The sequence below is a fragment of the Streptomyces sp. NPDC005752 genome, assembly GCF_040630715.1.
Lineage (GTDB): Bacteria > Actinomycetota > Actinomycetes > Streptomycetales > Streptomycetaceae > Streptomyces.
This window is the reverse complement of record NZ_JBEXYB010000032.1, coordinates 1-57,671: the sequence shown is the minus strand read 5'-3', so window position 1 is coordinate 57,671 and position 57,671 is coordinate 1. Positions and strand designations below refer to the sequence as shown.

General features: G+C 71.2%; 37 protein-coding genes (1 of these 37 running past the window's edge). 17 read left to right on the top strand and 20 right to left on the bottom strand.

What is annotated here, in order from left to right; translation table 11 throughout:
• A protein-coding gene (locus ABZ441_RS25120; protein WP_358978112.1) for a serine/threonine-protein kinase crosses the window boundary here: on the bottom strand, positions 1-1,473 show its 5' portion. It extends 159 nt beyond the left edge of the window; the window shows 1,473 of its 1,632 coding nt (coding positions 1-1,473); its start codon is at positions 1,471-1,473; its stop codon lies off the left edge, out of view.
• 419 nt (positions 1,474-1,892) lie between these two features.
• Here ABZ441_RS25120 and ABZ441_RS25115 point away from each other — a divergent pair, with 419 nt between their 5' ends.
• From ABZ441_RS25115 to ABZ441_RS25095, 5 genes are all read left to right on the top strand, one after another.
• Entirely contained in the window at positions 1,893-5,225 is a 3,333-nt protein-coding gene (locus tag ABZ441_RS25115) for an FHA domain-containing protein (protein ID WP_358978110.1), read from the top strand.
• A 251-nt stretch (positions 5,226-5,476) separates the two neighbouring features.
• Positions 5,477-6,838, top strand: a complete 1,362-nt coding sequence (locus tag ABZ441_RS25110) for an extracellular solute-binding protein (protein ID WP_358978108.1) — start codon at positions 5,477-5,479, stop codon at positions 6,836-6,838.
• Between the two features lie 4 nt (positions 6,839-6,842).
• Positions 6,843-8,222 (top strand): sugar ABC transporter permease, encoded by a 1,380-nt coding sequence (locus ABZ441_RS25105; RefSeq protein WP_358978106.1) that lies wholly within the window; start codon positions 6,843-6,845, stop codon positions 8,220-8,222.
• The gene (locus ABZ441_RS25100) at positions 8,219-9,142 is read left to right on the top strand and encodes a carbohydrate ABC transporter permease (protein WP_358978104.1); all 924 of its coding nucleotides are present in this window, start codon (positions 8,219-8,221) and stop codon (positions 9,140-9,142) included. The genes ABZ441_RS25105 and ABZ441_RS25100 overlap by 4 nt, the downstream gene beginning before the upstream one ends.
• A 168-nt stretch (positions 9,143-9,310) precedes the next feature.
• The gene (locus ABZ441_RS25095; protein WP_358978102.1) at positions 9,311-11,545 is read left to right on the top strand and encodes a bifunctional glycosyltransferase family 2 protein/CDP-glycerol:glycerophosphate glycerophosphotransferase; all 2,235 of its coding nucleotides are present in this window, start codon (positions 9,311-9,313) and stop codon (positions 11,543-11,545) included.
• A gap of 37 nt (positions 11,546-11,582) precedes the next feature.
• Here the strand turns inward: ABZ441_RS25095 and ABZ441_RS25090 are convergent, their stop codons facing one another.
• The 6 genes from ABZ441_RS25090 to ABZ441_RS25065 all read right to left on the bottom strand — a co-directional run bounded on the left by ABZ441_RS25090 (position 11,583) and on the right by ABZ441_RS25065 (position 22,882).
• Complete coding sequence (locus tag ABZ441_RS25090; protein ID WP_358978100.1) at positions 11,583-12,731, bottom strand: glycosyltransferase; 1,149 nt, start codon at positions 12,729-12,731, stop codon at positions 11,583-11,585.
• Positions 12,728-15,574 (bottom strand): CDP-glycerol glycerophosphotransferase family protein, encoded by a 2,847-nt coding sequence (locus ABZ441_RS25085; RefSeq protein ID WP_358978098.1) that lies wholly within the window; start codon positions 15,572-15,574, stop codon positions 12,728-12,730. Before ABZ441_RS25085 ends, ABZ441_RS25090 begins: the two co-directional genes overlap by 4 nt.
• Positions 15,571-19,023: a CDP-glycerol glycerophosphotransferase family protein gene (locus ABZ441_RS25080; protein WP_358978096.1), complete on the bottom strand. Its 3,453-nt coding sequence runs from the start codon at positions 19,021-19,023 to the stop codon at positions 15,571-15,573. The genes ABZ441_RS25085 and ABZ441_RS25080 overlap by 4 nt, the downstream gene beginning before the upstream one ends.
• A gap of 152 nt (positions 19,024-19,175) precedes the next feature.
• Positions 19,176-20,036 carry a TylF/MycF/NovP-related O-methyltransferase gene (locus tag ABZ441_RS25075; RefSeq protein ID WP_358978094.1) on the bottom strand — a complete coding sequence of 287 codons (861 nt, stop codon included), beginning with the start codon at positions 20,034-20,036 and terminating at the stop codon, positions 19,176-19,178.
• Positions 20,037-20,047: 11 nt separating this feature from the next.
• The gene (locus tag ABZ441_RS25070; protein ID WP_358978092.1) at positions 20,048-20,782 is read right to left on the bottom strand and encodes a methyltransferase domain-containing protein; all 735 of its coding nucleotides are present in this window, start codon (positions 20,780-20,782) and stop codon (positions 20,048-20,050) included.
• 72 nt (positions 20,783-20,854) lie between these two features.
• On the bottom strand, positions 20,855-22,882 hold the full coding sequence (locus ABZ441_RS25065) for a CDP-glycerol glycerophosphotransferase family protein (protein WP_358978090.1): 2,028 nt from the start codon (positions 22,880-22,882) through the stop codon (positions 20,855-20,857).
• A gap of 99 nt (positions 22,883-22,981) precedes the next feature.
• Between ABZ441_RS25065 and ABZ441_RS25060 the strand changes: the two genes are divergently transcribed.
• Positions 22,982-26,434 (top strand): CDP-glycerol glycerophosphotransferase family protein, encoded by a 3,453-nt coding sequence (locus ABZ441_RS25060; RefSeq protein WP_358978089.1) that lies wholly within the window; start codon positions 22,982-22,984, stop codon positions 26,432-26,434.
• Here the strand turns inward: ABZ441_RS25060 and ABZ441_RS25055 are convergent.
• Complete coding sequence (locus ABZ441_RS25055) at positions 26,424-27,029, bottom strand: TetR/AcrR family transcriptional regulator (RefSeq protein ID WP_358978087.1); 606 nt, start codon at positions 27,027-27,029, stop codon at positions 26,424-26,426. The two genes, ABZ441_RS25060 and ABZ441_RS25055, sit on opposite strands and share 11 nt — an antisense overlap.
• A gap of 141 nt (positions 27,030-27,170) precedes the next feature.
• On the opposite strand from ABZ441_RS25055, the gene ABZ441_RS25050 reads away from it, so the two are divergent.
• Together ABZ441_RS25050 and ABZ441_RS25045 are read left to right on the top strand one after the other, a co-directional pair.
• On the top strand, positions 27,171-28,112 hold the full coding sequence (locus tag ABZ441_RS25050; protein ID WP_358978085.1) for an ABC transporter permease: 942 nt from the start codon (positions 27,171-27,173) through the stop codon (positions 28,110-28,112).
• Positions 28,105-28,896 carry an ABC transporter ATP-binding protein gene (locus ABZ441_RS25045; RefSeq protein WP_358978083.1) on the top strand — a complete coding sequence of 264 codons (792 nt, stop codon included), beginning with the start codon at positions 28,105-28,107 and terminating at the stop codon, positions 28,894-28,896. Before ABZ441_RS25050 ends, ABZ441_RS25045 begins: the two co-directional genes overlap by 8 nt.
• A gap of 98 nt (positions 28,897-28,994) precedes the next feature.
• Here the strand turns inward: ABZ441_RS25045 and ABZ441_RS25040 are convergent, their stop codons facing one another.
• The 3 genes from ABZ441_RS25040 to ABZ441_RS25030 all read right to left on the bottom strand — a co-directional run bounded on the left by ABZ441_RS25040 (position 28,995) and on the right by ABZ441_RS25030 (position 35,731).
• Entirely contained in the window at positions 28,995-34,064 is a 5,070-nt protein-coding gene (locus tag ABZ441_RS25040; protein ID WP_358978081.1) for an NAD-glutamate dehydrogenase, read from the bottom strand.
• 429 nt (positions 34,065-34,493) lie between these two features.
• A complete protein-coding gene (locus ABZ441_RS25035; protein ID WP_358978079.1) occupies positions 34,494-35,165 on the bottom strand; it encodes an HAD family hydrolase in 672 nt (223 codons plus the stop codon).
• Between the two features lie 59 nt (positions 35,166-35,224).
• Positions 35,225-35,731: a hypothetical protein gene (locus tag ABZ441_RS25030; protein WP_358978077.1), complete on the bottom strand. Its 507-nt coding sequence runs from the start codon at positions 35,729-35,731 to the stop codon at positions 35,225-35,227.
• Positions 35,732-36,011: 280 nt separating this feature from the next.
• Here ABZ441_RS25030 and ABZ441_RS25025 point away from each other — a divergent pair, with 280 nt between their 5' ends.
• Positions 36,012-36,428 (top strand): Rv3235 family protein, encoded by a 417-nt coding sequence (locus tag ABZ441_RS25025; RefSeq protein ID WP_358978075.1) that lies wholly within the window; start codon positions 36,012-36,014, stop codon positions 36,426-36,428.
• A gap of 375 nt (positions 36,429-36,803) precedes the next feature.
• Here ABZ441_RS25025 and secA read toward each other — a convergent pair whose 3' ends face one another.
• Entirely contained in the window at positions 36,804-39,626 is a 2,823-nt protein-coding gene (gene secA / locus ABZ441_RS25020; RefSeq protein WP_358978073.1) for a preprotein translocase subunit SecA, read from the bottom strand.
• Positions 39,627-39,868: 242 nt separating this feature from the next.
• On the opposite strand from secA, the gene ABZ441_RS25015 reads away from it, so the two are divergent.
• Together ABZ441_RS25015 and ABZ441_RS25010 are read left to right on the top strand one after the other, a co-directional pair.
• Positions 39,869-40,459, top strand: coding sequence for a GNAT family N-acetyltransferase (locus ABZ441_RS25015; RefSeq protein ID WP_358978071.1), 591 nt, complete (start codon positions 39,869-39,871; stop codon positions 40,457-40,459).
• A 10-nt stretch (positions 40,460-40,469) separates the two neighbouring features.
• Positions 40,470-41,645 carry a crosslink repair DNA glycosylase YcaQ family protein gene (locus tag ABZ441_RS25010; protein ID WP_358978069.1) on the top strand — a complete coding sequence of 392 codons (1,176 nt, stop codon included), beginning with the start codon at positions 40,470-40,472 and terminating at the stop codon, positions 41,643-41,645.
• Positions 41,646-41,667: 22 nt separating this feature from the next.
• Here the strand turns inward: ABZ441_RS25010 and ABZ441_RS25005 are convergent, their stop codons facing one another.
• The 7 genes from ABZ441_RS25005 to mtnA form a co-directional block, all read right to left on the bottom strand.
• Positions 41,668-42,420 (bottom strand): response regulator transcription factor, encoded by a 753-nt coding sequence (locus ABZ441_RS25005; protein WP_358978067.1) that lies wholly within the window; start codon positions 42,418-42,420, stop codon positions 41,668-41,670.
• Between the two features lie 192 nt (positions 42,421-42,612).
• Positions 42,613-43,302 (bottom strand): ribosome-associated translation inhibitor RaiA, encoded by a 690-nt coding sequence (raiA, locus tag ABZ441_RS25000; RefSeq protein WP_205023754.1) that lies wholly within the window; start codon positions 43,300-43,302, stop codon positions 42,613-42,615.
• 328 nt (positions 43,303-43,630) lie between these two features.
• Positions 43,631-44,350 (bottom strand): ComF family protein, encoded by a 720-nt coding sequence (locus ABZ441_RS24995; RefSeq protein WP_358978065.1) that lies wholly within the window; start codon positions 44,348-44,350, stop codon positions 43,631-43,633.
• Between the two features lie 181 nt (positions 44,351-44,531).
• Positions 44,532-46,358: an LpqB family beta-propeller domain-containing protein gene (locus tag ABZ441_RS24990; protein WP_358978063.1), complete on the bottom strand. Its 1,827-nt coding sequence runs from the start codon at positions 46,356-46,358 to the stop codon at positions 44,532-44,534.
• A gap of 28 nt (positions 46,359-46,386) precedes the next feature.
• Complete coding sequence (mtrB, locus tag ABZ441_RS24985) at positions 46,387-48,423, bottom strand: MtrAB system histidine kinase MtrB (protein WP_358978061.1); 2,037 nt, start codon at positions 48,421-48,423, stop codon at positions 46,387-46,389.
• A gap of 1 nt (position 48,424) precedes the next feature.
• Positions 48,425-49,114: a two-component system response regulator MtrA gene (gene mtrA, locus ABZ441_RS24980; protein WP_187281934.1), complete on the bottom strand. Its 690-nt coding sequence runs from the start codon at positions 49,112-49,114 to the stop codon at positions 48,425-48,427.
• A 4-nt stretch (positions 49,115-49,118) separates the two neighbouring features.
• Entirely contained in the window at positions 49,119-50,267 is a 1,149-nt protein-coding gene (gene mtnA / locus ABZ441_RS24975; protein ID WP_358978059.1) for an S-methyl-5-thioribose-1-phosphate isomerase, read from the bottom strand.
• A gap of 140 nt (positions 50,268-50,407) precedes the next feature.
• On the opposite strand from mtnA, the gene ABZ441_RS24970 reads away from it, so the two are divergent.
• The 6 genes from ABZ441_RS24970 to ABZ441_RS24945 all read left to right on the top strand — a co-directional run bounded on the left by ABZ441_RS24970 (position 50,408) and on the right by ABZ441_RS24945 (position 56,696).
• A complete protein-coding gene (locus ABZ441_RS24970) occupies positions 50,408-51,616 on the top strand; it encodes a glycerophosphoryl diester phosphodiesterase membrane domain-containing protein (RefSeq protein WP_358978057.1) in 1,209 nt (402 codons plus the stop codon).
• 4 nt (positions 51,617-51,620) lie between these two features.
• Complete coding sequence (locus ABZ441_RS24965) at positions 51,621-52,313, top strand: DUF4129 domain-containing protein (RefSeq protein WP_358978055.1); 693 nt, start codon at positions 51,621-51,623, stop codon at positions 52,311-52,313.
• Entirely contained in the window at positions 52,310-53,527 is a 1,218-nt protein-coding gene (locus ABZ441_RS24960) for a DUF4350 domain-containing protein (protein ID WP_358978053.1), read from the top strand. Before ABZ441_RS24965 ends, ABZ441_RS24960 begins: the two co-directional genes overlap by 4 nt.
• Entirely contained in the window at positions 53,524-54,543 is a 1,020-nt protein-coding gene (locus ABZ441_RS24955) for a MoxR family ATPase (RefSeq protein ID WP_358978051.1), read from the top strand. The genes ABZ441_RS24960 and ABZ441_RS24955 overlap by 4 nt, the downstream gene beginning before the upstream one ends.
• Positions 54,544-54,553: 10 nt before the next feature.
• Positions 54,554-55,867, top strand: coding sequence for a DUF58 domain-containing protein (locus ABZ441_RS24950; protein ID WP_358978049.1), 1,314 nt, complete (start codon positions 54,554-54,556; stop codon positions 55,865-55,867).
• Positions 55,868-56,069: 202 nt separating this feature from the next.
• A complete protein-coding gene (locus ABZ441_RS24945) occupies positions 56,070-56,696 on the top strand; it encodes a hypothetical protein (RefSeq protein ID WP_358978047.1) in 627 nt (208 codons plus the stop codon).
• A gap of 60 nt (positions 56,697-56,756) precedes the next feature.
• Here ABZ441_RS24945 and ABZ441_RS24940 read toward each other — a convergent pair whose 3' ends face one another.
• Complete coding sequence (locus tag ABZ441_RS24940; RefSeq protein ID WP_358978045.1) at positions 56,757-57,497, bottom strand: peptidase E; 741 nt, start codon at positions 57,495-57,497, stop codon at positions 56,757-56,759.
• Between the last annotated feature and the right edge of the window lie 174 nt (positions 57,498-57,671).

Here is a 57,671-nt window from a genome sequence, read left to right as displayed (position 1 = left end):
CAGCAGCACCACCGAGAAGAGGCAGCCCTTGAGGCAGCCCAGACCGGGGATGCGCATCGGGTTGGCATTGCGCTGCCTCGGCTGGCGGGGGGCCGGGGGCTGGGGCGCCGGCTGCTGCGGGGGCGCGTACTGCTGCCGCTGCGGCTGCCTCTGGGGCTGCTGCTGTTGCTGCTGCTGCCTCTGCTGCTGCTGGTAGTGCTGGGGCTGCTGCTGCGGCTGATACTGCTGGGCGCGCTGGGGCTGCTGCGGCGGCGGCTGCTGGCGCTGGGGACGACGGCGCAGCGGGTCCTGGCTAGGGTCGAGATACTGGACCTGCGTCTGCTCGTTGCGGTCCCGGGCCGCCCTGAGCTGCGACTGCCAGGGGTGCGGTTCGTCGGGGCGCGGGGCGCCGTCGGGGCGCGGCGGTACGGGCGGCATCATCGCGGTCGGGTCGGCCTGGCCGCCCCCTCCCGGAGTCTGCTGCATCACGCTGGTCGCGGCCGAGGGGTCGTATGATCCCGCGTTGCTCGGCAGCACCTGCGTCGGGTCGGCCGCGCCCGGGGTTTCCGGGACGGCGGCGGGCGCCGGGTCGGGCGCGAGCAGGGCGCCCACCCCCTCGGCGGCCGCGATCTGCGCGGAGTTCGCGTGCACGCCGATGCCCGCGCCGACGGTACGCAGCGCACGGGCCAGGTTCACGGCGCTGGGCCGCTGGTCCGGGTCCTTGCGCAGGCAGCGCTCAATGACCGTCCACAGGGGCTCGGGGACGGTGCTGGGACGCCGGGGCTCCTCGCTGAGGTGCCGGTGCAGGACCTCGAGAGCCGTGCCCCCGGCGAACGGCGGACGGCCGGTGACGAGTTCGTACAGCAGGATGCCCGCGCCGTAGACGTCCACGGCGGAGGTCTGCGGCCGGCCTTCGGCGGACTCGGGCGCCACATAGGCGGGCGTGCCGACGAACTCATGGGTCCGGGTCAGGCCCGGGGAGTCCGCGAGGCGCGCGATGCCGAAGTCGGTGAGCATCGGGTGCATCTCGCCGTTGCGCTCGTCGAGCAGCACGTTGGCGGGCTTCAGGTCGCGGTGCACGACGCCGTCGGCATGGCTCGCTGCCAGCGCGTCCGCGATCTGCGCGGTGAGCAGCGCGGCGGCGACCGGGGTGAGCGGTCCGTTCTCGCGGAGGTAGCGGTGCAGGTCGGGACCGTCGACCAGGTCCATCACCAGGGCGAGGAGATCGCCCTCGACGACGAGGTCGCGGGTGCGCACGATGTTCGCGTGGGTGAGCCGCAACAGCACGGAGCGCTCACGCAGGAACCGCATCACGACGTCCGCGTCGTTGGCGAGCTCCTCCTTGAGCACCTTGATCGCGACGGTCTCGCCGGGCTGCCCGGCGACTGCCGCCTCGGCGCCCGCGGTCTCCCGCTGGCGGGCTCGCCAGACGGTGCCCGTGGCGCCGCGTCCGAGCGGCTCCTCGAGCAGGTACTTGCTGCCTACCGGCCGCACGTCATGCGCTCCCTGCTGATCGTTGTGCTTCGCGGTCCCCCGGGCCCGCCCGGATGTTCCGGCCCACTCTAATGCCGCCGCGCGGGGCACAGGCCGGTCGTCCTCCGGTCGTGTTCCCGCTGTGTCAGCGGGAAGACGCACACACGGAAGAGTTGGTTGCCGAACGAGTGTGCAGCACACCTCCGGCAGGACCAAGCACGCTCTTTTGCACCCACACTCGGCCATTCAAGATCACTAAGCGGTCACCCCCGGGCGTGTTGTCGGTGGCAGGTGCGAGGATGCCTCCAGCACGGAACTGTGAGGTCGCAAGCCTCACACTCCGTGACGACCTGTACCGGACGACGCGTCCGTGCCGGGTGGGGGGAATCACAGGGCGTCTCCCCTGCCGGCACCCCGCGCAGAAGGGACCGCTGACGGCGATGCAGATCCGGCTGACCGTCCTCGCGCCGCGCAGCGGCCAGACCCCGGCGCGCGCCTGCGACGTGCTCGTGACCGCCCCCGCGGGGACGGCCCTGGCCGCCGTGGCCTCCGGTCTGGCCGCCGCGGTGTCAGGCCCGGAGGGCTCCCTGGGCGGTGGCGCCACGGTGCTGTACGCCGGGCGTGAGCGACTCGATCCGCAGCGCTGCGCCCTCGGAGAACCGCCTCTGGTGGACGGCACGATGCTCTCCCTCCAGGTGCCCGGCGACGACGAGGCCACCGACGACGCCGTCCCGGCGCGGCTGCACGTGATCGCGGGACCGGATGCCGGCGGGGTCCATCTGCTGCACGGCGGACAGATCCGCATCGGCCGCTCCGCCGAGGCGGACGTCCCGCTCGACGACCCGGACGTGTCACGGCTGCACTGCGCGGTGACGGTCTCCGAGGACGGCCGGGTCTCCGTCGCCGACCTGGGCTCCACCAACGGCACCTCGCTCGACGGCACGGACGTCCACGACCGCCCGGTCCGGCTGGCCCCGGGCGCCCTGCTGCGGCTCGGCGAGTCCACGCTGCGGCTCACGCCCGGCGACCGGTCACCCGCGCTGACGACGACGCCGGACGGCGAGGGGCATCTGCGGGTGACCCGCACGGAGGCGGCGGGCAGCGCCACGCGGCCGGCCGCCGAGCCCGAGGCCGGCCCGGCCGGCGGGCACGGCCACGGTCCCGCCCCCGCAGGACGGGACACCCACGAGGTGTACGACGACGGCCCCTCGGACCACGACACGCACCCCGGCGAACCCCTCGGCCAGGTGACTCGCCCCCGCGACCCGCTCCCCCACGAGGAGCCCCCCCGACGCGGCGGCATAGGCGCCTGGGCCCGACGCTTCACGGGCGGCAGGGGAGAACTCACACACGGGGCGCCCACCGGTGGCTCACCGGCGCACGGGCCGGATTCAGCAGCCGCCCCGCACGCCCCCTCCTTCGCCCTTCACGCCTCCTCCGCCCCGGCCGGCACCTGGCCGGACCCCGCGACCGTGCTGCTCACCGCGCTCGGTCCCGGCCCCCGCCTGTGGGAGCGCGACACCACGCACCCCGAGAGCCTGGTCGTACGGCTGGGGACGACCGAGCGGGCCGACCTGCCCGCAGTGCCGGTCACCGTGGGACTGCGGGAGGCCGGATCGCTCGGGCTCGCGGGTCCGCGGGCCAGGCTGTCCGGGCTCGCCCGTTCGGCAGTTGCACAGCTCGCCGCGCTGCACTCCCCGTTCGACCTCGAGATCGTGCTGATCAGCACGGACCGGGCCCGGAGCCCGGAGGACCGCCGGCGCGAGTGGTCCTGGCTCGGCTGGCTGCCCCACCTGCGCCCCATGCACGGCCAGGACTGCCGGCTGCTCCTCGCCTACGACCGCGACCAGGCGGGCGCACGCGCGGCGGAACTGGTGCGACGCATGGAGGAGGGGCCGCTGGGACCCGGCTGGGCGAGCGCCGACCGGTCCTCCGTGGCCGAGGCGGCCGCCCGCCACACGGGGCCGTACACCGTGGTGATCGTGGACGGAGATCCCGGCTCCGCGGCCCTGCGCGAGACCACGGCCGGGCTGGCCGGCGCCGGTGCGGCAGCCGGAATCCATCTGATCTGCCTGGCCGAGACACCGGCCGCCTCCCCGACGTCCCCCGTCGCCGCGACCTACGACACCGCTTGCCGGGCCTCGATCGCCTTCCGCGAGTGCGGTGCGGTCGCCATGCTGAGCGGCGACGTGGCGACCGCTCTGCGGCTGCTGCGCACCGCTGGTGGCCAGGCGGCGGGCCACGGCACCGTCGCCGCGGTGGACGCCGTGTCGGCGGCCTGGGCCGAGCGGTTCGGCCGTGCCCTCGCACCGCTGCGCGACGAGGGCACGGCCGCCCTGCCCGGCCGGCCCATGACGGCCGCGCTGCCTCCGTCCGCCCGCCTGCTGGACGAACTGGGCCTCGCCAGGGCCACCCCGGCCTCCCTGATGGCGCGCTGGGCCTCCACCGCCGAGGACCAGCCGGGCGCGACGGTGCGCACGGCCCAGCCCGGGGCCGCGGACCTGGACACGACGGGCTCCGGCCGCACCCTGAGCACCGGACAGCCCCGGGTGGGCGCGCAGCGCGAGTCCCCCGATGCCGGGCACACCCCCTTGCGGGGCAGCGGACCCACCAGCTCGGGCTCGGGCCGCTCCGCCTACTCCCACGCGGCCGGCAGCGGCGGCTCCCCCAGGATCGGCGCCCAGCGGCGCGACAGCGGGGCCACGGAGCCGGGGAGCACAGGGCCGGCCTCCTGCTACGCGGGACGCCCCGTGATCGTGCTCGGCGCCGGTCCCCGAGGCCCCCTCTCCGTCGATCTGGCCGACGAGGGGCCGCATCTGCTGGTCGAGGGCCCCGCGGGCAGCGGCCGTACGGAGCTGCTGCGCGCCGTCGCCGCGTCACTGGCCTCGGCCGCCCGCCCCGACAGGCTCGGCATCCTCCTCATCGACGGGGCGGGCGGCGAGCGCGGGGAACGCGGCGAGGGGCTGCGCCCCTGCACCGAACTGCCGCACGTCTTCACCCACCTGGTGGCCTCGGACCCCGTACGCATGCGGGAGTTCGCCCAGGCCCTGGCCGGGGAGCTGAAGCGCAGGGCGGAGCTGCTCGGCACGCTGGACTTCTCCGAATGGCACGCCCGGTACGAGGAGTCACGGGCGCTCACCGGCCGTCGCCCCGCCGAAGCCGCCGAGCAGCGCGGCGACCTCGAACCGCCCGCCGGAGGCACTCTGCGGCTGCGGACCACCTCGGCCCGTCCGGTGGAGCCCGGCCCTTCCCCCCTGCCCCGGCTGGTCGTCCTGGCCGACGACTTCGACGCCCTGGTCGCCCCGGCTCTCGGCAGCCCCGGCCGCCCCTCCGCCGGGTCCGTGGTCCGGGTCCTGGAGGCCGTGGCCAGGGACGGCGGGCGTCTCGGCGTCCACCTGGTCGCCACGTCCGCCCGCCCGGACCGCACCGAGGACACGGAGCTGGCCCGGGGCGCGCGACTGCGCATCGTTCTCGACCCGCCCGTCGTCCCCCCGTCACCCGACGAGGCGGCGCCGGGCCGGGGGCGGCTGGGGCATCCGGACGGGCGGGTGACCCCCTTCCAGGGCGGCAGGGTCACCGGCCGTATCCCGCGCACGGCGACTCAGCGGCCCACCGTCGTGCCGCTGGAGTGGGAGCGGATGGGGGATCCGCCGACCCGCCGGCCGGTCCGTGAACTGGGCAACGGACCCACGGACCTGGCCCTGCTGGCCAGCGCCCTGGAGAGGGCTGCCCGTTCGGTGAACGCGGAGCCGCTGCCTCCGCTGATTCCGTAGCCCTACCCGTCCCGTTCCCGGTACTCACCCCGGTACGGGCGGACGAGGCCGTCCTGTCCTGGTTCGACGTCACGAGCCCATCACGATCGCCGAGTTGGCGCCTGCGACGGTATTGCCACTCCGGTGTGCCGGGCATAGGACTGTCCGCACGGACGACGTGAACCGCACGATGTGAGACGCGAGCGGCAGCAGCGGGAAACCCCTGCTGTGCTGCTCGGGTCTCATGCGCGCGCAGGAGAGACGGGGCAGGGATGCGCACAACCCTTCGCATGCGTAGGGCCGCACTGGTGTTCACCGCGATCGGGGCGCTGGCCCTCACCGGATGCAGCGACGACGGCGCCGGGAAGGACAAGGGCGACGACGCCGGCAAGGGCGAGGACAGCGCTCAGAGCGTCACCCTCCCGAAGCTGGACGGCGAGAAGATATCGGTTGCCGCGGTCTGGACCGGACCCGAGCAGGCCAACTTCACCAAGGTCCTCGACGAGTTCGAGAAGCGGACGGGTGCCACGGTCACCTTCGTCCCGGCGCAGGACCCGATCGTCAACTTCCTCGGTACGAAGATCGCGGGCGGTCAGCCCCCGGACGTCGCGATGATCCCGCAGGTGGGCGCCATCCAGCAGGCCGTGGCCAAGAAGTGGGCCAAGCCGGTGGGCAACGAGGCGAGGGCCCAGCTCGGCCAGAACTACTCCAAGGTCTGGCAGGACCTCGGCGCGGTCGACGGCACCCAGTACGGCGTCTACTTCAAGGCCGCCAACAAGTCCCTGATCTGGTACAACACCAAGGCGTTCGAGAACGCCGGCGCGAGCGAGCCGAAGACCTGGAAGGACTTCCTCGCCACCGCCGAGACGGTCTCCGCCTCCGGCGTCACCCCGGTCTCGGTCGGCGGCGCGGACGGCTGGACGCTCACCGACTGGTTCGAGAACGTCTACCTCTCCCAGGCAGGGCCCGAGAAGTACGACCAGCTGGCCAAGCACGAGATCAAGTGGACGGACCCGTCCGTCAAGGACGCCCTGACCACGCTCGCCGAGCTCTTCGGCAAGCCGAGCCTGATCGCCGGCGGGGCCGACGGGGCCCTGCAGACCGAGTTCCCGGTGTCGGTCACCCAGACGTTCACCGGCGGTGACCAGCCCAAGGGCGCCATGGTCTTCGAGGGCGACTTCGTCTCCATCAACATCGCGCAGACCAAGGCGAAGGTCGGCACGGACGCCAAGGTGTTCCCGTTCCCGGCGGTCGGCGCGGACTCCCCCGTGGTGACGGGCGGCGACGCGGCCGTGGCGCTCAAGGACAGCAAGGGCGCCCAGGCGCTGCTGACCTGGCTCGCCTCGATCGACGCGGCGAAGATCTGGGCCGAGGCCGGCGGGTTCATCTCGCCCAACAAGTCGCTGGACGCGGCCGCGTATCCGAACGACGTGCAGCGCAAGATCGCCGAGGCGCTGATCGATGCCGGTGACGACGTCCGGTTCGACATGTCCGACCAGGCTCCTCAGTCGTTCGGCGGGACGCCCGGCAAGGGTGAGTGGAAGACGCTCCAGGACTTCCTGAAAAACCCGAAGGACATCGCGGGGACTCAAGCGAAGCTGGAGTCCGACGCGGCCAAGGCGTACAAGAGCTGACGGGGTGACCACAGCGACAGCGGGGGGCGCCGGAACCGCGCCCCCCGCCGACAAGCGTCCCGACACGGGTACGAGCACGGGCAAGCACCCGCGCGGGAGGGTGACCGGTACCCGCAGGGCCGTCGCGGCGGCGTTCCTGCTGCCGGCCCTGGTGCTGCTCGGCTCACTCGTCGTCTATCCGATCGTCTACTCCGTCTACCGCTCGTTCCTCGACCAGTCCGGCACCGGCTTCGCGGGCCTGGACAACTACAAGGCGCTGTTCACGGACGACACCATCCGGACAGCGGTCAAGAACAACGCGATCTGGGTCGTGTTCGCGCCGACCGTCGCCACCGTGCTGGGACTGATCTTCGCGGTGCTCACCGAGCGGATCCGGTGGGGGACGGCGTTCAAACTGATCGTCTTCATGCCGATGGCCATCTCCATGCTGGCCGCCGGCATCATCTTCCGGCTCGTGTACGAGCAGGCGCCGGAGCGCGGTGTCGCCAACGCCGTGGCCGTGGGGGTGCACGACACGTTCGCCCAGTCGTCCGGCTTCCCCAAGGCACATCCGCTGCCCGTCCACCCGCTGAAGGCGGGCGGGGGCGGTTCCTTCGTGACGAAGGAGACCGTGCGGGCCGGTGAGCCGGTGAGCCTGCCGCTGGTCGGTGTGGCCCCGGCGAAGATGCCGGGAGACGCGAAGCCGGCGAAGGCCGCCACCGCGTCCGGCGAGGGGATCACGGGCACGGCCTGGCTCGACTTCACCAAGGGCGGCGGCGGCAAGCCGAACCTCGTCGATCCGAAGGAGCTCGGCCTCAAGGGCATCACCGTCGAGGCGGTGAAGGACGGCAAGGTCGTCGCCAGGGCCACGGCGGGCGCGGACGGGGTGTTCACCCTGCCCGCGTCGGCGGACGGGAGCCTGCTGCGGCTCCCGGCGGACAACTTCCGCGAGCCCTACAACGGCGTCGACTGGCTCGGGCCCTCCCTCGTGACGCCCGGGATCATCGGCAGCTACGTCTGGATGTGGGCCGGATTCGCGATGGTGCTGATCGCGGCCGGCCTGGCGGGACTGCCGCGCGAACTCCTCGAAGCGGCCCGGGTGGACGGCGCGAACGAGTGGCAGGTGTTCCGTCGGATCACGGTGCCGCTGCTGGCCCCCGTGCTCGCGGTGGTGCTGGTCACCTTGATGATCAACGTACTGAAGATCTTCGACCTGGTCTTCATCATCGCGCCGGGATCCTCCCAGGACGACGCGAACGTCCTCGCCCTCCAGTTGTACCGCTCCTCGTTCGGCACGGACGCGGATCTCGGGATCGGCAGCGCCATCGCCGTACTTCTGTTGCTGCTGGTGATTCCGGTGATGCTGTTCAACATCCGCCGTATGCGGAAGGAGGGGCGCCGATGACCACGACCAAGGCCGCACAGGCCGAGCAGGTCCCGCCGACCGGGAAGGCCGGGAGAACCGGGAAGGCCGAGCAGTCCCTCGGCGCGCGGATCGCCGCCCGGGCGGGCGGCGGCGCCATGCGGGTCTTCCTCGTCCTGGTGGGCCTGTTCTGGCTGATGCCGACCATCGGGCTGCTGCTCTCCTCGCTGCGCGGACCCGAGGACATCGCGGCGACCGGCTGGTGGAAGGTGTTCACCGCACCCTCCGAACTCACCTTCTCCAACTACCAGCGGCTGCTGGACAACTCGACCATCACCGATTCCCTGTTCAGCACGGTCCTGATCACCGTCCCGACCACCGTCCTCGTGGTCGTCATCGGCTCGCTCGCCGGTTACGCCTTCGCCTGGATGGAGTTCCCCGGCCGCGACTGGTGGTTCCTGGTGGTCGTGGGACTGCTGGTGGTTCCCGTGCAGGTCGCCCTGATCCCGGTGTCCGAGCTCTTCGGCACCATCGGGATCTTCGAGACGACCTTCGGCGTGATCATGTTCCACACGGCGTTCGGCCTGCCGTTCGCCATCTTCCTGCTGCGGAACTTCTTCGCCGAGATCCCGCGCGAACTGCTGGAGGCCGCACGACTGGACGGTGCGGGCGAGATCCGGTTGTTCACCCGGGTCGTCATGCCCCTCGGCGGTCCCGCGATCGCCTCGCTCGGGATCTTCCAGTTCCTCTGGGTGTGGAACGACATGCTGGTCGCGCTGATCTTCGCGGACTCGGATTCCCCGCCGATCACCGTGGCCCTGCAGCAGCAGGTGCGGCAGTTCGGCAACAACATCGACGTGCTCGCACCCGGGGCCTTCGTGTCCATGGTGATTCCGCTGGCGGTCTTCTTCGCCTTCCAGCGGCAGTTCGTCTCCGGCGTGATGGCGGGCGCCGTCAAGTAGCGAAGCCGGACCAGCACAGACGTTCGTCAACACAAGGGCGGCCCGTTCACTCGCGATCGGGCCGCCCTACCTCGTACTTCCCCCGGATGCCACATCCCGCGTAACCAAGTCACTCCTTCGGCCGTTTGCGGGCCACCTGCCCGCCCGCGAGCGACCCCTGGATGTGTTGTGCCCCGGTTCAGTGTCATCGTGCCCGCGTACCGGGTCCAGGCGTATCTGCACGCGTGTCTCGACTCCGTGCTGAACCAGTCGTTCAAGGACTACGAAGTCATCGTGGTCGACGACTGTTCACCGGACGCCTGTGGCCCGATCGCCGATGAGTACGCCGTCCGCGACCCCCGGGTCAGCGCAGTCCACCTGCCCCGCAACTCCGGCCTCGGGCCCGCCCGCAACGCCGGGGTCGCCAGGGCGACCGGAGACTATCTGCTCTTCCTCGACGGTGACGACACCTTCGCCCCCGAGGCGCTCCAGGCCATCGCCGACCGGCTGGAGGCCACCGGCGGCCCCGACGTGCTGGTCTACGACTACGCCCGCACGTACTGGTCGGGCGAGAGCGTGCGCAACACCTTCGCCGAGCACCTCGCAGAGACCGGCCCCGCGTCCTTCGGGCTCGCGGAGCGGCCCGAGCTGCTCAAGGTCCTGATGGTCGTGTGGAACAAGGCGTACCGCCGCGAGTTCATCGAGGCCGAGGGCTTCACCTTCCCGCCCGGCTACTACGAGGACACCCCCTGGACCTACCCGGTGCTGATGGCCGCCGGGTCGATCGCGGTGCTGGACACCGTCTGTGTGGGCTACCGCCAGCGGCGCCGTGGCAACATCCTGTCCACCACCACCCACCGGCACTTCGACGTCTTCGACCAGTACGACCGCGTCTTCGCCTTCATCGACGCCCGGCCCGAACTCGCCGTCTGGCGCCCGGTGATGTTCCGCAGGATGCTCGACCACTTCTCGACGCTCTTCACCTCCCGGGGCCGGCTGCCGCGCGGGACCCGGGCCCTGTTCTTCCGCCGCGCCCGCGCCCACTGCCGCCGCTACCGCACCCCGGGCTCCCCCGTGCCCCGCCGCACCCGGCTCCGGCACGCGCTGTTCCGGCTGGGCGCCCACCGCACCTACCGCGCGCTGTGGGCCGCGCAGCGGCTGCGCGCGAGGCTCGGACGCGCGGCGGCGACGGTGCGCCGGGCGGTACGCGGAGCCGCGCTCCAGCTGCACTACCGCGTCCAGCTGCGCCTGCCCGTCCGGAGCACGGACGCGGTCTTCGCCGCCTACTGGCACCGCGGCTACACCTGCAGCCCCGCGGCACTGGAGGCCACGGCCAGAGCCCTCGTGCCCGGGCTGCGCACCTACTGGATCTGCCGCCCCCAGGACGCGCACACGGTGCCGGACGCGACCCGTGTGCTGCACCCGGGGACCGCCGCGTACTGGACGGCTCTGGCGCGCTCCGGATTCCTCGTGAACAACGTCAACTTCGACCGCAGACTCGTGAAGAGACGCGGGCAGGTGCTCCTGCAGACCCATCACGGCACCCCGCTGAAGACCATGGGCACCGACCTCGTGCACCGGCCCGCGGCGGCCGGGTCCATGAACTTCGACCAGCTGCTGCGCAACATCGACAAGTGGGACTTCTCGCTCTCGGCCAACCAGCACTCCACCCTCGTGTGGGAACGCACCTACCCGTCCGGCTACACCACGCTGGAGTACGGCAGCCCGCGCAACGACGTCTTCCGCCGCACGGGCCCCGAGGAGACCGCGCGGCTGCGCGTGCGCCTGGGCGTCCCGGACGGCAGCACCGCCCTGCTGTACGCGCCGACCCACCGTGACTACCGGCGTACCCAGCAGCACTCCCTGGACCTGGAGCGACTGGTCCGCGTCCTGGGGCCCGGCTTCGTGGTCCTGGCCCGCTCGCACTACCTGGACGCGACGGCACGGGCCACCGCCGGCCACACCCGGCATCCGCGGATCATCGACGTCAGCAGCCACCCGTCGGTCGAGGAACTCTGCCTCGCCTCCGACGGGCTGATCACGGACTACTCGTCGCTGATGTTCGACTACGTCAACCTCGACCGGCCGGTCGTACTCCACCTGGAGGACGCCCAGGCGTTCGAGAGTGCGCGCGGCACGTACTTCGATCCGGCGGCCTTCCCTCCCGGGGCGGTCGCCCGTGACCAGGAGGAGCTGCACGAGATCTTCGCCACGGACCACTGGCGCGGGCCGCGTTCGGCGCAGCGCCGCGCGGCGTTCCGCGCCCGGTTCTGCCCGTACGACGACGGGCACGCGGCGGAGCGGGTGGTGCGCAGGGTCTTCCTGGGCGACACCTCCGGCATGCCGCTGCCCGTCCCGCTGACGAGCCGTGGGCCGGCCGGGGTGCCGCGTCAGGTACCGGTACGGGAGTACACGAACGGGTGAGGGCCGGGGAGCCCGGGGCGCCGGACGCCCCGGGCTCTCAGCGCTCCAGGAACGCGAACAGCTCTTCCCAGCGCTCCATGGTCTCCGCCTCGGAGAACCGCTGGACACCGGCCCGCGCCCGGTCGCCCATCGCGTCCCGCATCCGGGGATTGCCGGTGAGCCGCAGCAGCCGGTCGGCGAGCGCGCCGATGTCGCCCGCCGGCGCGAGCAGTCCGTCCTCACCGTCGCGCACGATCTCCCGCACACCCGGGGCGCAGTCGAACGCGGCACACGGCACACCGCTCGCCATGGCCTCCAGCAGTGCCAGCGGAAAGCCTTCGCCGCGTGAGGACTGCACGAAGACCGAGGACGTGGCGAGCGCGGCGGGGACGTCGTCCGTGCGTCCCCGCCAGTGGACCGATGAGTCCAGCCCGAGGGCGGTGCACTGCGCCCTGAGGTCCGCCTCGTCCTCGCCCGTCCCGTACACGTCCAGCCGCCATTCCGGGCGCTGCGGAGCCACCAGCGCCCAGACGTCCAGGAGCATGTCGATGCCCTTCTGGTCGGTGAGCCGGCCGATGCTCGCCACCGACTTCCCGGACCGCGGGGAGGGCACATCGGGCAGGGCGGCCAGGGCGTTGGGCATGAAACCCACGTTGTTCATCCCGTCACCCGCCCACGTGTCGGCGTCCTCCTCCGTGAGGACGAGCCAGTGGTCGAGCGGCGGGTAGTGGTTCCTGATCCAGCGGTAGCGGTGGCTCGCCCTCGAGTAGTCGTAGGACTCGTGGCTCATGCCGATGACCCGCAGCCCGCCGGTGTCCGCCTCGCCGACCCACTCCATCGCCCAGACCTGGCTGACGATCACCACCCCGCCGGGCCGGGCGGCCCGGAAGATCTCCGAGAGCCGTTCGACGGCCAGCCGCTTGCGGGCCGCACGGCCTGCCTCGGCGCGCCTGGCGGGGACACGGAAGCGGTCCCGCAGACCCCTGGGCGCCCAGGGCGTCGGAGGGTGCGCCGGATACAGGGCGGTCACCGGGTAGCCGCACGGCTCCGGCAGGGCCATCTTCCGCTCGGCGGCGTACACGCCGACCGCGTGCACCCGGTGGCCCGCCTCCTGGAACAGCTGGGCGGTCCGGTGCATCCAGCCGGTGACACCGCCGAGTTCGTCGGTGCTGTTGGAGACGATGAAGACATCACGGCTGCGGCTCATCGGCCGGCCTCCCCGGTAGGGACGGTGCGGGACGGGACGATGTGCCGGGCGAACACGGTGTCGACGACGGCGCGTGCCGCCTCTCCGCGGTCGTAGCCACCGAACTCGGCCGCGAAGGCGGCCCGTTGCTCCTGACAGCCGGTGTCCGCGGCCTTCAGCCGGGCCAGCACGGCGAACAGCTCCTCCTCGGTGGCCGTCACCGGGCCCGGTGCCTTCTCCCGCAGGTCGAAGTAGCTGCCCCGCTCGGCGGCGTAGGAGTCGAGATCGGGGGCGAAGAGGACGATCGGGCGGTCCAGGAGCGCGTAGTCGAACATGATCGACGAGTAGTCGGTGACCAGGACGTCGGTGAGCGCCAGCAGTTCGCTCACGTCGTGGTGACCCGAGACGTCCACGACCGTCCCGGGCGGACAGGCGGGCAGGCTCGCCGCCTCCAGGTAGTGGGTCCTCACCAGCAGCGTGTACGTGTCGCCGAAGCGTTCCGCGAAGCGCGCCGCGTCCAGCAGCAGCCGCCGCCGCTTGCGTCTGCCGGGGCCGCCCCGGAAGGTCGGCGCGTACAGCACGACCTTGCGGTGGTCGGGCAGGCCGAGTGCGGCCGCGAGAGCCGGACGGGGCAGTCTGCCCTCCGCCTCGTCCCTGGCGCGCGCGGCGAGCAGCACGTCGTTGCGCGGGTAACCGGTGCGCAGCAGCGTCTCCTCGGGCAGCCGGTAGGCGCGGGCCAGGGTGCGCTCGTCGTGCTCGGACCGTACGAGGAAGTGGTCGAACCGGTCCACAGCCTGCCGGAGCCGCTCGCGCTGCGGGGCGTTCTGCATGCGCACCCGTGTCTCGTCGAAGCCCATGCGCTTGTACGCCGACCCGTGCCAGGTCTGGAGGTAGGTCGTGCCGGAGGGCTTGTCGAGGTGCTGCGGGAACCCCTGGTTGTCGACCCAGTACTCCGCCCGGGCCAGGGCCCACAGATAGCGCCAGGACCAGCGGCGCACCAGTGCGGCGTCCGCGGGGAAGCCGTCCGGGGAGTCGGCGTACGACCAGACGCAGCGCAGCCGCAGCCCCCGGGCCCGCACCTCCTCGTGGACGGCGCGGGGGCTGTCGCCGTAGCAGGTGCCCATGTGGCTCTCGAAGACCACCGAGCCCTTGCGCACCGGCAGCCGCAGCAGCCAGGAGCGGTAGACGGAGACCTTGAAGCCCCTGGCGTGCAGCCGGTCCCGTCGTCGGCGCAGGGCCCGCGCCAGGAGCCTGGCACGGCGGGCGGGGCGGAAGTGGGTGGCGTAGTGGACCAGTCGGCGGGCCGTGCGGGCGGGCCGCCGGCGGGACTCGAGCCGGAGCGCCAGGTGGTCCCGGAGCGTGATGTAGGGCTGCCAGGTGTCCCCGGCCGCCCTGCCCAGCCGGGGCAGGGCGGGGGAACGGTCCCCCGGTCCGACGAGGTCGTGTGCGGCGAAGAGGTCGCTCACCGAGCGGTTCCGGCCGTCCTCCACCACCATCCGCACGTCCCACAGCGTGTCGCGGGGCCCCAGGGGGCGCAGCAGCCGGGTGAGGTCGGCGCGGGTCGACCAGCTGATTCCGGTGGCGTCGGGCCGCAGCGTGGCGACCGGCGCGTGGAAGGTGCGGGAGCCGTCCCGGACACGGAACTCCAGCCGGGCCGTCAGCGGGCCGTCCGGGTCGGGTCCGGTGTGCGCGGGCAGGACGAGTCTGCCCGCGAGCAGGACCCGGCCGCCGTCGGTCTCGTAGCGGGTGAGCCTGTTCATCAGCTTCAGCTCGCCGAACGACCGGTACTGGTGGCCGAGTCCGGTGACGTCGAACACGGGATCGGAACCACCCTGCCAGTACACCCTCCCGTCGTCCGCCACGGACAGGGGCGCGGCCACGGCGCCCCTCCTGCGCAGGGCGTACGCCGCGGTGAGCGCTCCGTCCGCGTCGCCCCGCTCCAGCAGCCGGACACCGACGCGCTCGACCGGAGCGAGGCTCAGCAGGACCGGCTCCGGTACGCAGCCGGGCAGCACCCGGGCCGCCGTCTCCGCGATGCGTTCGCGGTCGGCTACGGGCAGCTCCGGCAGGGTGCGCACCAGCGGCACGACGGTGTCCAGCAGGAAGGCCCGGTCCCGCTCCTCACGCAGCTCGGACAGCCCCTGGGCGACCAGCACGTGGCAGACCCGCCGGTGCGCCTCGACCACCCCGGCAAGGTCCCGGCCGGGGTCCGGCACCGCCCGCCCCGAGACGATCCGGCGGCGCACCAGAGCGATCCGGCCGACCACGGCCGCCGCCAGGGCACCGAACAGGACCCCGCTGTGCGTGAGGTCCTCGTCGTAGCGCAGCGCATGCCGCTCCAGCGCCGCCCGCCGCAGGCAGAATCCCGTCACCAGGGCGTCGTGCACGGCCAGTTCGGGGGCTTCGGTGAATCGGGCGACCGTGCGGGAACGCAGGAACAGCGGGTGCTGCCAGGAGGGTTCCCGCTCCTTCGTCCCCTCCCCGGTGAGCCGGCTCCAGCGCCCCGCGACCAGATCGGCGCGGGTGCGCGTACCGGCCTGCCAGAGGTTGCGGCAGGCGTGCCGCTGGAGCCGTTCGCCGACGTCGAGCACGAGGACGTAGGTGCCGCGCGCCGCGTCCAGGCCGGCGTTGCGCAGCGAGGCCACGGAGTCCGTACCGGGGTCGAGGACTCGGACGTCGCCCGGGGAGCGTCCGGCGAGCGCTCCGGCGGCCTTCCGCAGGGCGGCGGGTGCGCCGGCGGGCAGGACGACCAGTGCCTCGACCGCGCGCAGACTCTGCCCGAGCACGGACTCGACGGACGCGGCCAGCGCCTCCTCACCGCCCTCCGCGGCGGTGATCACACAGCTGAAGTCGGGCGTGCTCATGCCTGCTCCCCCTTCAGCATCCGGTCCACGACCTGGGCGGCCGCCGTCCCGTCGTCGAGATCGCAGAACGACGCACGGAAGTCCGCGTACGCCGCGCGGTGACCGGCAGTGGCGGCGTCCGGATCGCGCAACGCCTCGACGACGGCGGCCGAGTCGGTGATCAGCGGGCCGGGTGCCCGGTTCTCGAAGTCGAAGCAGAAACCGCGCAGGGTGTCGCGGTAGTGCTCCAGGTCGTAGGTGTGGAAGAGCATCGGCCGGCCCGTCTGCGCGAAGTCGAACATCAGGGACGAGTAGTCCGTGACCAGCACATCGCTGATCAGCATCAGCTCGGCGACATCGGGATGCCGCGACACGTCGCGGACGAAGTCGTTCTCGGGGACGCTCCCGCCGACCAGGTAGTGGCGGCGCACCAGCAGGACGTGGTCGTCACCGAGCGCCTTCCGGGCCTGCTCCAGGTCCAGTTGGAGATCGAGCCCGTACCGTCCGCTCCGCCTTGGCCGGTCCTCGCGCCAGGTCGGGGCGTACAGGACGACCCGCTTGCCGTCGGGAACGGCCAGCGCCTGCCGGACGGCGCCGGCGAGCTCCGCCCGGTCGGGTGCGTACAGCAGGTCGTTGCGCGGATAGCCGCTCTCGAGCACCTCGCCCGTGTGGCCGAACGCGCGGCGCAGCACGGGCGTCGAGAAGCGGTTCGGCGAGACGAGCACGCTCCACTGGGCGGCCCGCCGTGGCATGGACTCCATGTACGCGGTGTCCGCGAGGGCGGTGCCCGAAAGGTCCCGGCCGATGCGCTTGAGCGGGGTGCCGTGCCAGGTCTGGACGACGAACTGCCCCTCCGACCGCTCGAACCACTCGGGCAGCTGGGTGTTGGTGACGATCCACCGGCTGCGGGCCAGGGCGTCGTGCCACTCGGCGCTGTGCAGGGCGACGGCGCGGACACCGGCGGGCACGGCGGCCTGCTGGTCCCGCACCACCCAGAGATGCTCGAGACCCGTGTCCCGCCGGGCGAGCTCCTGGTGGACGGCCCGGGGCGAGTCCGAGTACTGGCGCCCGTCGAAGCTGGAGTACAGCACGGTGTCCCACAGCTCACGGCCGCGCAGGTCCGCGTACCGCTCGCGCAGCCGGCGCTGCCCGTACGCCCCCCTGTCGCCCGGCGGCAGGGCGCTGCCCGATCGCAGGGAGAGCCGGTCGTGGGAGCGCCGCTCCAGGGTGAAACCGCGCCCCTGCGACTCCCGGCCGTGCGGGAGTTCCGCGTGCAACTGGTGCGCCACACGCAGCGGGAGATAGCGCTCCGGGTCGGTTTCACCCCGGTCGCGGAGGAACGGGTGCCACCGGCCCTCGGCGAGCGGCAGCGCCCCACCACCCCCGTCGACGGCCCCGGGGGACAGCGCCGTACGGAAACCGGCGCCCGTGCGCTCCACCGCGAAGGTGTGCTCCTCCTGGTGGCCGCCGTGGCGCAGGACGAGCTCGACCGGGCGGTCCCGCACGGCCGGGAAGGTCCCCTCCAGCGCCAGGTGCGCGTCGTCCGTCCAGGACACGCGGGTCACGACGGGCCGCACGTCCCGGTCGGTCAGCACCAGGTCCCCGGAGGGGTTGGCGGCGGCGTAGAGCTCACGGCCGCCGGGCAGCGCGTACCGTGCGGCGTCGGTCTCCGGCCGGGCCGCGACCGTCAGCCGGCGCGGCCCGCCTGCCAGCTGGACCCCCCAGTCGCCGTCGGAGCCGCGGAAGGTCACCAGCGGCACCTCGGCGACGACGGTGCGGCCGTCCGTGCCCTCGTCCGCGGCCAGAGGGAACTCGCGGGTCTCCTTCGTACGCCACTCCTGGATCCGCAGTGCCGTCGGCGCGTCCCCGCCCAGCAGGCGTACCGCGATCCGGATACCGTCCCCGGTCGGTGTCGGCCCGTGCCCGGCGAGCACGGCGTCGACCCGCTCGGCGCGCAGCTCCAGCTTGTTCCCGGAGAGGAGCGGGACGACCCGGGTGCGCTCGTCGACGTAGCGGACGGCGGGCGCGGCCGGATTTCCGAGCAGCCGCATCGGCCCCCGGCGCGGCCGCCCCGCACCGACCACGACGGATTCCAGCTTCCACAGGGTCCGGTTGCCGCGCGCCGTGGCACGGGTGACGAGCCGGCGCGGGTCGACGACGGTCTCGAAGCCGGACCGTTCGTAGCGGTGCAGCGAGCGGCCCGATCCTGCCGCCGCCTCGTCCGTCACCGTCCTTCGCATCCGGAGCGGCATCAGCCGGCGGCCCGACCGCAACCAGCCGGCCCCGGCCGATCCGCCGGGGGCGTTGCGGACGTACGCGTATCCCTTGAGGTGCAGCAGCCCGTCCCGCCACACCGCCTCGGTGAGGTGCGCGTGCACGGGGAGGTCGTCGGCGGACAGCGCGGCGACCTTGCGCGGGATGGGCTTGTCGACACCCGGGTACTGGGCCCGTGGCCGCAGCCGCCCCCGGACGTGGAAGGTGTCACGGTCGGTGGACTCGTGTGCCAGGAGCGCGAGCAGCTCCGCCGTCCTGCGCTCCCGGATGAGCTGCCACTTGACCCGCAGATGCAGGGGCAGCGCCGCGAGGACGGCCGGGTCGACCGTGGCCGCGAAGGCGTTGGCGTGGGTGAGGAAGGCCTCGTGGAAGCTCTCGTCGCCGTCCGGGAGCGCCTCGATGAACAGCCACAGGTCTCCGGAGAGCGCGTGCTCGTCGTAGCGGCGCTTCCCCTCCGTCATGCCACGCTCCGCGAGGAACCGGCTGACCGTGGAGACCGCGGTGACCCGGTCGCGGATACCGCGCGCGACGGCGCGCCGGGTGGTGATCGAGCCGTCGCGGTCCCGCCAGTGGTAGACCGGCTCCTCCACGACGTCGACGCTCCGGGCCAGGAAGTGGGCGGGCAGGACCACGGCGATGTCCTCGTACAGGACCCCCGTCGGGAAGGCGAAGGCGTGCTGGTCCCAGAAGGACCTGCGGAACACCTTGTTGCACGCGATGCGGTCGCCGAGCAGGATCCAGTCGCGCGTGACATGGGTGGCCCGGCGGGCCTTCTCCATCGGCCGGCGGAACATCGGGGACTGTTCGAGCGCCCCGTTCGCCCGGAGCCTGAGCACGTTGCCGGTCGCGAAGTCCGATCCGGAGGCGTCGAGTTCGCCGAGCACCCGGGCGAAGGCACCCGGCGGCACGATGTCGTCGCTGTCGACGAACGCCAGGAACCCGGCGTCCGGGTGGGCCAGCCCGGCTCCCGCGTTGCGGGCGGCCCCGAGCCCGGCGTTCCTCTGCCGGATCAGCCGGAAGCGGGGGTCCTTCCGGGAGAACTCCAGTGCCACGTCGGCACTTCCGTCCGTAGAACCGTCGTCGACCATGACGACTTCCAGATCGGCCATGGTCTGCCCGGCCAGTGAGTCCAGGCAGGCTCCGAGGTAATCCTCGACGTTGTAGAGCGGGACGACGACGGTGAGGCGGGGTGCCATGGCGCTGCGCACGATCCTTCCGGGCGGATGAACGGACTTCCTGTCTATGGAACGAGCCCCGTGCCGGGGAGGCACGGGGCTCACAACGGGGCGCTGTCCGCCCGGGGTTCGGCCGGGCGTTGCCGGCCCGGGGTCCGGCCGGCACCGCCCCCTCAGGGTTTGACGGCGATGCGGCCCTCGTCCATGCGCAGCAGCAGGAGCTGCTCACCGGTCTCCTCCAGGAACTCGTCCACGGCCTGACGTGATCCCTGCCAGTAGCCGTAGTCGTCGATCAGCAGCACCCCGCCGCTCACCAGGCGCCCGTACAGGTGCTTGAGCTCGTGCTTCGTCGACGCGTACCAGTCGGTGTCCAGCCGCAGGATGGAGATCTGTTCCGGCGCACGCTCGGGGACTGTGTCCTCGACCTTGCCCCGCACGTAGTGGACGCGGTCCGTCGGGTACGGGACCTGCTCGAAGCCGGCCCGTACGTCCTCCAGGGAGGCCACGGCCCAGATGGGCCGGTCCTTGCCCTGCGCGTCCAGCAGCTCCCGGGCCGGCCTGCCGTCCCGCCGCAGGTCCTCCTCGGTGGGCGGGGTCATGCCCTCGTAGGTGTCGAAGAGGTAGAGGTCACGGCCGGTCTCACCGAGCGACAGGAGCGTCTTCGCGCAGGCCTGCATGGAACCTCCGCGCCAGACACCGCACTCGACGATGTCACCCGGGATGCCGTGCCTGACGATGTGCCGGGTCGCGAGGACGAAGGCGTTGAGCCGCTCCGGGGAGGTCATCGTGTACGGCTTGACCGCACGGATGATGTCCTTCGCCTCGTCGTCGTAGTCGGCCGGGAGCTGCTGCTTCTTCGCCGCAGGCTTCGGCACTGTCTGCGCCGGCACGGTCGTCCGCGGGGCAGCGGGAGCCGAGCGGGGAGCGGGCAGGGTCGCGCGCCTGAGCTGGTATCCGGTCATGTGCTGAAGGACGCCGTTGACGGCGTTGCGCCAAGCCATGGGGCCGGACAGTACGCGCGCTTTGCGGCTCATGTCATCTTTCGTCAACCTGTAGTTGATGGGACCGTACGGCTCTCCGGACGTCCGCACCGCTCCCGGCCGTCCAGCGGGCGCGGCAGCGGCACCCGGTCCACTCCGCCGGCCCGGTTGGCCCACCACACCGCCGTCTCCCGCACGACGAGGTCGGCCACCCGGTTCTTCAGCCGGGTCACCGGCCTCCGGTGGGGCTGCGGCCTGCGGAAGACGCCGACGGAGTCGCCCCAGTAGGCGGCAGCGGCGTCGATGGAGGCGTAGTCGTGCCGGATTCCCCTGACGGGCGGGAAGTCCGTGTACGCCTCGCGGAGTTCGAGGCGCGAGTGGGCGGCCATCGCCCGGAAGCCGTCGGGGTAGTAGCGCCAGCAGTCCTGGGCGTCGTGCACGTGACCGCGCGAGGGGGCGGTGATGAAGGCGTGACCGCCGGGCTTGAGCACCCGGGCGATCTCCATCATCGACACCCAGAAGAAGGGAATGTGCTCGAACGCCTGGCCGGACAGCACCACATCGGCGCTGCGCGACTTCGCGGGGATCCGGTAGGGCCTGGTCATGACCGCGTCGACGTTGGGGCCGTCGAGGACGTCGACGCCGAGGTAGTCGGTGTCGTGGCCCGCCAGGAGGCCGCGGTGGGTACGTTTCTGCTCCCCGGAGATCCGCGAACCGAGGTCCACCACGCGGTGCCTGCGGGTCTTGGGCAGATACTCCTCGATGCAGAGCTGCATCTGCTCGTAGGCGGAACGGTGCATGAGCTTCTCCCGACGTGTCCGTATGCGCGCGCTGCCCGGCACAACGACGGCGGGCACCGGAGGAACCTCCCCTTACGGGTGACCCGGGACTCGGTCCGGCGGTACGGGGAAGACCCGCCGCACCACACGCTCCGCCGCGCGCCCGTCGTCGTACGGGCAGAAGCGGCCGCGGAACGCGGCGCGCAGCGCCTCGGCCTCCGGGGACCTCCAGGCGCCGCTCCGCAGCACCTCGAGCAGCTCGTCCTCCGTGGTGGCGACCGCGCCCGGGGTGTCACCGGGGCGGCCGGACAGCAGGTCGATGTACGTGCCGCGGGAGGCCCGGTAGGCGTCCCAGTCGGGCGCGTAGGTGATGATCGGGCGGTCCAGGCAGGCGTAGTCGAACATCAGGGACGAGTAGTCCGTGATCAACGCGTCTGCGGCCAGGAAGAGTTCCTCGACCACGGGGTGACCGGTGACGTCGACGACCCGGTCCCCCGCCGTCGTCCCGGCCGAACGCCCGTAGAAGTAGTGGGCGCGCACCAGCAGCACCCAGCCGGGCCCCAGTTCCCGGGTGAGGTGCTCCGGGCCGAGCCGGGGGACGAAGCCCTTGCGGTAGTCGCGGTGGGTCGGCGCGTACAGCAGCACGGTCGATCCGGGCGCGATGCCGAGCTCCGCACGGATCTTGTCGGTCTGCCCCCGCGTGGCCGTGCACAGGATGTCGTTGCGCGGGTAGCCGTAGGGCAGTTGTTCGTACGAGGAGGGGTAGGCCCGGTCCCAGACCTCGGTGCTGTGCGGGTTCGCGGAAAGGCTGAAGTCCCACTGGTCGGTGTGGGCGACCACGCGTTCGAAGCTGACACCCCCGGTGAGGGCGGGGTACGGCAGCTGGTCCAGGCCCATCGTCTTCAGCGGGGTCCCGTGGTGGGTCTGCAGATAGGTCTGGCCGGGCCGTTTGGTGAAGCCGCCGGGGAAGCTGGAGTTGCTGACGAGGTACGTCGCGGTGGCCATGGTCCGCCAGTAGGCGCGGGAGCCCTCGATGACGTACGGCATGCCGGGCGGCATCCGGTCGCGGTGCCGGGAGGAGACGACCCAGACGCCGCGGATGTGCGGGACCAGTTCGCGGGCCTTCGCGTGTACGGCGGCCGGATTGCAGGCCACGCCCCTGTTCCAGTACGCCCCGTAGACGGCGAGGCAGGGGTCCAGCTGCCGGTGCAGGTCGACGCGGTAGAGGGCCCTCATCACGCGGGCGCGCAGGGATCGCCTGCCCGCGCGCGCGGCGGCGCGGACCCGGGCGCACCCGGCGCGGACCACCTCGCGGGCCCGGCGCGCGGCGTAGCGGCCCGGGAGCCCCGCCGCCCGGAAGTAGGCGGCGCGGTCGCGCGGGGCGATCCGGCCCGGGTCGTCGAGCACGGCCCTCAGATGGGCGGTGCGCAGGGCCGGGAGCCGCGGGTCGCCGCCGGTCTCGGCGGTCAGCCGCTCGTACGCGTCGATGACGGCGAAGTGCGCGCGGCCCGGTGTCGTGGCGAACGTGCCGGTGCGGCGCAGCCGGTGGCGCACGCAGGTCCGGTCGAGCGAGGCGAGGGTGCCCGCGTCCGACGCGAGGAGGGCGGCGCGGTGGACGGGCACGACGTCGTCGTACGGGCCCTCGGTGAAGCGGAGCCGGTGGGCTTCCCAGAAAGCGCGCCGGTAGAGCTGCTTGCGGGCGGCCGGCACGGCGTCGCCCGGCCGCGCCGTACCCCACCAGTCGACCTCGTCGTGGCCGAGGCGGAGCACGTCGGGCCGGTTCTCCGACAGCCGTGCGGTGATCGCAGCCACCGCGCCGGGGAGGAGCAGGTCGTCCCCGTCGAGGAAGAGCAGATAGGTCCCGCGCGCCGCCGCCGCACCGGCGTTGCGGGCCGCGCCCGTGTCCCAGGGGCCGTCGAGCACGAGCAGGCGCACCCGGGGGTCGCGCTCGGCGCACTCCCGGGCGATGGCGAGCTCCGGCCCGTCGCCGGTCGCGCCGACGGCGATCAGCTCCGGGCCCGCCGGTCCGTCCTCCGGCTCCGCCTGCTCCGTCACGGATTCCAGGGCCGCCCTCAGATACCCCTGAACGCGGTGGGCGGGCACTACGACACTGAGGAGCATGACAGCCGAGCGTAAGGGGCCCGCCCGGACCGCCCCAGGGATCTTCACCCGTTCGGGTCAGCTGCGTGACCCGGGGCCCTCCACCGGGTTGATCAGTACATGAAGCCACTCCTCAGCGTCGTCGTCCCGGTGCACAACGTCGAGGACTATCTGGAGGAGTGCCTCACCTCGCTGGCGGGGCAGTCCCTGCGTGACCTCGAGGTGGTGCTCGTCGACGACGGCTCGACGGACGGGAGCCGCCGCATCGCCGAGGACTTCGCCGCCGGGGACGACCGTTTCCGCTGCGTCCACCAGGCCAACGCCGGCCTGAGCGCCGCCCGCAACACGGGGACCGCCCACACCACCGCGGGAGTCCCGTACCTGGCGTTCGCCGACAGTGACGACGCCCTCGTGCCCGACGCGTACGAACGGATGCTGGCATCCCTGGAGTCGACCGGCTCCGACCTGGTGACTGGCAACGTGTGGCGGCTCGACGATCAGGGTCTGCAGCAGGCCTGGCAGTACCGCTGGCTGACGGCCGACCGGCCCCGTACCCACATCACCCGCGATGCCCGGCTGCTGGCCGACCGTGTCGCCTGGAACAAGGTGTTCCGGCGCTCGTTCTGGGACAGGCACGCCCTCTCCTTCCCGGTGGGCAAGCTCTACGAGGACGCACCGGTGATGATCCCGGCGCACTATCTCGCCGGGTCGGTGGACGTCCTCCACCAGCACGTCTACTGCTGGCGGGTGCGGGAAGGGTCGATCACCCGGCGACGCACGGACGTGCGGGGCGTGCGGGACCGGATCGCCGCCTGCGAGCAGGTCAGCGCGTTCCTCGCGGACCGCGGCGCCGGCCATCGGCTTCGCTACGACACCTCCTGCCTGCGCGACGACTTCGTGTACTTCCTGGAGGGGCTGCCCATGGGCGGCCCCTCCTACCGTTCGGCGTTCCTGGAGGACGCGGGCGCCTTCCTCGACCGGGCGGGCGACGCGGCCCTGGCCGGGCTGCCCGCCGAGGCGCGCATCCGCTGGCGGCTGGTGCGCGAGCGCCGCCTCGACGAACTGCTCGCGGTCCTGGAGTTCGAACGGGCCAACGGGGCAGGCACGTTCGCCGTCGCGGGCATCCCCGGACGGCGACGGGCCGTGCACCCCGGAGCCGGGGACGGCAGGGGTGTGTCGACGCGTCTCGGTAAGGGTGATCTGCCCGCCGTGGCACGGCTGGTGGAGTCGTCGTGGGGCGCGGACGGCAGGCTGCGGCTGCGCGGATACGCGTACGTCCGCAATCTCCCCGCCCGGTCGGCCCGGCAGTCGCTGAAGGCCGGCCTGGTGCGGGAGACGACGGGCGGGAGGACGCGGCCCGTGCCGGTGCGCACCGTCCGGACGGACCGGGCCACCGCCGACTCCGGCCAGGAACTGCACGGTTACGACCACGCGGGCTTCGAGATGGTCCTCGATCCGGAGCGGCTGGGGCCGGGCAACTGGCTGGTGGGCGTGATCGTGGCCGGACACGGCGTCGTGCGGCGGGCAGCGCTTCGGGCGGTGGAGGCGGCCGCCGCACAACCGCTCGTCCACGACCTGGCCGGGGGGCGGCGCGCGGTGCTCGACTACCGGGACGGCCGGCTGGAGCTGTCCGTGACCCGGCTGCCCGCCATGGCCACCGCCCACAACGCCGGGGCGGACACACTGGAGCTGACCGGCCTGCTGTACGGGGCCGCCCGGCCGTCGGCCCTCGTCCTGACGCGCGGCGGGGCCGAGGAGCACGTCTGCCCCGTGCGCTGTGGTGACGCGGGCGGCTTCGGCGCCCGGATCCCGCTCGGAGCGCTCGCCGCCGCTCCGGCCTCCGGCGGAGGGCCGGGGGAACGGTGGCGGGCCGCGCTCCTGACCGACGGCGTCCGCGTGCCGCTGGCCGCGGCTCCGGACCTCCCTCCGCCCGCCTTCGCGGACGCCGCGGGCCACCTGGTGGTGGAGGTGTGCGGCGAGCCACGCGTGGACCACGCCGGGCCGGCACCGGACGGCGGGCTGCGGATCGCCGGTACGGGCGCGGGCACACTCGTCCTGCGTCACAGCACCCTCGGTGAGACGGTGACCGTCGCCGGCACGGACCGGGAAACGGCGACCACCCCCGGCACGGACCGGGAAACGGCGACCGCCCCCGACACCGGCCGGGAGGCGGCGACCGCCGCCGGATCAGGTGGGGAAGCCCGTTTCGCCGCCGTGCTCGCACCACCGCCCCGCGAAGGCGACTGGGAGGTGTACCTCGACGGCAGGCCCGTACGGGTGGGGGGCGCGCTCGCCGCGCTTCTGCCGCTGAGCGCGGCCGGTGCCCGGTTCCGCCTCGTCCGCCGCCACGGCGACCGGCTGACCGTGCACTGCGCGCCGGCGCTCGGCGACGCAGAGCGGAGCGCCCACCGCCAGAAGCGTCTGCGGGTGGCGCACTACCCGGCGCAGCGCCGTCTGCCGCTCGACGACGTCGTGCTCTACGCCGGAGAGGGCTCCCCACGCGCCGTGCACGCCGAACTCGTGCGCCGGAGCACCGACGCGGAGCACCTCTGGGTCACCGACGGGTCCTCCGGCGCCGCGGCCCGTGTCCCGGCCACCGCCGTCCCCGTCGTGGCGCACAGCACCGCCTGGTACGAGGCGCTGGCGCGGGCCCGCCGGATCGTCGCGGCGGGCCAGCTGCCCGCGTGGTTCGAGCGGCGGCCCGGCCAGACGGTCGTGCAGACCTGGCACAACCCCCCGCTCGGCCGGTTCGGGCTGGACCTCACGGGCACGCTGTACGCCGACCACCAGCACCTCGCCACACTGGAGCACCGCTCCGCCCAGTGGTCGGTCCTGGTCTCCCCCGGCCCCTTCGCCACCCCGCACCTCCGCCGCGCCCTGGCCTACACCGGCGAGGTGCTGGAGGCGGGCTCCCCGGCCGACGACCTGCTGTTCGCGTCCGGCCGGGACAGGACGGCCGAGCGGGTCCGCCGGCAGCTGGGCGTCCCGGAGGGCCACCGCGTGGTCCTGTACGCGCCGACGTACCGCGACCACCTCGCGCACGCCCCGGCCGGCCTTCCCTACGGTTCCTCCCCGCTGTACCGCTGGGACCCCGCGCTCGACCTGACCGCCCTGGCACGGTCCCTAAACGGCCGCACCACCGTGCTGGTCCGCAGGCACCCACGGGTGACGGGCAGCGTGCCGGCGCACCCGGCCCTGCGTGACGTGTCCGCGCACCCGGACTCCGCCGAACTCCTGCTGATCGCCGATGTGCTGGTCACCGACTACTCGGGCCTGGCGTTCGGCTTCGCGCACACGGGCCGCCCGATGCTCTTCCACACCTACGACCTGGAGCACTACAGGGACACCGTGCGCGGGTTCTGCCTGGACTTCGAGACCCGGGCACCCGGGCCGCTGCTCGTGACCACCCAGGAGGTGGTCCGGGCCCTGCGCGCCGCACCGGACTCGGCGGACCTCCACGCCGATGCGTACGAGAGCTTCCGGCGGGACCACTGCGGCACGGCCGACGGTGAGGCGGCCCGCCGCGTCGTGGACCGGCTGCTCGACGAGGGCCCGCGTCCCGTCAGGCCTTGAGCGCCCGGACCGCCGAGGCCGCGAGGTCGTCCAGGTACCCCTTGGGCAGATCGCCGCGGACGACGACGAGACGCCAGTACAGCGGCCCGACGATGAGGTCCAGCGCCCGGTCCGGATCGCTGTCCTCAGGCAGTTCGCCGCGTGCCACCGCCGCCCGTACGACGACGGCGGCCACCCCCTGCTGCTGGTCCAGCAGGGCGGCCTTGATGGCGTCGGAGATCTCCGGATTGCGTGCCGCCTCGACCAGCAGGTCGGGAATCACCTGCGAGGCGACCGGATGGCGCAGGGCGTACGCGGCCAGTTCGAGCACGGCGCGCACGTCCCCGTACAACGACCCCGTCGCGGGTGCGGGCATGCCCTGCGCGGCGACGGCCGCGACCAGGTCCAGGACGAGATGGAGCTTGGACTTCCACCGGCGGTAGACAGCGGTCTTGCCCACCCCCGCGCGCCTGGCGATGCCCTCGATCGACATCCGGGCGAACCCCACGGCGGCGAGCTCCTCGAAGACGGCGCCGCGGATCGCGTCGGTCACGTCCTCGCGGAGCACCGCGGCACCTGCCGGGGTGCGGCGCCCGGTTCGCCGTTCGGTGGTCATGGCCCGAATGATAGTCCGTAACGACGAAACGGTTGCGTTGCGACGTACAAACGTCCTACTGTCAGCGTTGCGACGATACGGTGCCGTCCCATCGAGCCGTATGCGTACGCCCTGATTCCCCGCCCCCCGTCGAAAGCGAACGTGGTGAGCCAGACAGCAGCCCCGCCGGCCCCGGTGGACACCGCATCCACCGCCCTCCTGCCCGTGTACGAACCCGGCGAGCTGGCCGCTCTCGCGGCCCGGCACGGGCTGACCGTCAGCGGTGCCCGGCCGACCCTCGGCGCGTACGTCCGCCAGCTCTGGGGGCGCAGGCACTTCATCACCGCCTTCGCCACGGCCAAGCTGACCGCCCAGTACAGCCAGGCGAAGCTCGGCCAGATCTGGCAGATCATGACCCCGCTGCTCAACGCGACGGTCTACTACTTCATCTTCGGCGTCCTGATGAACACCAAGCACGGAGTCCCCGACTACGTGCCCTTCCTCGTCACGGGCGTCTTCATCTGGACCTTCACCGCCAGCTCGATCACGGCCGGCACCCGGGCCATCAGCGGCAACACCGGACTCGTCCGGGCCCTGCACTTCCCCCGGGCGTCCCTGCCGATCGCCCTGGCCATCCAGCAGCTCCAGCAGCTGCTGTTCTCCCTGGGCGCCCTCTTCCTCATCCTCCTCGCGTTCGGTCAGTACCCGCGGCCGTCCTGGCTGCTCGCGGTCCCCGCCCTCGCGCTGCAGGCGCTGTTCAACACCGGCGTCTCGATGGTCATGGCCCGGCTGGCCGCCAGGACCCCCGACATCGCGCAGCTGACACCGTTCATCCTGCGCACCTGGATGTACGCCTCGGGCGTCATGTGGAGCCTCGACACCCTGCTCACCGCCGACCGTGTGCCGCGGCTCGTCCTGCTGGCGCTGGAATGCAACCCGGCGGCCGTCTACATCGACCTGATGCGCTACGCCCTGATCGACAGCTTCACCGGTGCGCAGCTCCCCCCGCACGTGTGGGCCGTCGCGACGGCCTGGGCGCTCGTCTGCGGTGTCGGCGGCTTCGTCTACTTCTGGAAGGCCGAGGAGAGGTACGGACGTGGCTGACACCCCTGACACACGGGTACCCACCGTCGTCGTCGACGACGTCCACATCACCTACACGGTCAACGGCGCCCGCACCGGAAAGGGCAGCGCCACCTCCGCCCTGAACCGGATCGTGGCGCGCCGGCAGCCGCGGGGCGCACGGCAGGTGCACGCCGTGAAGGGCGTCAGCTTCGCCGCGTACAAGGGCGAGGCGATCGGCCTGATCGGCTCCAACGGATCCGGGAAGTCGACGCTCCTCAAGGCCGTCGCGGGCCTGCTGCCCCCGTCGCAGGGCCGGGTCCACACCCAGGGCCAGCCCTCTCTGCTCGGGGTGAACGCCGCCCTGATGAGCGACCTGACCGGGGAGCGCAACGTCGTGCTCGGCGGGCTGGCCATGGGCATGACGCGCGAGCAGATCCGTGAGCGCTACCAGGACATCGTCGACTTCTCCGGCATCAACGAGAAGGGCGACTTCATCACCCTGCCGATGCGGACGTACTCCTCCGGCATGGGCGCCAGGCTGCGCTTCTCGATCGCCGCCGCCAAGAGCCATGACGTCCTGCTGATCGACGAGGCCCTGTCCACCGGCGACGCGAAGTTCCAGCGGCGCAGCAAGGACCGGATCATGGAGCTCCGTGAGGAGGCCGGAACGGTGTTCCTGGTCAGCCACAGCAACCGGTCGATCACCGAGACCTGCGACCGGGCGATCTGGCTGGAGGCGGGCACCCTGCGGATGGACGGCCCGGCCAAGGACGTCGTGGCCGCGTACGAGGAGTTCACCGGGCCCGCGAAGCCCAAGAAATGACACGGTGACCGGGTGACCCCGTAACGCCGTCCGCCGGACGGGCCGATGAGGCCCGTCCGGCGGACGGCTGTGTCACGGCCCGGTCGGCCGCACCCGGGTCAGGCGTGCGTACGCAGCAGGGTCCGCATCGTCCGCATGGCCACCGAGAGGTTGGCCAGGTCGAAGGACTCCGAGCCCTGGATCTCCTCCAGGGTGGCGCGCGAACGGGCCAGGATCGCCGCGTTCTTCTCCTCCCAGGCCTTGAACCGCTGTTCGGGCGCCGACGTCCCGTCGCCGACGGACAGCACGTCCGACGTCAGTGCGGCGTGCGCGGCGTACAGGTCCTCACGGATCGACGCGCGGGCCATGGACTGCCAACGGTCGGCCCTCGGCAGCTCGATGATCCGGTCCATCAGCTGGGTGATCCCCAGCCGGTCGGCGAGGTCGTAGTACACCTCGGCGACCGCCAGCGGGTCCTTGTCCGTACGGTCCGCGATCGCCACGATGTCCAGCGCCGGGAAGGCCGAGGAGAACCCGGCCACCCGGACCGCCAGCTCCTCGGGGACCCCCACCGAGGTGAGTTCCTCGAGGATCGACCCGTACCACTCGGCGTCGGCACCCTTGAGCAGCTTCGGCAGCTCGTTCCAGACGCGTTCGACACCGTCACGGAAGAACGCGATGGTCTCCGCGATCTCGACCGGCTGGGGCCGGTTGCCGAGCAGCCAGCGCGAGCCGCGCTCGACGAGCCGGCGCGAGTGCAGCCGGATCCGGGTCTGCACGTCCGCGGCCACCGTGTTGTCGAGCGCCTCCACGGCGTCCCACACGGCGGAGAGTCCGAAGATCTCACGTGCGGCGAACTGTGCCCGCACGATCTCCTCGAGCGACGCCCCGGTCTCCTCGCGCAGCCGGTGCAGGAAGGTCGAACCACCGGTGTTCACCGTGTCGTTGACCAGCACCGTCGTGATGATCTCGCGGCGCAGCGCGTGCCCGTCGACCGCCTGGGGGAACCGCTCGCTCAGCTGCTTCGGGAAGTACGCGTGCACCAGCTTCTGCAGGTGAGCGTCGTCCGGCAGGCTGGTGGAGATCAGCTCCTCCGCCGCGGTGATCTTGGTGTAGGCGAGCAGGACGGCCAGTTCGGGCTGGCTGAGGCCCTTGCCGTGGTTCAGCAGCTCACGGATCTGACGGTCGTTCGGCAGGAACTCCAGCGCCCGGTCCAGGTGCCCGTCACGGCCGAGCCTGCGCATGAAGCGCTGGTGGGCGTGGAGGAGCGACGGCGCCTGGGAGCACGCGTTGGCGAGTGCGATGTTCTGCGCGTAGTTGTTGCGCAGCACGAGCTGCCCGACCTCGTCGGTCATCTCCGCGAGCACCTTGTTGCGCTGCTTCACGGTCATGTCGCCCTCCCGGACGAGACCGTTGAGCAGGATCTTGATGTTCACCTCGTGGTCGGAGGTGTCCACACCGGCGCTGTTGTCGATCGCGTCGGTGTTGATCCGGCCGCCGGCCCGGGCGAACTCGATCCGGCCGAGCTGGGTGGCCCCGAGGTTGCCGCCCTCCCCGACGACGCGGGCCCGCAGGTCCGCCCCGTTGACCCGGATCGAGTCGTTGGCCTTGTCACCGACGTCGGCGTTCGATTCGGACGTCGACTTGATGTACGTGCCGATGCCGCCGTTCCACACGAGGTCGACCGACGCCATGAGGATGTTCTGCATCAGCTCGGCGGGCGTCATCTTCGTGACCTTCGAGTCGATGCCGAGCGCCGCGCGGACGTGCGCGTTGACCGGGATCGACTTGGCGGAACGCGGGTGGATACCGCCGCCCGCGGACAGCAGCTCCGTGTCGTAGTCCGCCCAGGAGCTGCGCGGCAGGTCGAACAGCCGGCGCCGCTCGGCGTACGAGGTCGCCGCGTCCGGGTTCGGGTCGATGAAGATGTGCCGGTGGTCGAAGGCCGCGACCAGCCGGATGTGCTCGGAGAGCAGCATGCCGTTGCCGAAGACGTCACCGGACATGTCGCCGACGCCGACGACCGTGAAGTCCTCGGTCTGCGTGTCGTGGCCCAGCTCGCGGAAGTGCCGCTTCACGGACTCCCAGGCACCGCGGGCGGTGATGCCCATGCCCTTGTGGTCGTATCCGGCCGAGCCTCCGGAGGCGAAGGCGTCGCCGAGCCAGAAGCCGTACGCGACGGCGACGTCGTTGGCGATGTCGGAGAAACTCGCGGTCCCCTTGTCGGCGGCGACGACGAGATAGGTGTCGTCCTCGTCGTGACGCACCACCTCCGAGGGGTGCACGACCTCGCCCGTCACCATGTTGTCGGTGATGTCGAGCAGCGCCGAGATGAAGATCCTGTAGCAGGCGATGCCCTCGGCGAGCCAGGCGTCACGGTCCACGGCCGGGTCCGGCAGCTGCTTGGCGACGAACCCGCCCTTGGCGCCCACCGGCACGATCACGGTGTTCTTGACCATCTGCGCCTTGACCAGGCCGAGGATCTCCGTACGGAAGTCCTCCTTGCGGTCCGACCACCGCAGCCCGCCCCGGGCGACCTTGCCGAAGCGCAGGTGGACACCCTCGACGCGCGGCGAGTAGACCCAGATCTCGTACGCCGGGCGCGGCGCGGGGAGGTCCGGGATCGCCTGGGGGTCGAACTTCATCGACACGTAGCCGTGAGGCTCGTGGTCGTCGGCCAGCTGGAAGTAGTTCGTCCGCAGCGTGGCCTTGATGACGGTGAGGAAGGACCGCAGGATCCGGTCCTCGTCCAGAGAGGCCACCTGGTCGAGGGCACCGTCGAGCTCCTCCAGCAGCCCGTCCGTCAGCTCCGTACCGGCCTTCTGACGGGTCGGGGACATCCGGGCCTCGAAGAGCGAGACCAGCAGCCGGGTGGTGTGGACGTTGTTGCGGAGGGTGTCCTCCATGTAGTCCTGGCTGAACGTCGAACCCGCCTGGCGCAGGTACTTCGCGTAGGCGCGCAGCACCATGGCCTGCCGCCAGCTGAGGCCGGCGCCCAGGACCAGGGAGTTGAAGCCGTCGTTCTCCGCCTCGCCGGTCCAGATGGCCGCGAAGGCCTGCTGGAAGCGTTCCCGGGCGTCATCGGCGAGGTAGTCGCCGTTGCCCGTGGCCTTCTTCGGCAGGCGCAGCCCGAAGTCGTAGATCCAGGCGTGCGTGCGGTCCGCGCAGCGCAGCTCGTACGGACGTTCGTCGACGACCTCGACGCCGAGCCGCTGGAGCGCGGGGAGGACGGCGGAGAGCGAGACCTGCTCACCGGTGCGGTAGATCTTGAACCGGCGCTCGGCGGGGGCGGCACCGACCGGCTCGTACAGGCTGAGGGCGAAGTCCTTGTGCTCGCTCTTGAGCTCCTCGACGTGCACCAGGTCGGCCACGGCCGCACGCGGCGAGTGGTCCGCCTTGTAGCCCTCGGGGAACGACTGGCCGTAACGGCGCATCAGTTCGGCGGCCCGTTCCTCGCCGCACTCCGCGTTCAGCGCCTCCTGGAAGCCGTCGGCCCAGGAGCGGGCGGCCTCGACGAGGCGGGCCTCGATGCGGTCCGCGTCCGCGTCGGTGAGGTGCGGCAGCTCGGTGCCCGGCGGGACCCGGACGACGAAGTGCAGCCGGGACAGGATCGACTCGGTGTTCCAGGCCGTGAAGTCGACGCTGGTGCCGCCCAGTTCCTCCTTGAGGATGTCGATCAGGCGGAGCCTCACACCGGTGGTGTAGCGGTCACGCGGCAGGTAGACGAGGGCGGAGTAGTAGCGCCCGTACTCGTCCTGACGCAGGTAGAGCCGCAGCCGGCGGCGCTCCTGGAGGTAGAGCACGGAGGTGACGATGGAACGCAGCTGGTCGACGGGCGTCTGGAACAGCTCGTCGCGCGGGTACGTCTCCAGGATCTGGAGCAGGTCGCGGCCGTCGTGGCTGTTGGGCGTGAAGCCCGCACCCTCCAGCACCTCGGCGACCTTCCGGCGCACCACGGGCACCCGGCGCACCGACTCGGTGTACGCGGCGGAGGAAAACAGCCCGAGGAAGCGCCGCTCGCCGATGACGTTGCCGTCGGCGTCGAACTTCTTCACCCCGACGTAGTCCAGGTAGCTGGGGCGGTGCACGGTCGCCCTGCTGTTCGCCTTCGTCAGGACGAGGAGCTTGTGCTCCCGGGCCTTGGCGCGGGCGTCCGCGGGCAGCCGGTCGAAGGACGGGCTGACCGGGTGGGCCTCGTCCTCGACGTGCTTCGGGTCGGAGCGCAGGATGCCGAGACCGGTGCCGGGGACGGCCGTCAGCGCGTCGGACTCCCGGAGCTCGTATTCCCTGTAGCCGAGGAAGGTGAAGTGGTCGGCGGCGAGCCAGCGCAGCAGCTCGCGCGCCTCCTCGACCTCCTCGTCGGCCAGCTCGTCGAGCGGCTCGGCCGGAAGGTCGTCGGCCATCCGCAGCGCGGCTTCCCGCATCTTGTCCCAGTCCTCGACGGTCTCCCGTACGTCGGACAGGACACGGAGCAGATCGGCGGTGATCTGCTTCAGGTCCGCGCGGTCGGTCTCCCGGTCGATCTCCACGTGGATCCAGGACTCGACGAGCGCGTCGTGCGGCAGCTCGGGGCCGGCGTCCTTGCCCTTGGCCCGCTTGCCGCCCTTGCCCCTCGGGCGCTCGTCGGCGAACACCTCGATCAGCTTGCCCGCGACATCGCGGCGGACGATCATCTGCGGGTGGATCACGAGGTGGATGCCACGGCCCTGCCGCGACAGCTCGTTGGTCACGGAATCGACCAGGAAGGGCATGTCGTCCGTGACGACCTCGACGACCGAGTGGCTGCTGGTCCAGCCGTTCTCCTCGACGGTCGGGGTGTGCACCCGGACGTTCGCCGTGCCCTGGGGGCGGTTCCCGGCGAGACGGTAGTGGGAGGAAGCGGCACCGAAGACATCGACCGGGTCACGGTCGCTGATGTCCTCCAGGGCGGTGTGCAGGTAGTAGCGCTGGAGATAGGCGAGCAGCGTGTCCCGGCCCTGGCTGTCACCCTGGCCGGCCTCGGTACCGTCGCCCGTTCCGGTGGCGTCGCCCGTTCCGGTGCCGTCCGCTCCGGTACCCGTCGCCGCTTCGGCAAGGTGCACCCGGAGGCCACCTCCCGGGCCACCGACACCACCGCCCGGACTGTTGTCAGCTACCCGGGCCGCCCGTGCGAGCAGCTCGGCCTTGGCTTCGTCCAGCTTGGTCTGCATGTCCTCTGGCTCCTGTCGCGCGCCGTTGCGTGACGTAGGTGAAGAAGGCGACGTAACGCCACGACGCGGGGTTTCCGGTCTGGGTCGACGCTATGCCGCCTCGGGAGACGCCCGGGGCCGTATCAGCCATTTTCGGCAGACGGCCCGGGGCGTGGAGATCACGCATCGCCCGGGTGCTGTGGCACTCCGGGCGCAGGCCGGGGGCTTCGCTGCCCCCGAGGCGTATCGCGCTGATCACGGACCCAGGCTATCCCTCCTGCACCCACAACCGTCATGAGCCGCATATGTACAAAAGAAGGTCCCGAACTTTGACACTCTGGACATCGCACGAGAGCGGCGCCGGGCGTAAGGACACACACCCGCGCAGATACGGTCAGCCGATCGTGCGGTCGCTGCGGCGGCGGTCGCGCCCGCAGCCCGTCCTGTCCCTCAGTCCGTCATCAGCTCGGCCAGTGCGACGGCCTCGGCCAGGGTGTCCACGACGGGCACACCCGCCGCTTCCAGACTGCTGCGGCTGTGCGAACCGCCGGTGTAGAGCACGGCGCGCGCGCCGACGTGCGCCGCGGCCACGGCGTCGTCCACCGCGTCACCGATGACCACCGCGGATTCGGGAGCGATGCCTCCGAGCACCTCGAAGTGACGTTCCATGTGCTGCGCCTTGCTGCCGCCGGAGGGGCCCGTCCGTCCGTCGACGCGCACGAAGTGACGCTCGATGCCGAATCCCCGCACCACCGGGACCAGGTGCTCGTGGCCGTACATGCTCAGCAGCGACTGACTGCGGCCGCCGAGCTGCCACCGGCTCAGCAGCTCCTCGACGCCCTCGGTCAGCGCGCAGGCCGGCCGCTGCTCGGTGTAGTGGCTGTTGAAGAGGCCGTCCATCCGCTCCCACTCGGCCTGCGTGGGCAGCCTGCCCATGAGCCGCTCGTAGAACCTGGGTATCGGCACGCAGTACGTCTCGCGGTACTGCTCCAGCGTGATCGGCGCCAGATCGACCGCCGCGAAGGCTGCGTTCGTCGCCCCGAGGACCGCGTGGATGTCGTCGAGCAGAGTGCCGTTCCAGTCCCAGACCAGATGTGTGCGGTGCTTCCCCGATGTCGCCATGGGTAAAAAATACTCGCCCGCTACGACAGTCACCCGGACAGGCGGTCAGGGATCAGGGATCAGGCGATCAGTCCGGGGATCTCCTGGATCCCGAACCACAGCAGCTCGTGGTCCTCCGCGCCGTCCACGGTGAACCGGGCGTCGTCGTCACCGAGGTCCGCCGCCCCCAGCACCGCGGCCGCCGACGTGACGTCCTCCTCGGCGTCCTCGCCGTCCACGTGGACGGCGGCGGCCTTCGACAGCGCCACCGCGTCCGCGATCCGCACCTCGCCGAGCGACGACGCGTCCAGGACGTGGTCCGGGTCGGCGACCGCCGCCCCGTCCGGCACGTCGAAGGCCACGACGACCCGGCGCCGGGTCTCCTCCGGCCGTCCCGCGATCATCCGCAGCGAGGCGGAGGCGGCCCTGTTGAGCGCCGCGTACTCCAGCTCCTCGATGTCGTCGGAGACGTACCACTCGCGCAGACCGGGCGTCACGGCATAGGCGGTCAGCGGCCCCGGACCGACTTCGCCCGCCCCGTGCGCCGCGGCGAGACCGGAAAGTGTCAGAGGGACGTACACACGCATGGATGACCGCTTTCGTAGTCGATGACGCCGTCAGGATACGTGCGACGTCCCCCTTCGGGGTTGCCGATCCGCCCGTCGCTGTCCACCGCGCGACGACCGTCACCCCCGCAGTTCCCTTGCGGCGCCGGGCCCATCACCCGGATAGGTGATCCCGCCTGGCGCGGGGCGGGGCCTCACCGCCGCTTGCGGGGCCGGTGACCGGCCCCGTAGAAGATCCCCAGCAGAAGTTACCGCCCGGTACTCGCCCGGGCTCCGGACAGCAGCCACGGGGGCTATGAGCATGAGCACGGACAGGACGAGGCCGGCCGGACGACACGACCGCAGCAGGCCGGGCACCGTACCGCCACAACGGCCCCGGCGGCCGCTGCGCCCGCACCAGTGGTTCGCGGAACGCCTTCTCGCCGTCCTGAGCGGACAGCGCCCGGTGCACTGGATGCTCGGCCACACGATCGGCGAGGCCTACGACCAGCTCGCCGTACTCGCCCCCGACGCCCCGCTCGGCGCGGGCCGCAGGCGACCGGTCGTACGCACCTGCCACGGCACCCAGCCGGCCACCGGGGTGGTCGAGGCCTTCGCCAGCATCGCCACGGGCGAGCAGGTCCGGGCCATGGCCTTCCGCCTGGAACAGGGCCACGACCTCCGCTGGCGCTGCGCCGCGATCGACCTGGGCGGCGAGCGCCTGCCTGCCCTCAGATGACCGGGTGACGGCCGCCGGACCCGCGAACGCACCTGCGGCGATCGAGGACGACACCGGCCCCGGGGCTCAGGGCCGCAGCCCCGGGGCTCAGAGGCCCGCAGCCCCGGGGCTCAGGGCGCCGCAGGCCCGGACGTCCCCCGCTCCGCCCCCGGACCGGCCCCGGCCGAACCAGTACGTCCGCTGACCTGGGACTGACCCGCCGGGGCCGTGGAACGGCTTCAGCGGCCACGTGACCCCCTGCCACGCCCCTCGGAGCCCCTGGAGCCCCGAGGGGTCCACCACCCGGCCCGGAGCCCTGGAGAGGCCCAGGAAACGCGCCTGGCCCGGACACCGCATCCGGTGTCCGGGCCAGGCCCCGCTCAGACGTGCTGCGCGCTACTTCTTGCGGCGCCGCCCGCCCGTGCTCTTCTGCGCCTTCCGGCGCTCCGCACGCGTGAGCCCGTCACCCTCGGACCGCGCACCGTCACCGTTGGCGAAGTCGCCCTCGACCACGCCGCCCTCGCCGTCCACCGTGGGAGCGGAGAAGTGCAGCCGGTCCGGACGCTGCGGTGCGTCCAGGCCCTTGGCGCGGATCTCCGGGCGCCCGGAGGCGGCCGCGACCGGTGCGCCCTGCTTCTCCAGCGAGGGGCGCTCCGCACCGTCCTGCACCGGGACCTCCTCGACCTGCTGCTCGACCTGGACCTCCAGGTTGAACAGGTAGCCGACGGACTCCTCCTTGATGCCCTCCATCATGGCGTTGAACATGTCGAAGCCCTCGCGCTGGTACTCGATCAGAGGGTCCTTCTGCGCCATGGCCCGGAGGCCGATGCCCTCCTGGAGGTAGTCCATCTCGTAGAGGTGCTCGCGCCACTTGCGGTCCAGGACGGACAGGACCACGCGCCGCTCCAGCTCACGCATGATGTCCGAGCCGAGCGTCTTCTCGCGCTCCGCGTACTGGTCGTGGATGTCGTCCTTGACCGACTCGGCGATGAAGTCGGCGGTCACGCCGGCCAGGTCGCCCGCGGCCTCCTCCAGCTCCTCGACCGTGACCTTCACCGGGTAGAGCTGCTTGAAAGCTCCCCACAGGCGGTCGAGGTCCCACTCCTCGGCGAAGCCCTCGGCCGTCTCCTGGCGGATGTAGTCGTCGATCGTGTCGTCCATGAAGTGGCGGATCTGGTCCTGCAGATCCTCGCCTTCCAGGACCCGGCGGCGCTCGCCGTAGATGACCTCACGCTGCCGGTTGAGCACCTCGTCGTACTTCAGGACGTTCTTACGCGTCTCGAAGTTCTGCTGCTCGACCTGCGACTGTGCGGAGGCGATCGCCCGGGTCACCATCTTGTTCTCGATGGGGACGTCGTCCGGGACGTTCGCCATCGACATGACGCGCTCGACCATCTGCGCCTTGAACAGCCGCATCAGGTCGTCGCCCAGCGACAGGTAGAACCGGGACTCGCCCGGGTCGCCCTGACGGCCGGAACGACCACGCAGCTGGTTGTCGATGCGCCGCGACTCGTGCCGCTCCGTGCCGAGCACGTACAGCCCGCCGAGATCCTTGACCTCTTCGAACTCCGCCTTCACGGCCTGCTCGGCCTTCTCCAGCGCGGCGGGCAGTGCGGCCGCCCACTCCTCGACGTGGTCGACGGGGTCGAGACCGCGCTGGCGCAGCTCCGCCTCGGCGAGGTCGTCCGGGTTGCCGCCGAGCTTGATGTCGGTGCCTCGTCCGGCCATGTTCGTGGCGACCGTGACGGCGCCCCTGCGGCCGGCCTGGGCGACGATCGTCGCCTCACGGTCGTGCTGCTTGGCGTTGAGGACCTCGTGCTGGACACCGCGCTTGGAGAGCTGCTGCGAGAGGTACTCGGACTTCTCGACGGAGGTGGTGCCGACCAGGATCGGCTGCCCCTTCTCGTGCTTCTCGGCGATGTCGTCGACGACCGCGGCGAACTTCGCGACCTCGGTGCGGTAGATCAGGTCGGACTGGTCGGCGCGGACCATGGGCCGGTTCGTCGGGATCGGCACGACGCCGAGCTTGTAGATCTGGTGGAACTCGGCGGCCTCGGTCATGGCCGTACCGGTCATGCCGGAGAGCTTGCCGTACAGGCGGAAGAAGTTCTGCAGGGTGATCGTGGCGAGCGTCTGGTTCTCGTCCTTGATGTCCACCCCTTCCTTCGCCTCGATGGCCTGGTGCATGCCCTCGTTGTAACGGCGGCCGGCGAGGATACGGCCGGTGTGCTCGTCGACGATCATGACTTCGCCGTCGATGACGACGTAGTCCTTGTCCTTCTTGAAGAGTTCCTTGACCTTGATCGCGTTGTTCAGGTAACCGACGAGCGGAGTGTTCACCGACTCGTAGAGGTTGTCGATCCCGAGCCAGTCCTCGACCTTGGCTACACCGGGCTCATGGATGGCCACGGTCCGCTTCTTCTCGTCGACCTCGTAGTCGCCGGTCTCCTCGATGCCCTTCAGCTGGTTGCCCGCCTCACCCTTGGTGAGGCGCGTGACCAGCTTGGCGAAGTCGCCGTACCACTTGGTGGCCTGGTCGGCCGGGCCCGAGATGATCAGCGGCGTACGGGCCTCGTCGACGAGGATCGAGTCGACCTCGTCGACGATGGCGAAGTTGTGGCCGCGCTGGACGAGCTCGTCCTTGGACCACGCCATGTTGTCGCGGAGGTAGTCGAACCCGAACTCGTTGTTCGTGCCGTACGTGACGTCGCACGCGTACTGCTCACGGCGCTGGGCCGGAGTCATGTTCGCGATGATGCAGCCGACCTCGAGACCGAGGAACTTGTGCACCCGGCCCATCATCTCGGAGTCACGCTCGGCCAGGTAGTCGTTCACCGTGATCAGGTGCACGCCCTTGCCGGAGAGCGCGTTGAGATACGCGGGCAGGGTGCCGACGAGGGTCTTGCCCTCACCGGTCTTCATCTCGGCCACGTAACCGAGGTGCAGGGCGGCACCGCCCATCATCTGGACGTCGTAATGGCGCTGTCCGAGGACGCGCTTCGCGGCCTCACGGACGGTCGCGAATGCTTCGGGAAGCAGGTCGTCCAGGCTCTCGCCGTCCGCGTACCGTTCCTTGTACTCGTCGGTGAGCGCCCGCAGCTCGGCGTCGGAGAGGTTGACGAAGTCCTCTTCGATGGAGCTGACCTGGTCCGCGATGCGGTGCAGTTTGCGCAGGATCTTGCCTTCGCCTGCACGCATGAGCTTGTTGAAGACGGACACTGAGGCTGGTCTCCTTGCCGGTCGGGCCTGGCACTGGGTCGTGTGATGGACTCTGGCGCGGGCACGGCAGGTGGACCCCACCGCAACGGCCATCGTAAGCGAGGACCGCGCCGCGCCGGGAGGGCTGCCACCGCGTTCTCCCCACCGCACCCCTTCCAGGACAACGGACGAGGCGGACGGAAGGTGCCGGAAAGCGGCGAAAAGCGCTCGCGTCCCGTGCTCACGGTCACCAGAATCCCCGCATGGACCCCATCAGCCTCACCACGGAACGCCTGCTCATGCGCCCCTTCGCCCCCGAGGACGAGGACGCCGTGTACACCGCCTGCCAGGACCCGGACATCCAGCGCTGGACAGTTGTCCCCTCGCCGTACACCCGTGCCGACGCCGAGCTCTTCACCCGGAAACTCTCACCCTCGGGCTGGCAGGACGACACGATGTACAACTTCGCCCTGCTGCTGCGGGACGGCGGCCCGCTCGTCGGCGCGCTCGGCGTCAACCGCAGCACCCTGCCCGGCACCTACGAGGTGGGTTACTGGACGGCCGGGGAGCACCGCGGCGCCGGTTACACGACGGAAGCGGTGTTGGCGGCGGCCCACTGGGCGTTCACCGTCCTGTGTGCGGACCGCTTCGAGTGGCGGGCGGAGATCGGCAACGCCCCTTCCCGGGCGGTCGCCCGGCGTGCCGGATTCCGTATGGAGGGCGAGCAGCGGTCGGGCCTGGTCAACAAGGGAACACGGCGCGACACCTGGACCGGCTCACTGCTCCCCACCGATCTGGGACTGCCCGGCACCCTTCCGTATCTGCCGGCCCCCGATGTCGGTGGCGCGCTCTAGGGTTCACCCCATGACGTCTGTGCCGCCGCCCGTTCTGGAACTCTCCGCCGACCAGGCACGCCGGACAGCCCTGCGCGCCCAGGGCTTCCTCGGCGCCCCGGACCGCCGGGGCGGGGTCCCGGGGGTGCTGCGCCATCTCGGGGCCGTTCAGCTCGACACCATCTCGGTCCTCGCCCGGTCGCACGAGCTCGTGCCGTACGCCCGTCTCGGCGCACTCGGCCGCCGCACGGTCGACGACGCCTACTGGTCGGGGGGCCGCTCGTTCGAGTACTGGTCGCACGCAGCGTGCATCCTGCCGGTCGAGGAGTGGCCGCACTTCGCGTTCCGCCGCCGCGCCTACCGGTCCCGGCCGCACTGGAACCACGACCTGCCCGACGGGGCCTACGAGACGGTGATCAAGCAGCTGCGCACCGAGGGCCCGCTGACGGCGACCGAGCTCGGCGGCGCGAAGAACGGCGGCGAGTGGTGGGACTGGTCCGCCTCCAAGGTCGCCGTCGAACGGGCCCTGATGTACGGCGAGGTGGTGTGCACCGAGCGGCGCGGTTGGAAGCGCGTCTACGACCTGGCGGAGCGCGCGATCCCGGACGCCGTGCTCCACGACGACCTGGACGACACGGAGTGCCTGCGCCGCCTGGTGGCCCTGGCGGGACGGTCGCTGGGAGTCGGCACCCGGTCGGACATCGCCGACTACCACCGGCTCAAGGCCGAGCAGTTCGACGCCGTCGTGGCGGACTCCGGCCTGGTCCCGGTGTCGGTGCGGGGCTGGGCGAAGCCTGCCTGGGCACACCCCGAGGCCCTGGCCTCGGAACCGCGCGGACGGCACCGCACGACGCTGCTGTCGCCGTTCGACTCGCTGATCTGGGAACGGGCGCGCACGGAGCGTGTCTTCGGCTTCACCCATCGCCTGGAGGCGTACGTCCCCCGGGCCAAGCGGATCCACGGCTACTTCGCGATGCCGCTGCTGGCGGGCGGCATGCTGCGGGGCCGCGTGGACCCGGCCAGGGAAGGGACCACGCTGGTCGCCCGCCAGGTGTCGCTGGACGGAGCGAAGTCCGTGACGCCGATGGCCGAGGCCCTCGTCGAGGCGGCGTCATGGGTCGGCTGCACCGACGTACGGCTGGAGCGCGTCGACGCACCGGAGCTGCGCGGGCCGCTCACGGCGGAGATCGCCCGTCTCCTCCCGTAGGACGCCGGACGCCGCTCCACCGCTACCTGATCTCGAGGATCTTCTCCCGCATGGCATAGACCACGGCTTCCATACGGGAGTGCAGCTGGAGCTTCTCCAGGATATTGCGGACGTGGTTCTTCACCGTGTTCTCGGAGATGAACAATTCCTTGGCGATATCACGGTTGTTCATGCCTGTGGCCACGAGCTTGAGCACTTCCAGCTCCCGCTCGGTGAGCCGCGGCGCGGGAACGAGCCGGCGTTCGTCGGTGCGCTGGATCATCGACTTGAACTCGGTGAGCAGTTTGGAGGCCATCGACGGACTGATCTGGGACTGGCCGTCCGCCACCGCGCGAATGGCCGTGGCCACCTCGTCGGTCGAGATCTCCTTCAGCAGGTACCCGGTGGCCCCTGCCTTGATCGCCTCGTAGAGGTCGGCCTCCTCGTCGCTGATCGTCAACATGATGATCTTCGCGCTGGGGGCCACCTCCTTGATGGAGGTGCAGGCTTCGATGCCGCCACGCTTGGGCATCCGGACGTCCATCAGCACGATGTCGGGCAGCAGGTCCGCCGCCTTGTCGACCGCCTCCGCGCCGTCCCCCGCCTCTCCGACGACCTGGATGTCCTCCTCCTGGGCGAGGACGATCTCCAGACCCCTGCGGAACAGCGCGTGGTCATCCACCACAAGCACCCTGATGGGCTCCTTGCGGGAATCGCCGTCATCCGCAACGGAATCCGCACCGGCAGCGCTGTGGGCATCGCTCGTGCCACGCACGGGCCCGAAGGTGTCCGCCATCGTTCCTCCCCCTGAAGGCAACTGCCTGAGGTCACAGGCTGTGCGCCAACGGCAGTGCACAGAGCACTGCTTGGCCTGGGCCGCCATGCTTTCATGCCCGGCCGCCGAAACGGTGCCCCGTGCTCGCACGCGGTGCCCCTGGAGCACTCGGACGCTCCAGGGGCACCGCGTATCGGCTGTGAGTGGAGGGTGTCAGCCGCCGAGCGCACCGCCCGCGCCGCCCGCCCCGTCCGAGGCCAGCGGGTCGGTCCTCAGGTGGATGACACCGTAGTCGTAGGCGTGCCGCCGGTAGACGACACTGGGCTCCTTGGTCTCGGAGTCGACGAACAGGTAGAAGTCGTGCCCGACCAGCTCCATCTCGTAGAGCGCCTGGTCGAGCGTCATCGGTGCTGCGACGTGCATCTTCTCGCGCACCACGAGCGGTCCCTCGCCCTGTACCTCGAGCGATCCCATCCTCGTGGTCGGCACGGAATGCTCCGGCTCCTCGGGAATCAGCTCACCGTCCCCGTTGAACGAGGCGGCGCCCGGGACGACCTCCGCGACCTCGGCTGCCGACAGCCGGCCGTTACCACGCCTGCTGTAGCGCTTGTCGTGCTCCTTGCGCAGCTGTGTGTCGAGCTTGTCGGTGGCCAGGTCGAGCGCTGCGTACGGGTCGCCTGCCGCCGCTTCCGCCCGGATGACCGGCCCACGCGAGCGGAGCGTGATCTCCACCCGTGCCGCACGGTCGGCCTGACGGGGATTCGGCTCCTTGGACACCTCGACGTCGAGGCTGATCACCTTGCCGTCGAACTTCTGGATCTTGTCCAGCTTCAGCTTCTCGGCCACGTGCTTGCGGAACCGCTCGGGCACCTCGGTCTTGCGGCCCTTGACGACGATGTCCACGCAGAACTCCGTTCCCGGATCGCTCCGCTTCGGCGGCGGAGCATCTCCCTTTTGCACCAGGCTCCGGTGATCGCCGGAGCCGCTGACTCGGTGGCTGTCACCTCCTCCTCCCCCGTCGGCAGGCTTTCACCCCACCGACTTTTATGCTTCTGGCGTACCGGTGAGTTACCTGCACGAAACCTGGTGGCGCATTCATCGAGGTGCGGAATTCACCGCCCCTCACAACCGAACATAGCCTGCCCACCCCCGTATCGGCACCCGCTACTCACGCGTACCTCCGAGCGGGGCCCTTTGCCCACTCACCACCTGCGACGATGAAAGTTATCTGTTAGTTCCGGTTTATTTCGAAAGCAGACGGAGAAGCTGCGACAACCGCGGCCCGGAGCCCTTCCGCCGCGCCCATGCCGGTGCGGCTCGCGGCGCGCACCGCGCGTGCCGCCTCCGCCAGCGAGGCCCCCGTCGTGAGCAGGTCGTCCACGAGTACGACCCGGCCGCAGTCGAGCAGCTTTCGGCCCCCGGCCGCGACGACGAGCGCGCCCGCCATATTCGTCTGCCGGTCCCGGGCTCCCAGCCCCGCCTGGTCCGCCACCGCACGCCGCTGCCGCAGTAAGGGGAGCAGTCCGGCGCGTGTGCCTCCGCACCGGAGCTCGGCGGCGGCCGCAGCGGCGATCCTGCGCACCGGGTCGTGCCCGCGCCCCGCCGTGGCCCGCCGCGCCGACGGCACGGGCACCAGCAGCAACGGGCCCGCGTCGCCTCCGTGCCCCGCTCCGGCCCGCACAGCGGCCGCCAGCGCGCCGCCGAGCACTCCGGCCAGGCCGAGGGCCCCGCGCTCCTTGTGGGCGAGCAGCATCGCCCTCACGGCGTTCTCGTACGGGGCCGCCGCGTGGACCACCGGCAGCCCGTCGGGCTCGGGCGCGGGTCGTACCCGCCGGGGCCCGGGCGCCAGACCGGCGGCACACTCCGTGCACAACTCCGTCCGCGGCCTGCCGCAGCCCCCACAGGCCACCGGCAGCACCAGCCCCACGATCTCCCGCCACCATCCCCGCACAGCCCCACTGTGCCCGCACGGCGGGTGTCCGGCCATCCCTGTGGAAAACCCCTGGGGACAACGGGAAAGCGCCTGCTCCTGCGAACCCGCGAAACCTGCGGCCCCGCAACGCCCACAACGCCCGCAACGGCGGTGATCGCGGCCCTGGAGGGCACTCCGCCCGCTCGGCCGGGACAGGACGTCAGCCGGGGTAGACCAGCGAGGAGCCCTCCTTGAGAACCGTCTGCCAGTTGTCCCCGGGCGACAGCTTCACTATCCCGTCGCTCTCGGTGTCAGCCATCAGCGGCAGCTGCTCGTCGCCGGCTGCCGCGACCGCCGTCACCTGGTTCACCCCCGGGAGGACTCCGGAGGACGCCGTGGACCCGTCGGCCTGCACATACCGCACCTGCTGCACACCGCCCTCCTCCTTGCCGACCACCACGAGACGGCTACGGCCGGACCAGGAAACAGCCGTCACGTCGGCCAGCTGGGGTGTGGCCCGGCGCAGGTCCTCCACCGAGACCGTCTCGTCCTCTCCCGAGCCATGCCGCTCGACCCGGCCGATGTGCAGCGTCGTGTGCCCGTCCTGCGACACCCGCAGGGCGATCCGCACCCCGTCCGCCGACATACGCAACGCCTCGATCCGCCCACCGCCCAAGCCGGGTACCGAGACCTCCTGCGGTTCTCCGGCACCGTCCACCAGCCGCAGCAGCCTGGGATCCGACGGATCGCGGTCGGCGACCCACAGATCGCCCCCGCCGTCCCAGCTCGGTGCCGACAGCCGGTCCGCTTCCTTCTTCGCGTTGCTGCTCACCACGGGGGCGGACAGCTCACCCTCCTCGGTGAGGGAGGACACGTAGAGACGCTGCTGATCTGCCGAGACGGTGGCAGCCTGCTGTTCGTCCCTGGCCACGCCCACGGCGCTCATGACCACCGGCCCGCTGCCCAGCGGACCGGTCACGGGCTCCGGATCACCGCTGCCCTTACTGCTTCCGGGAATGCGCTGCACGTGCCCGTCGTCGTCGACGAAGTACTGGCTGTCGGGACCGCCCGAACCGTCGTCGGAGGCGAACTCCTCGGCCTCATCGGCCCCGAGGGAGCACAGCGGGCCCTGCTCACCCTGCAGCTCCACCTGCCCCACCCGGGCGGACGTCAGGTCCCGCAGCGTGAAGAGCACCTGGGCCGCCATCATCCGGCAGGCACCCTGCCCGGCCTTCTCGGCCTTCTTGTTGAGCGGCACCTTCAGGACGTTCTGGTCGTCCGGCGCCAGCGACGTGACCCCCGCCTTCAGCGCCGTACCGGCGGGGAAGCGCGAATCGACCACCGGCCGCAGCCAGTTCGACGGCCCTTCCAGCAGCGTCCGCACCGTCTGCGACGCCGTGTCCATCCGTGTGACGGGGTCCGTGCGGTTTCGTACGTAGACGGGGTCCGCGACCAGTGCGGACTCGTCGTCCGACCGCCCCGCGGCGAAGTAGTACTTGTTCACGGAACGGTAGAGACGCTTGAAGTCCGACTGTCCGAGCACCAAACCGTCCGGCACGATGTCGATGCGCCACTCCTGCTTGCCGTCCGCCGCTCTCTCACGGACCAGATGAAGCATCTGGGAGTACTCCGACGGGGCCAGCGGCCGGTAGGAACTCTGCGCGTCGACAGCCGCCACCTGCTCGCCGGTCAGCGTGTAGGTGGTCTCGGTCGTCCTGCGTTCCGTGTCCAGGACCGTCGGCCCGTTGCGGTTGGGCGCCTGCGCGAGCACCGTGGTGCCCTCGCCCGGCTGCCACGTGCGCGCGGTTTCCGCGGTCAGGTATTTGCGGGTCGTCCGGAAATCGGGGTCGTCACTGGTCATCGACTCCAGGAAGCCGTCGACGACCTCGATGGGTGCGGCGCCCTCCCTCGGCGGCACTGCGTACACCTGGACCTGGGCATCACCGGCCTGCGAGGCGTCGACCGCCTTCACGTCACCGGTCACCGGCATCGCTCCGCACCCGGCGAGCAGCACGACGCCGGAGCCGAGCAGCACGGACAACCGCACCGCCCGGACTCGGCCGCCCCGACAGCGATCAGTGCCCACGAATCGTGTCCTCCTGCTCCGGATCCTGCGTATCTGGGTCGGGACTGCTTCCGTCCGGCCGGACGGCGGCCGGACGCGACACCACACGTGCTCCGCTGCCCGGCAGGGCCGCAGGATCGACCGACGCCGGCGTACGCGACGCCGCCGGTCCGTGCGACGGCACCGCGAGGTGCGAACCCACCGCGGACCCCGCCCGGGCCGGCACGGACATCAGCCGGTGGCTGTCCGCCGCCGGAGCCGCCTCCGCACGCTCACGGTCCTCCCGGTTGCGCCGGGAGTCCTCCGGCTCCAGCGGTATCGGTGACCCACGCAGAGGCTCGTCCGCCGTACGGGGCAGAGTCAGCCTGAACTGCGAGCCGCCACCGGGCTCGCCCCAGGCCTGCAGCCATCCACCGTGCAGCCGGGCGTCCTCGACGGCGATCGACAGACCCAGGCCGGTGCCACCGGTGGTGCGGGCACGTGCCGGGTCCGCCCGCCAGAAGCGGTTGAAGACACGGGTCGCCTCGCCCGGCTTGAGCCCCACGCCGTAGTCCCTGACCGCCACCGCCACGGCGCCCTGCGCGACACCCATACGCACGATGACGTCCCGGCCCTCGCCGTGCTCGACGGCGTTGACGACGAGATTGCGCAGTACCCGCTCGACTCGGCGCGCGTCGGCCTCCGCGACCACGGGCTGTTCATCACCCGCAACCAGGATCCGGCTGCCCTTGCGCTCCGCCAGCGGCTCGGCGCCGCCGATCACCCGCCGGACGACCGTACGCAGATCTATCGGCTCGGCCTCCAGCGCCGCGGCCCCCGCGTCGAACCTGCTGATCTCCAGCAGATCGGACAGGAGCGACTCGAAGCGGTCGAGCTGGTCCCCCAGCAATTCCGCGGACCGGGCCGTGACCGGGTCGAAGTCGACCCGCGCCTCATGGATGACATCGGCGGCCATCCGCACGGTCGTCAGCGGAGTGCGCAGCTCATGGCTCACGTCCGAGACGAATCGCCGCTGCATGCGGGAGAGCTCCTCCAACTGCTGGATCTTCAGCTGAAGGTTCTGCGCCATCTTGTTGAAGGCCTCACCGAGGCGGGCGATGTCGTCCTCACCGGTGACCTTCATCCGCTCCTGGAGCCGGCCTGCGGAAAGCCTCTCGGCGATGCCTGCCGCCATCCGTACGGGCGTGACGACCTGGCGCACCACGAACCAGGCGATCGCACCGAGCAGCACGACCACGAACAGGCCGGCCGTGGCCAGGGTGGTCGTCACCAGGGTCAGCGACTTCTCCTCCTGCGTGAGCGGGAAGAGGTAGTACAGCTCGTAGGGGTTCTGGTCGACGTCGTAGAGCCGCTTGCCGACGACGAGCCCGGGCTCCGACTGCTTCCCGTACGAGTACCGGATCAGCGAATAGGTCTGGAAGGCACCTGACCCCTCGCCCACGTCGTCCCGCAGCCTCTGCGGGATGCTGGACGCGTCCACGCTGCCCGAGCCGCGCGGGGCGCGGCTGGTGGTGTTCTGTCCCGACGAGTCGTCGCTGAGCGCCACCACGTTGAAAGCGTTCGTACCACCGCTGGCCAGCTGATCGACGAGCTCGGTACGCCAGGAGGTACTGGCCGTCACACCGTCGGCGCCCTCCGCCGTCTGGTCACCCGGAACCAGCGGAGCGTTCGCGTTCGCCTGGGCGGCGGCGAAGCCACCGGCAGCCTGTGTCTGCGCGGCCTTCCCCTTCGCGTCGAGCAGGCCGTTGCGGACCTGCCCGATCACGACGAAGCCGAGAAGCAGCACCACGGCGATCGACATCAGCAGCGTGCCCGCCACGACGCGCAGCTGCAGATTGCGCCGCCACAGCCGGACGGCCGGCAGCAGCGGGCCGCGGATCCACCGCATGAGCAGCCGCGGCACGGGGCCGCCGGGCGACCGGTCACGGAACAACCGGGCGCCCCGCGGGAACCTGCCGAAGCGAGGAGCACTCCGTGCCGGACCGGCAGCCCGCTCCGTACGGGCCCCGGGCGTCCCGGGTGGCGGAGCAGCGCTGCCCAGGGTCATGTCAGCTCGGTCCGGCCTTGTAACCGACACCGCGGACGGTCACGACGATCTCCGGCCGCTCCGGGTCCTTCTCCACCTTCGAGCGGAGCCGCTGGACATGCACGTTCACCAGACGGGTGTCGGCGGCGTGGCGATAGCCCCACACCTGCTCGAGCAGCACCTCACGGGTGAAGACCTGCCACGGCTTACGGGCAAGAGCGACCAGCAGGTCGAACTCCAGCGGGGTGAGGGCGATGGACTGCCCCTCCCGCTTCACCGAGTGACCGGCCACATCGATGACCAGGTCACCGATCGCCAACTGCTCCGGCGCAGGCTCTTCGGACCTCCGCAAACGCGCCCTGATCCGGGCAACCAACTCCTTCGGCTTGAACGGCTTGACGATGTAGTCATCGGCCCCGGATTCCAGGCCCACCACCACATCCACCGTGTCGCTCTTGGCAGTGAGCATGACGATCGGCACACCTGACTCTGCCCTGATCAGCCTGCAGACCTCGATGCCGTCCCGTCCGGGCAGCATGAGATCCAGCAGCACCAGGTCAGGCTTGGCCTCACGAAATGCGGCCAGTGCCTTGTCGCCGTCCGCTACGAACGACGGCTCGAAACCTTCTCCACGCAGCACGATGCCGAGCATCTCGGCCAGTGCGGTGTCGTCGTCGACGACAAGGACGCGTCCCTTCATAAACGACATCATCCCATTAGCTAATCGTTACCTGCGATGACCTGGCACACAGCTCTGCCAGTCCGACCCCCGTGACCGGGGAAATGACGCCCTCCTCCGTGACGATCGCCGTGACCAGTTCGGGCGGCGTGATGTCGAATGCGGGGTTGTACGCCTGGGTTCCCGGGGGTGCGACGACCGTCCGGCCCCCGCCGTCTCCGGCCGGAACACCAGGTGTCGATGTGAACTCCGTCACTTCGGTCGCGGAACGCTGCTCCACGACGATCGATGTGCCATCCACCGACTCCAGATCGACCGTGGTCGTCGGCGCCACGACGAGGAACGGCACATGGTGGTACTTCGCGAGCACCGCCAACGGATAACTCCCCACCTTGTTGGCCACCGAGCCGTCCGCTGCAATACGGTCCGCCCCGATGATTACGGCATCCACCTCCCCTGCCGCAAACAGCGAACCCGCCGCGTTGTCCGTGAGCAGGCTGAACGGCATCCCGTGCCGCCCCGCCTCGTACGCCGTCAGCCGGGCCCCCTGAAGCAGCGGCCTGGTCTCGTCCACCCACAGCTGCCGCAGGCTGCCTTCCCGGTGCGCTCTCAGAGCCACCGCGAAAGCCGTGCCCTCACCGCCGGACACGAGCGCCCCAGTGTTGCAGTGAGTCAGCAGTCGGTGGCCACCCCGTCCCGGCAGGAGCTCGGCCAACAGCTCCAGACCGTACTGCGCCATGCGCTCACTGGCCGCCGCGTCCTCCTGGTGCAGAGCCCGCGCCTCGGCCAGAGCCGCCGCGGCCGCCGCCTCCGGGCCGAGCCCGCTCTCGACAGCCGCCCGGTGCTCCCGCGCCACCCGACGCGCCCCGTACCCGAGATTGACCGCGGTGGGCCGCGCCTGCTCCAGAAGCTCCGCGGCCTGCGCCACGTCCTCACCCCGGGCAGCGGCCAGCGCCACCCCGTAACCCCCGGCGATACCCAGCAGAGGAGCCCCCCGCACCGCCAGCATCCTGATCGCCAGCACCAGCGCGGGCACATCGGCGCACACCAGCGCGACCTCCTCGGCAGGCAGCCGCGTCTGGTCGAGCAGCACCACCGCAGGGCCTTCCGGAGGCTCGTACCAGCGGAGTACGGAGAGGGCCGGAGGCTCGATACCCACCGGCGTTTGTGCGTCCTGATCAGCCATCTGCCCAGTCTGCCCGCTGAACCGGCCGCACACGACGGCAAGAAGGAGATGGAGCGCCCGGCCCGCCCCGGACCGACGCGTGGCACGATGGCTGGCAACCTGCCGCCCCGATGAGCGGGCAGGACTGTGAAGGAGCGACGATGAACGACTCTCCGGGCTGGGCTTCGCCCGGATCCGCCCCCTCCGACGGCAAGGAGACGGGCATTCCCCGGCCTTCCTCGCCCGTCGACGGAAGCGAGCCCGCCGGACAGTGGTCTCCCGCACAGCCGCCTCCGGGGCAGTGGTCCCCGCCGAGTGCCCCCGGCAGCGGACCCGGTGCTCCACCACCCGCTCCCGGCTGGGGCGGCATGCCGCAAGGCCCTGGGTGGGGCCGCCCTCCCATGGCTGCGAAGCCCGGCGTCATCCCGCTCCGCCCCCTGGGTGTCGGCGAGATTCTCGACGGTGCGGTCTCCACCATGCGGACCCACTGGCGCACGGTCCTCGGCATCAGCCTCACAGTCTCCGTGATCGCGGAAATCGTGCTCATCCTCGTGCAGCGCTACCTCCTGCCCGAGCAGAAGCCGGTGGACCCGAACGCGACCGGAGCCGAAGCCCTCCGCCAGGCCTCCGACTCGGCACAGTCGCAGCTGGTGAACAGCGCCCCGGGCACCCTCATCGCGATGTTCGCCACGCTGATCACCACCTCGCTCCTCACCGTGGTCGTCAGCCGCTCCGTACTGGGCCGTGGAGTGACGCTCTCCGAGGCATGGTCCGAGGCCCGCCCCCGGCTTCTTCCGCTGCTGGGACTGACCCTGCTGCTGAGTCTGATGAGCGCCGCGATCATGGCGGTGGGCCTGCTTCCGGGCCTGGCCCTGGGCGACGGCGCGGGTGGACTCGCACTGACCTTCCTCGGCTTCTTCGCGTCCTGCGCCGTCGCTCTCTGGCTGATGATCCGCTTCATGCTCGCAGCGCCGGCACTGATGCTGGAACGACAGCCCGTACTCACCGCCATGCGACGGTCCGCCAAGCTGGTCAGGGGGAGCTGGTGGCGGACCTTCGGCATTCTGGCCCTCACCTACCTGCTGGTCATCATCCTGACCTTGATCATCGCGATTCCCTTCGGCGCCATCGCTTTGTCCGTGGACAGCGACGGACTGAGCGGATTCCTCAACGGCACCACGACGAACTTCGGCTGGCCGTTCCTCATCGTCACGGGCATCGGCGAAGTGATCGTCTCGACGCTCGCCTACCCCTTCACCGCGGGGGTGATGGCCCTGCTCTACGTCGACCAGCGCATCCGCCGCGAGGCGCTCGACCTCGACCTCGCCAGGGCCGCGGGCGTACCCGGATACGAAACTCCCAGGAACTGATGCGGTGACGGGGGCGGGGGGCACCACCGAGGCAGTACGGCTCATCCGGGCGGGCGAGGACGTCCCCGTGGACACACCACGCGTCCCCGCCCGTGAAGCGGCGCAGGACGAACTGTCCGACCCGATGTACCACGAGCACGATCCCAACCTTCTGGAACGCGGCCTCGACCGCTTCTGGGACTGGGTCGGTGAACTTTTCGACGGAGCCGCCGGGGCTGCCCCCGGTGGCCCGCTCGGGCTCGTCGTTATGGTCCTGGCCGTCGCCGGACTGGGCACCGCGCTGTGGTGGAGGCTCGGAACGCCGCGGCGCACCGCCCACACCCCGGAAGCCCTCTTCTGCAGCACGGCCCGCAGCGCGGCCGACCACCGCACCGCGGCTGCGGCACACGCCGATGCCCGGCGCTGGACCGAAGCCGTCCAGGAACGCATGCGCGCCCTCGTCCGCTCGCTGGAGGACCGGGCCGTACTCGACCCGCGCCCCGGCCGCACCGCGGACGAGGCAGCGGTCGAGGCAGGCCGGCTGATGTCCGCGCACGCCGGCCGGCTCCGCTCCGCGGCACGGGTCTTCGACGACGTCACATACGGTGGCCGCACAGCGGACGAGGCCGCGTACCTGACCCTGCGCACGCTCGACCTGGAACTCGAGGCCGCCAGGCCCGTGCTGAGCACCGGCGCATCCCAGGGGGTCACCGGATGACGACCACCACGTCCGGCCCCACCACGTCGGGATCCCGCACTCCCCGACAGGTCTGGCAGCGCGCCCGGGGCCTCCTGCTGGCCGCCCTCATCCTCGTCGTAGCCGGAGTCACCCTCGCCGCCGTCCGCTCCGGTGGCCAGCACGGCCGGCTCGACCCACGCTCCGGGGACCCCAACGGCAGCCGGGCCGTCGCCGAGCTCCTCAAAGACCGTGGCGTCGCCGTCGACGTGGTCACCACCCTCGCCGAAGCGGCAGGTGCGACCGGCCCTGACACCACCTTGCTCGTCGCCGGACCCAACATGCTCACCACGCACCAGCAACAGCGCCTCCACGGGGCGATCGCGGGCTCTGCCGGCCGCACCGTGCTGATCGCCCCGGGCGGCTCCGCCGTGGCCCGGCTCGTCCCCGAAGTGCGCCAGGAAGCGCGCGGCCCCGTCATCGCGCGTCCCCCACGCTGCGAACTTCCCGCAGCCCGCGCTGCGGGAACCACCGACATGGGCGGCGCTCTCTACGCGACGGACGCCCACGACGCCGTCAGTTGCTACCCGGACGACGAGCTCGCCTCCCTCCTTGTCCTGCCGGGACGAGGCAACGGCGACACCGTGCTGCTCGGCTCCGCCGACATCCTCCACAACGACCGTCTCGACCAGCAGGGCAACGCCTCGCTGGGCCTGCAGCTCCTCGGATCCCGCACACATCTCGTCTGGTACCTCCCCTCGCTCGACGACCCCTCCGCAGCCGGTGACGGCGGTGACGGCGGTGACGGCGGCGTCGAGGAGGAGAGCGGCCTCATCGGCCTCATCCCGTCGGGATGGCTCTGGGGCACCCTCCAGCTGGCCCTCGCCGCAGCCCTCACCGCCATCTGGCGTGCGCGCCGCTTCGGGCCGCTGGTCACCGAGCGGCTGCCGGTGGCCATCCGGGCCTCCGAGTCCACCGAGGGCCGGGCCCGCCTCTACCGCAAGGCCGACGCCCGCGACCGCGCCGCCGCCACGCTGCGCGCCGCCACGCGGACCCGCATCTCACCACTCCTCGGGGTGTCCCCCCGTGACGCCGATTCCCCCGCCGTGCTCCTGCCTGCCGTCACCGCCCGTCTCAGCAACACGGGCAGCGATCTCAGCTCCCTCCTCTTCGGCCCGGCTCCCGCCGATGACGCCGCACTTGTCCTTCTGACCGAGCAACTAGACGCCCTCGAAAGAGAGGTACGCACCTCATGAGCGCCCCGACCCCGGAGACCGCCGAGCTTGCGGCACCCGCAGCACCCTGTGCGGCCGCCGTGGACTCCGACAGCGCACGCGCTTCCCTGGAAGCGCTGCGCGCCGAGATCGCCAAGGCCGTGGTCGGCCAAGACCCTGCCGTCACCGGCCTGGTCGTCGCTCTCCTGTGCCGGGGCCATGTCCTTCTGGAAGGCGTACCGGGAGTCGCAAAGACCCTCCTGGTCCGCGCGCTTGCGGCCTCTCTCGAACTGGACACCAAGCGCGTCCAGTTCACCCCCGATCTGATGCCGAGCGATGTCACGGGCTCACTCGTCTACGACGCCCGCACCGCCGAGTTCTCCTTCCAGCCCGGACCGGTGTTCACCAACCTGCTGCTCGCCGACGAGATCAACCGCACCCCTCCCAAGACACAGTCCTCCCTGCTGGAAGCCATGGAGGAACGTCAGGTCACCATCGACGGGTCCCCCCGGCCTCTACCCGACCCCTTCCTGGTCGCGGCCACCCAGAACCCCGTCGAGTACGAGGGCACATACCCCCTGCCCGAAGCCCAGCTGGACCGTTTCCTCCTCAAGCTGACGGTCCCCCTTCCGTCACGCGAGGACGAGATAGACATCCTCACTCGCCACGCGGAGGGGTTCGACCCACGTGACCTCAAAGCAGCAGGCATACGGCCCGTGGCCGGCCCCGCGGACCTCGACGCCGCACGTGCCGCCGTCGCCCGCACCACTGTCTCCCCCGAGATCGCCGCCTACGTCGTAGATATCTGCCGTGCCACGCGTCAATCCCCCTCACTCACCCTCGGTGCCTCTCCCCGAGGAGCCACAGCGCTGCTCTCCACAGCACGGGCATGGGCCTGGCTCACAGGCCGGGACTACGTCATCCCGGACGATGTGAAAGCCCTCGCGCTTCCCACACTCCGTCATCGCCTACAGCTACGGCCGGAAGCGGAGATGGAAGGAGTCACCACCGACTCCGTCATCACCACTGTCCTCGCACACGTCCCTGTCCCCCGATGAGGCGGTGACCATGGCCCTCACCGGACGGGCCGCTCTGATGGCGGCTCTGGGATCACTCCCCGTAGGCATCCTTGCCCCCAGTTGGACCGGGATACTTGCGGTCAATGTCCCGCTGTCACTGGCAATTCTGTGCGACTACGCCCTGGCTGCGCCAGTGCGTACGCTGCACTTCACCCGATCCGGTGATACATCCGTTCGACTCGGTGACACCGCGACGGTGCAACTCACCGTGACCAATCCATCGCGGCGGCGGCTCCGCGCCCACCTCCGCGACGCCTGGCCCCCCAGCAGTTGGACCGAGGAGGCCGAACAGGCTTCGTCGCGGCACCGGCTCGCCGTACCTGCCGGGGAACGGCGTCGTCTGGCCACACTCCTGCGGCCGTCTCGTCGCGGAGATCGCCAAGCGGACCGGGTGACCGTCCGATCCTTCGGCCCCCTCGGGCTCATCGCCCGCCAAGGGCATCACCGTGTGCCCTGGACCGTCCGGGTCCTTCCTCCCTTCACCAGCCGGAAACACCTGCCTTCGCGGCTCGCCAGACTGCGTGAGCTCGACGGTCGGACAAGCGTCCTCACCCGTGGAGAAGGCACGGAGTTCGACAGCCTGCGCGCCTACGTCCCGGGAGACGACACCCGCTCCATCGACTGGCGAGCCACCGCACGCCAGTCCGCGGTCGCCGTCCGCACCTGGCGGCCCGAGCGCGACCGCCACATCCTCGTCGTGCTCGACACCGGCCGCACATCGGCAGGCCGTGTGGGCGACGTGCCGCGACTCGACGCCGCCATGGACGCGACCCTCCTGCTCGCGGCCCTGGCCGCGCGCGCCGGCGACCGCGTGAACCTCATCGCGTACGACCGGCGCGTCCGAGCCCAGGTGCGGGGCAGGACGGCGGGGAAGGACGTCCTGGCGACATTCGTCAGCACTCTCGCCACCCTGGAACCCGAGCTCGTGGAAACCGACGCACGCGGTCTCAGCACGGCTGCACTGGCGAACGCTCCCCACAGCTCCCTGATCGTGCTGCTGACGAGCCTGGACGCCGCTCCCATCGAAGAGGGCCTTCTGCCGGTCCTCCCGCAACTCACCCAGCGGCACACGGTGGTGGTCGCGGCTGTCGCAGACCCTCATGTGGAGGCGATGGCCCGCGCGCGGGGCACGGTGGACGCGGCTTACGAAGCAGCGGCCGGCACTCAGGCACAGGCCCAACGCAGCCGGACCGCGGACCAACTGCGCCGACACGGCGTAACGGTGGTGGACGCACCGCCCCATGACCTCGCCCCCGCTCTGGCCGACTCCTATCTCACGCTGAAGGCGGCCGGGCGGCTGTAAACCTCCCGGACGGAGAAGGCAGGGGCACCACGCTCGCCTCGGAATGGAGTTCCCCCCGACCGATCCTGTTTCCGTCCGGCTCCTGGACGCGCAGGCCATGATTTGCGAGACCGCCCACATCGCCGATTTCACCAGCGGGTCGGCGATACCGGTTACGCAGTAGAGGCAGTGCGACCCCAAAGCACTGGATAGGGTGACTGCCATGCGCATGAAGATCCTTTACATGGCCATAGCCGCTACGGTGAGTCTGTCCGCTTCCGGGTGCGCGAGCGGGGACTCCGATGTCGCTGCGGAAGAACAGGCGATCGGCGAGATCCTGCCGCAGAAGCTGGCCCGACCGGCCGACAGGCCGAAGCAGGATCTGCACCCCTCTCCGGCCGACGACGCCACGTTCGGCGAGAACCTCTCCTACGAGCTGCGTCGCAAGACGCTCGCCATGGCCGACGCCCCGGGCGAGGCCACTGCCGAGTGCCCCGAGGACGTCGGCTCCAAGAGCGGCACCCAAGTGAGCTGCACCGTCACCTACGAAGGCCTGGAGGTGGGATGGAACGTGAGCATCGGCGAAAAGTCCGGCTGGTCGGACAACGTCGTCGAGTACACCGCGTCCCCTCGCAACGGTGTACTCACCCGCGAAGGGGTCGCACGACTGCTGTACGGAAACCACCGCGACAGCATCGACTACGCGCTCTGCAACGACATCCCCGAAGCCGTGCTGGTGCCCTTGAACACGGACACCGAGTACACCTGCGAAATCGTCCCGAAGGACAAGAAGCCGATTGGCTTCAACGAGAAGGTGCGCGTCACCGAAGCCGGCCCGCGGGTCTACTGACAGGAAGCCCAGCCCCACCGCTGCCCAGTGCCGACGGCTCCGCCGCCGGCTTCATACTCATCAAAGGGACACAGCGGGTAGCTTGCGGGGCTCGATGCGCTCCTCCACCGCGCTGTTCCCCTCGCGCATGACCACGTAGGCGCCCTTCCCCGGAACCTCTGCCACCGCTTCAACCAGTTCGGTCCCCCGGTAGACCAGACCTACTCCGTCATCTGTGCAGTGAGCGGTTGGCAAGGTCCCGTCCGCGACAAGTTGATGGATCAGCGGACGTCGCCCCACGTCCGAGTCATAGTGCACACCATTGCCGTGGGGCAGGAACGAGAGAGCGTTCGTGACAGGGCGCAGATCCGGTCCGAACGAATCGGTCACGCCCCCCTGGAACCAGCAGATGGACCCCGCACTGACACCGCTGAGCACGACGCCGGCTTCCCAGGCTCGGCGCATGACGAGGTCCAGGCCGTGGACCCTCCACACGGCCAGCAAATTGGCTACCGAGCCGCCCATGACCCAGACGACGTCTTGATCGAGCACCGCACCTTCGATGTCCTCCACGTTGGGCATGGGAAACAGGTGCAGCGGTGTCAGGTCGAATCCGGCCACCCTCGCTGCCTCGCTCATGCGGGTCGTGAAGTGCTCGGCATCTCCGATTGCGGTGCCGACGTACATGATTCGTGGGCGCCTGCCGTGCACTCCCGAGAGATCAACCGCATGATGCACCAAGGAATCGAACATCACTCTGGTGCGCCCTCCGACGCGATGTCCACCAGAGGTCGCGAGAATGGTCGGTTCGGATGCCATCATGGTCATGATGATATCGGCGGCAAACTCGGATCTGTCAGCCCGCCCGATACCGGCCGCCCAGGCCGCCTATCGCACGGCTCGTGAACGCAGAAAAGCCCCGTGCCACAAGGGCACGGGGCTTTCCCGGAATAATTGTTCGGCGGCGTCCTACTCTCCCACAGGGTCCCCCCTGCA

Excerpts from the sequence above, each read along its gene's own strand:
- mtrB (WP_358978061.1), bottom strand. The coding sequence starts at position 48,423 with ATGACCCTGGGCAGCGCTGCTCCGCCACCCGGGACGCCCGGGGCCCGT.
- ABZ441_RS24960 (WP_358978053.1), top strand. The coding sequence starts at position 52,310 with ATGACGACCACCACGTCCGGCCCCACCACGTCGGGATCCCGCACTCCC.
- ABZ441_RS25030 (WP_358978077.1), bottom strand. The coding sequence starts at position 35,731 with ATGCGTGTGTACGTCCCTCTGACACTTTCCGGTCTCGCCGCGGCGCAC.
- ABZ441_RS24955 (WP_358978051.1), top strand. The coding sequence starts at position 53,524 with ATGAGCGCCCCGACCCCGGAGACCGCCGAGCTTGCGGCACCCGCAGCA.
- ABZ441_RS25090 (WP_358978100.1), bottom strand. The coding sequence starts at position 12,731 with ATGAGCCGCAGCCGTGATGTCTTCATCGTCTCCAACAGCACCGACGAA.
- ABZ441_RS25040 (WP_358978081.1), bottom strand. The coding sequence starts at position 34,064 with ATGCAGACCAAGCTGGACGAAGCCAAGGCCGAGCTGCTCGCACGGGCG.
- mtnA (WP_358978059.1), bottom strand. The coding sequence starts at position 50,267 with ATGGCTGATCAGGACGCACAAACGCCGGTGGGTATCGAGCCTCCGGCC.
- ABZ441_RS24950 (WP_358978049.1), top strand. The coding sequence starts at position 54,554 with ATGGCCCTCACCGGACGGGCCGCTCTGATGGCGGCTCTGGGATCACTC.
- ABZ441_RS25005 (WP_358978067.1), bottom strand. The coding sequence starts at position 42,420 with ATGGCGGACACCTTCGGGCCCGTGCGTGGCACGAGCGATGCCCACAGC.
- ABZ441_RS25110 (WP_358978108.1), top strand. The coding sequence starts at position 5,477 with ATGCGCACAACCCTTCGCATGCGTAGGGCCGCACTGGTGTTCACCGCG.
- ABZ441_RS25080 (WP_358978096.1), bottom strand. The coding sequence starts at position 19,023 with ATGGCACCCCGCCTCACCGTCGTCGTCCCGCTCTACAACGTCGAGGAT.
- ABZ441_RS25085 (WP_358978098.1), bottom strand. The coding sequence starts at position 15,574 with ATGAGCACGCCCGACTTCAGCTGTGTGATCACCGCCGCGGAGGGCGGT.
- ABZ441_RS25065 (WP_358978090.1), bottom strand. The coding sequence starts at position 22,882 with ATGCTCCTCAGTGTCGTAGTGCCCGCCCACCGCGTTCAGGGGTATCTG.
- ABZ441_RS25060 (WP_358978089.1), top strand. The coding sequence starts at position 22,982 with ATGAAGCCACTCCTCAGCGTCGTCGTCCCGGTGCACAACGTCGAGGAC.
- ABZ441_RS25055 (WP_358978087.1), bottom strand. The coding sequence starts at position 27,029 with ATGACCACCGAACGGCGAACCGGGCGCCGCACCCCGGCAGGTGCCGCG.
- mtrA (WP_187281934.1), bottom strand. The coding sequence starts at position 49,114 with ATGATGTCGTTTATGAAGGGACGCGTCCTTGTCGTCGACGACGACACC.
- ABZ441_RS25075 (WP_358978094.1), bottom strand. The coding sequence starts at position 20,036 with ATGAGCCGCAAAGCGCGCGTACTGTCCGGCCCCATGGCTTGGCGCAAC.
- ABZ441_RS24970 (WP_358978057.1), top strand. The coding sequence starts at position 50,408 with ATGAACGACTCTCCGGGCTGGGCTTCGCCCGGATCCGCCCCCTCCGAC.
- ABZ441_RS24945 (WP_358978047.1), top strand. The coding sequence starts at position 56,070 with ATGCGCATGAAGATCCTTTACATGGCCATAGCCGCTACGGTGAGTCTG.
- ABZ441_RS25115 (WP_358978110.1), top strand. The coding sequence starts at position 1,893 with ATGCAGATCCGGCTGACCGTCCTCGCGCCGCGCAGCGGCCAGACCCCG.
- ABZ441_RS25015 (WP_358978071.1), top strand. The coding sequence starts at position 39,869 with ATGGACCCCATCAGCCTCACCACGGAACGCCTGCTCATGCGCCCCTTC.
- ABZ441_RS24940 (WP_358978045.1), bottom strand. The coding sequence starts at position 57,497 with ATGATGGCATCCGAACCGACCATTCTCGCGACCTCTGGTGGACATCGC.
- ABZ441_RS25070 (WP_358978092.1), bottom strand. The coding sequence starts at position 20,782 with ATGCACCGTTCCGCCTACGAGCAGATGCAGCTCTGCATCGAGGAGTAT.
- ABZ441_RS25025 (WP_358978075.1), top strand. The coding sequence starts at position 36,012 with ATGAGCACGGACAGGACGAGGCCGGCCGGACGACACGACCGCAGCAGG.
- ABZ441_RS25010 (WP_358978069.1), top strand. The coding sequence starts at position 40,470 with ATGACGTCTGTGCCGCCGCCCGTTCTGGAACTCTCCGCCGACCAGGCA.
- ABZ441_RS25100 (WP_358978104.1), top strand. The coding sequence starts at position 8,219 with ATGACCACGACCAAGGCCGCACAGGCCGAGCAGGTCCCGCCGACCGGG.
- ABZ441_RS25035 (WP_358978079.1), bottom strand. The coding sequence starts at position 35,165 with ATGGCGACATCGGGGAAGCACCGCACACATCTGGTCTGGGACTGGAAC.